At 67.2% G+C, this 44,565-nt stretch carries 37 protein-coding genes, 2 tRNA genes and 1 pseudogene; 22 read left to right on the top strand and 18 right to left on the bottom strand.

The window, feature by feature from the left end:
- Nucleotides 1-246: 246 nt before the first annotated feature.
- Nucleotides 247-1,074 carry an inositol monophosphatase family protein gene (locus tag QRO91_RS10445; protein WP_005417749.1) on the bottom strand — a complete coding sequence of 276 codons (828 nt, stop codon included), beginning with the start codon at nucleotides 1,072-1,074 and terminating at the stop codon, nucleotides 247-249.
- Between the two features lie 120 nt (nucleotides 1,075-1,194).
- On the opposite strand from QRO91_RS10445, the gene QRO91_RS10450 reads away from it, so the two are divergent.
- The 3 genes from QRO91_RS10450 to QRO91_RS10460 are packed head-to-tail and all read left to right on the top strand — an operon-like array spanning nucleotide 1,195 to nucleotide 5,067.
- Complete coding sequence (locus tag QRO91_RS10450; RefSeq protein WP_049426846.1) at nucleotides 1,195-1,965, top strand: RNA methyltransferase; 771 nt, start codon at nucleotides 1,195-1,197, stop codon at nucleotides 1,963-1,965.
- Between the two features lie 46 nt (nucleotides 1,966-2,011).
- On the top strand, nucleotides 2,012-2,944 hold the full coding sequence (locus QRO91_RS10455) for a phosphate/phosphite/phosphonate ABC transporter substrate-binding protein (protein ID WP_049426845.1): 933 nt from the start codon (nucleotides 2,012-2,014) through the stop codon (nucleotides 2,942-2,944).
- Nucleotides 2,941-5,067 (top strand): bifunctional diguanylate cyclase/phosphodiesterase, encoded by a 2,127-nt coding sequence (locus QRO91_RS10460; RefSeq protein WP_285310383.1) that lies wholly within the window; start codon nucleotides 2,941-2,943, stop codon nucleotides 5,065-5,067. Before QRO91_RS10455 ends, QRO91_RS10460 begins: the two co-directional genes overlap by 4 nt.
- 68 nt (nucleotides 5,068-5,135) lie before the next feature.
- Here QRO91_RS10460 and epmB read toward each other — a convergent pair whose 3' ends face one another.
- The gene (gene epmB, locus QRO91_RS10465; RefSeq protein ID WP_197620323.1) at nucleotides 5,136-6,176 is read right to left on the bottom strand and encodes an EF-P beta-lysylation protein EpmB; all 1,041 of its coding nucleotides are present in this window, start codon (nucleotides 6,174-6,176) and stop codon (nucleotides 5,136-5,138) included.
- 96 nt (nucleotides 6,177-6,272) lie between these two features.
- Here epmB and efp point away from each other — a divergent pair, with 96 nt between their 5' ends.
- From efp to QRO91_RS10490, 5 genes are all read left to right on the top strand, one after another.
- Complete coding sequence (gene efp, locus QRO91_RS10470) at nucleotides 6,273-6,839, top strand: elongation factor P (RefSeq protein WP_005410381.1); 567 nt, start codon at nucleotides 6,273-6,275, stop codon at nucleotides 6,837-6,839.
- A 163-nt stretch (nucleotides 6,840-7,002) separates the two neighbouring features.
- Complete coding sequence (locus QRO91_RS10475; protein ID WP_006457248.1) at nucleotides 7,003-8,346, top strand: TRZ/ATZ family hydrolase; 1,344 nt, start codon at nucleotides 7,003-7,005, stop codon at nucleotides 8,344-8,346.
- A gap of 25 nt (nucleotides 8,347-8,371) precedes the next feature.
- Nucleotides 8,372-9,088 carry a bifunctional 2-polyprenyl-6-hydroxyphenol methylase/3-demethylubiquinol 3-O-methyltransferase UbiG gene (gene ubiG / locus QRO91_RS10480; protein ID WP_049429626.1) on the top strand — a complete coding sequence of 239 codons (717 nt, stop codon included), beginning with the start codon at nucleotides 8,372-8,374 and terminating at the stop codon, nucleotides 9,086-9,088.
- On the top strand, nucleotides 9,085-9,780 hold the full coding sequence (locus QRO91_RS10485) for a phosphoglycolate phosphatase (protein ID WP_049429625.1): 696 nt from the start codon (nucleotides 9,085-9,087) through the stop codon (nucleotides 9,778-9,780). The genes ubiG and QRO91_RS10485 overlap by 4 nt, the downstream gene beginning before the upstream one ends.
- 11 nt (nucleotides 9,781-9,791) lie before the next feature.
- Nucleotides 9,792-10,496, top strand: a complete 705-nt coding sequence (locus QRO91_RS10490; RefSeq protein WP_197632407.1) for a squalene/phytoene synthase family protein — start codon at nucleotides 9,792-9,794, stop codon at nucleotides 10,494-10,496.
- A 136-nt stretch (nucleotides 10,497-10,632) separates the two neighbouring features.
- On the opposite strand, the gene QRO91_RS10495 is transcribed toward QRO91_RS10490, so the two are convergent.
- Genes QRO91_RS10495 through yidD form a run of 3 tightly spaced genes read right to left on the bottom strand, consistent with a single transcriptional unit; the run spans nucleotide 10,633 to nucleotide 13,083 of the window.
- On the bottom strand, nucleotides 10,633-11,481 hold the full coding sequence (locus tag QRO91_RS10495) for a M23 family metallopeptidase (protein WP_049429623.1): 849 nt from the start codon (nucleotides 11,479-11,481) through the stop codon (nucleotides 10,633-10,635).
- Entirely contained in the window at nucleotides 11,481-12,827 is a 1,347-nt protein-coding gene (locus QRO91_RS10500) for a dihydroorotase (protein WP_049429622.1), read from the bottom strand. Before QRO91_RS10500 ends, QRO91_RS10495 begins: the two co-directional genes overlap by 1 nt.
- Nucleotide 12,828: 1 nt before the next feature.
- Nucleotides 12,829-13,083 (bottom strand): membrane protein insertion efficiency factor YidD, encoded by a 255-nt coding sequence (gene yidD, locus QRO91_RS10505; RefSeq protein WP_049429621.1) that lies wholly within the window; start codon nucleotides 13,081-13,083, stop codon nucleotides 12,829-12,831.
- Between the two features lie 271 nt (nucleotides 13,084-13,354).
- On the opposite strand from yidD, the gene dksA reads away from it, so the two are divergent.
- Nucleotides 13,355-14,569, top strand: coding sequence for an RNA polymerase-binding protein DksA (gene dksA / locus QRO91_RS10510; RefSeq protein WP_285310384.1), 1,215 nt, complete (start codon nucleotides 13,355-13,357; stop codon nucleotides 14,567-14,569).
- A 732-nt stretch (nucleotides 14,570-15,301) separates the two neighbouring features.
- Here dksA and QRO91_RS10515 read toward each other — a convergent pair.
- The 3 genes from QRO91_RS10515 to cysS are packed head-to-tail and all read right to left on the bottom strand — an operon-like array spanning nucleotide 15,302 to nucleotide 18,429.
- Nucleotides 15,302-16,549 carry an MFS transporter gene (locus tag QRO91_RS10515; RefSeq protein WP_099551871.1) on the bottom strand — a complete coding sequence of 416 codons (1,248 nt, stop codon included), beginning with the start codon at nucleotides 16,547-16,549 and terminating at the stop codon, nucleotides 15,302-15,304.
- Entirely contained in the window at nucleotides 16,546-16,998 is a 453-nt protein-coding gene (locus QRO91_RS10520; RefSeq protein ID WP_005410372.1) for a SufE family protein, read from the bottom strand. Before QRO91_RS10520 ends, QRO91_RS10515 begins: the two co-directional genes overlap by 4 nt.
- Nucleotides 16,999-17,052: 54 nt before the next feature.
- Complete coding sequence (cysS, locus tag QRO91_RS10525) at nucleotides 17,053-18,429, bottom strand: cysteine--tRNA ligase (RefSeq protein ID WP_049429618.1); 1,377 nt, start codon at nucleotides 18,427-18,429, stop codon at nucleotides 17,053-17,055.
- Between the two features lie 188 nt (nucleotides 18,430-18,617).
- Between cysS and QRO91_RS10530 the strand changes: the two genes are divergently transcribed.
- The 11 genes from QRO91_RS10530 (at nucleotide 18,618) to QRO91_RS10580 (ending at nucleotide 29,895) form a co-directional block, all read left to right on the top strand.
- Nucleotides 18,618-19,181: a hypothetical protein gene (locus QRO91_RS10530; RefSeq protein WP_049429628.1), complete on the top strand. Its 564-nt coding sequence runs from the start codon at nucleotides 18,618-18,620 to the stop codon at nucleotides 19,179-19,181.
- A gap of 319 nt (nucleotides 19,182-19,500) precedes the next feature.
- A complete protein-coding gene (locus QRO91_RS10535) occupies nucleotides 19,501-20,511 on the top strand; it encodes an N-acetylornithine carbamoyltransferase (RefSeq protein ID WP_010486637.1) in 1,011 nt (336 codons plus the stop codon).
- A 63-nt stretch (nucleotides 20,512-20,574) separates the two neighbouring features.
- Nucleotides 20,575-21,771 carry an argininosuccinate synthase gene (locus QRO91_RS10540; RefSeq protein WP_014037860.1) on the top strand — a complete coding sequence of 399 codons (1,197 nt, stop codon included), beginning with the start codon at nucleotides 20,575-20,577 and terminating at the stop codon, nucleotides 21,769-21,771.
- A 109-nt stretch (nucleotides 21,772-21,880) separates the two neighbouring features.
- On the top strand, nucleotides 21,881-22,969 hold the full coding sequence (locus QRO91_RS10545) for an acetylornithine deacetylase (RefSeq protein WP_049429617.1): 1,089 nt from the start codon (nucleotides 21,881-21,883) through the stop codon (nucleotides 22,967-22,969).
- A 25-nt stretch (nucleotides 22,970-22,994) separates the two neighbouring features.
- Complete coding sequence (locus QRO91_RS10550; RefSeq protein ID WP_049429616.1) at nucleotides 22,995-24,323, top strand: acetylglutamate kinase; 1,329 nt, start codon at nucleotides 22,995-22,997, stop codon at nucleotides 24,321-24,323.
- A 3-nt stretch (nucleotides 24,324-24,326) separates the two neighbouring features.
- On the top strand, nucleotides 24,327-24,929 hold the full coding sequence (locus tag QRO91_RS10555) for a GNAT family N-acetyltransferase (protein ID WP_049429615.1): 603 nt from the start codon (nucleotides 24,327-24,329) through the stop codon (nucleotides 24,927-24,929).
- Entirely contained in the window at nucleotides 24,926-25,879 is a 954-nt protein-coding gene (gene argC / locus QRO91_RS10560; protein ID WP_049429614.1) for an N-acetyl-gamma-glutamyl-phosphate reductase, read from the top strand. The genes QRO91_RS10555 and argC overlap by 4 nt, the downstream gene beginning before the upstream one ends.
- A 20-nt stretch (nucleotides 25,880-25,899) precedes the next feature.
- A complete protein-coding gene (gene argH / locus QRO91_RS10565; protein ID WP_049429613.1) occupies nucleotides 25,900-27,195 on the top strand; it encodes an argininosuccinate lyase in 1,296 nt (431 codons plus the stop codon).
- A complete protein-coding gene (locus tag QRO91_RS10570; RefSeq protein ID WP_049429612.1) occupies nucleotides 27,195-27,458 on the top strand; it encodes a YciI family protein in 264 nt (87 codons plus the stop codon). The genes argH and QRO91_RS10570 overlap by 1 nt, the downstream gene beginning before the upstream one ends.
- A gap of 11 nt (nucleotides 27,459-27,469) precedes the next feature.
- The gene (proB, locus tag QRO91_RS10575) at nucleotides 27,470-28,627 is read left to right on the top strand and encodes a glutamate 5-kinase (RefSeq protein WP_197620324.1); all 1,158 of its coding nucleotides are present in this window, start codon (nucleotides 27,470-27,472) and stop codon (nucleotides 28,625-28,627) included.
- Entirely contained in the window at nucleotides 28,624-29,895 is a 1,272-nt protein-coding gene (locus tag QRO91_RS10580; protein WP_049429610.1) for a glutamate-5-semialdehyde dehydrogenase, read from the top strand. Before proB ends, QRO91_RS10580 begins: the two co-directional genes overlap by 4 nt.
- 135 nt (nucleotides 29,896-30,030) lie before the next feature.
- Here QRO91_RS10580 and pgaD read toward each other — a convergent pair whose 3' ends face one another.
- The 10 genes and pseudogenes from pgaD to QRO91_RS10630 all read right to left on the bottom strand — a co-directional run bounded on the left by pgaD (nucleotide 30,031) and on the right by QRO91_RS10630 (nucleotide 40,641).
- Nucleotides 30,031-30,501: a poly-beta-1,6-N-acetyl-D-glucosamine biosynthesis protein PgaD gene (gene pgaD / locus QRO91_RS10585; protein WP_049429609.1), complete on the bottom strand. Its 471-nt coding sequence runs from the start codon at nucleotides 30,499-30,501 to the stop codon at nucleotides 30,031-30,033.
- Entirely contained in the window at nucleotides 30,498-31,754 is a 1,257-nt protein-coding gene (gene pgaC / locus QRO91_RS10590; RefSeq protein WP_049429608.1) for a poly-beta-1,6-N-acetyl-D-glucosamine synthase, read from the bottom strand. The genes pgaD and pgaC overlap by 4 nt, the downstream gene beginning before the upstream one ends.
- A gap of 1 nt (nucleotide 31,755) precedes the next feature.
- Nucleotides 31,756-33,642 carry a poly-beta-1,6-N-acetyl-D-glucosamine N-deacetylase PgaB gene (gene pgaB / locus QRO91_RS10595; RefSeq protein ID WP_197650449.1) on the bottom strand — a complete coding sequence of 629 codons (1,887 nt, stop codon included), beginning with the start codon at nucleotides 33,640-33,642 and terminating at the stop codon, nucleotides 31,756-31,758.
- A gap of 1 nt (nucleotide 33,643) precedes the next feature.
- Nucleotides 33,644-35,671, bottom strand: a complete 2,028-nt coding sequence (pgaA, locus tag QRO91_RS10600; protein WP_285310385.1) for a poly-beta-1,6 N-acetyl-D-glucosamine export porin PgaA — start codon at nucleotides 35,669-35,671, stop codon at nucleotides 33,644-33,646.
- Between the two features lie 341 nt (nucleotides 35,672-36,012).
- Nucleotides 36,013-37,139, bottom strand: a pseudogene (locus tag QRO91_RS10605) (MFS transporter).
- A gap of 225 nt (nucleotides 37,140-37,364) precedes the next feature.
- A tRNA-Pro gene (locus tag QRO91_RS10610) sits at nucleotides 37,365-37,441 on the bottom strand.
- Nucleotides 37,442-37,581: 140 nt separating this feature from the next.
- Nucleotides 37,582-37,658: transfer RNA gene (locus tag QRO91_RS10615), tRNA-Pro, on the bottom strand.
- A gap of 55 nt (nucleotides 37,659-37,713) precedes the next feature.
- Nucleotides 37,714-37,830, bottom strand: coding sequence for a cytochrome bd-I oxidase subunit CydX (gene cydX, locus QRO91_RS10620; RefSeq protein WP_005410354.1), 117 nt, complete (start codon nucleotides 37,828-37,830; stop codon nucleotides 37,714-37,716).
- 54 nt (nucleotides 37,831-37,884) lie between these two features.
- Nucleotides 37,885-39,036 (bottom strand): cytochrome d ubiquinol oxidase subunit II, encoded by a 1,152-nt coding sequence (cydB, locus tag QRO91_RS10625; protein WP_005410353.1) that lies wholly within the window; start codon nucleotides 39,034-39,036, stop codon nucleotides 37,885-37,887.
- Nucleotides 39,037-39,051: 15 nt separating this feature from the next.
- On the bottom strand, nucleotides 39,052-40,641 hold the full coding sequence (locus tag QRO91_RS10630) for a cytochrome ubiquinol oxidase subunit I (protein WP_049431332.1): 1,590 nt from the start codon (nucleotides 40,639-40,641) through the stop codon (nucleotides 39,052-39,054).
- 228 nt (nucleotides 40,642-40,869) lie between these two features.
- Here QRO91_RS10630 and cydD point away from each other — a divergent pair, with 228 nt between their 5' ends.
- Both cydD and cydC read left to right on the top strand, forming a co-directional pair.
- Nucleotides 40,870-42,615 (top strand): thiol reductant ABC exporter subunit CydD, encoded by a 1,746-nt coding sequence (gene cydD, locus QRO91_RS10635; protein WP_197650447.1) that lies wholly within the window; start codon nucleotides 40,870-40,872, stop codon nucleotides 42,613-42,615.
- Nucleotides 42,612-44,285: a thiol reductant ABC exporter subunit CydC gene (gene cydC, locus QRO91_RS10640; RefSeq protein ID WP_197650446.1), complete on the top strand. Its 1,674-nt coding sequence runs from the start codon at nucleotides 42,612-42,614 to the stop codon at nucleotides 44,283-44,285. The genes cydD and cydC overlap by 4 nt, the downstream gene beginning before the upstream one ends.
- Nucleotides 44,286-44,565 lie beyond the last annotated feature (280 nt).

Below are 44,565 nucleotides of genomic sequence, written 5' to 3' on the forward strand. Positions count from 1 at the left end.
CACCTCCTGGTGGTGATAGTCGTGGGGGTGTTGTTTATTTATTAGCCCGAGCCTGCCCGGGACCCGCGCGCCCCGGCGGCGGGCGGGGGGGGGGGGGGGGGGGGGGGCGGGGGGGGGGGGGCGGGCGGGCCCCCCCCCACACCCCCCCCCCCCCCCCTCCGCAGTCGCGGAAACGAATCTCCGTGCGCACAAACGAAAACGGCACCCTCGCAGGTGCCGTTTCAGTGAGCCGCGTTACGTGGACGCTCAGAACTTTGCGTCGAACTCGGCAGCGTAACCGGTGTTGACCAGCACCTTCTGCAACGACTCTGCCACCTTCAGGTTGCCGGCCACGATCTGGTGCGTCTCCGGGCCGCGGTTGTCCATGCGGCCCAGGGTGGCGCCCTTGAAGTCGCAGACCTTGCCGCCCGCTTCGCGGACCAGCAGCAGGCCGGCGGCGATGTCCCACGCCTTCACGCCGGCTTCGAAGTAGGCATCGGCACGGCCGCAGGCCACGTAGGCCAGGTCCAGCGCGGCCGAACCAGTGCGGCGGATGTCCTCGCCGTGCACCAGCAGGGCGTCGACCGCCTTCAGCTGGGCACTGGCGCGGCTGCGCTCGCGCGGGGCGAAGCCGGTGTGAATCATGGTGCCTTCCAGATCCTTGCGGTCGGCCACGCGGATGCGGCGGTCGTTCAGCACGGCACCGGCGCCGCGGCTGGCGGTGAACAGTTCATTGCGCAGCGGATCGAAGATGACCGCATCGGTCGGCTCGCCATTCTCGACCAGGGCGATCGACACGCAGTAGTGCGGCACGCCGCGCAGGTAGTTGCTGGTGCCATCCAGCGGGTCGATGACCCACATCTGGCGGCGCTCGCCCTGCACGCCACCTTCTTCACCGAAGATGCCGTAGTCCGGGTAGGCGCGCTTGAGTTCCTTGACGATGACCTTTTCCGCGTCCGCATCCACTTCGCTGGCATAGTCCATCCGGCCCTTCTGCACCACGTTCAGTGCCTCGAGCTTGTTGATGTTGCGCAACAGGACGTTGCCGGCGAGGCGGGCGGCCTTGACCATGACGGTGACGGCGGGTTTCTGCATGGCGTGGGCTCCCGGAAAGGCAGAAGAGATGGACTGGCGGGGGAAAAGAGCGGGTCCGGCGCAGTGGCCGGCCGCACAGTTTACCATTGGTCATCGTCCAGCTCGACCTTTTCCCTGTTCATGTCCCAGTTTCCTGCCGCAACCCGCCTCCGATTCGTCCTGGTCGGTACCCAGCACCCCGGCAACATGGGGGCTGCCGCCCGCGCCCTGAAGACCATGGGCCTGGCCCGCCTGGTGCTGGTCGCCCCCGAAAAGCCGCTCGACGAAGAGGCCTTCCGCCGCTCGGCCGGTGCCGAAGACGTGCTGGGGGACGCCCCGGTGGTGGCTACCTTGGCCGAGGCCGTGGCTGACTGTCGCCTGGTACTGGGCTGCACGGCCCGTGCCCGCCGCGTCCAGCTGGAGGAGTACCTGCCGGCCGATGCTGCCGCCCGTGCGGTGGCCAAGGCGGGCGAAGGTGCCGAGGTGGCACTGGTGTTCGGCCGCGAGCGCACCGGCCTGACCAACGAGGAGCTGCAGCTCTGCCACGCCGCAGTGCACATCCCGTCAGACCCGGAGTTCAGTTCGCTCAACCTGGCCGCCGCCGTGCAGGTGCTGGCCTATGAAACGCGCATGCAACTGCTTGGGGCGCAGCCGGTTGCAGAAACCGAACCCGGCTTCCGCGAACAGGCGGCCAGCCACGAGCAGATGGAGAGCTTCTTCGCCCAGCTGGGTGACACGCTGGACGAGATCGATTTCCACAAGGGCCGCGCCCCCGAGTCGGCGATGCGCAAGCTGCGCCGCCTGTTCCTGCGCAGCGAGCCCACCGAACAGGAAGTGCGCCTGCTGCGCGGCATCCTCGCCGACACCCAGCGCATGGCGCGACTGGCGCAGGCAGGCGGCAAGGACAGCTGACGACGTTCTCATTTTTTCGGGTAGTCTGTCTGGATACCCAGGGGGGATGAAGCCTGTGTCGGGTCTGCGAAAGGCAATGCAGGGGGGACTGCTGAGCCTGGCCATGGTCCTGCTGGCCGGGACGGTGCGTGCAGCACCGGACCCGGTGCTGGTGCTGGGCCGGATCAGCGATGACCCCAAGGCCCACTACGAGCAGCTGCAACCCCTGCTGGACTACGTTGTGGCTCGCATGCATGACGTCGGCATCCAGGAGGGGCGGATACTGATGGCCCGCGACCCGCAGCAGATGGCCAGCTATCTGCGGCGGGGACGGGTCGACTGGGTCACGGAAACCTCCGGTACGGCAGTGGCGTTGGGCCAGCGCAGCGGCGCTCGCCCCCTGCTGCTGACCGAGCGCAACGGTGTGCGGGAGTACCAGACGGTGTTCTTCGTGCGCAGCGACAGTCCCATCCAGCGGGTGCAGGATCTGCGCGGCCATCGTCTGGCCCTGCAGAACACGGCCTCCACCAGCGCCTATCTGGTGCCGGTGATGACCCTGCTGAACCATGGCCTGTCGCCACAGATCCTGGCCGGGGTGTGGGACGTGCCAGGGCGTGACAGCGTGGGGTATGTGTTCGCGCGCAGCGAGTTGAACATCGCGACGTACGTGCACAAGGGGATGGCGGATGTGGGGGCGGTGAGCAGCGTGGACTGGAATGACGAGCGGCGGGTGCCGGCTGCATTCCGGCGCGATTTCCGCGAACTGCTGCGCACCGAACCATACCCGCGTGCGGTGGAGATGGTCCGCGCCGACCTCGATGCCCGGGTGCGCGATCGCCTGCAGGACGTCCTGCTGCAGGCAGCCAGCGACCCGCAGGCACAGGGCGCGTTGCATCGGTTTTTTGGCACTTCCGGGTTCCACCGTGTCGATGCGCATGCGCAGCAGCGGTTGGATGAATTGAAACAAGGATTGACGCGCGTGCGGATGGAAGTGGAATGAAGTGGCTCGGCTCGGGGATGCAGGCCCGGTTCCTGCTGGCGATGGGCGGAGCGATGGTCGTGGTGGTCGCGATCCTGGCGGTGCTGCTGGGGCGCCGGACGGCGATGCAGAGCGAGGTGCGCACCCTCAGCGGTGGCGTCATCCATGAATTGTTCGATCGCAGCGTGCGCAGCCGCGGCGAGGCGATGGCGCGCGAGTTGTCCGATGCGCTGGCCAACCCACTGTACTACCGCGACCTGGACCAGGTTGGCGTACTCGTGCGCAGCACCGCGCGACAGCCGGTGGTGCGTTATGTACTGGTGTTCGACGAGCGTGGCCGGCTGGTGCACGACGGATCGGTCGAGGTCTCGGGATTCGGCCAGCCGATGGCCGATCCCCTGGCGCCCAAGGCGGCGGCGGCGCAGGCATTGCTGGTGCAGGAATCGCCGAAGGTGCTGGACAACACGATGCCGATCATGGTCGGCAACCAGCGCATCGGCGGCGTCCGCGTCGGCATGGCGCTGGACGAGGTACAGCAACGCGAACAGGCGGCCAATGCCACCCTTGGCGAACGCCTGCAGCTGGTCGGCAGCCGCCACCTCGGATGGTTGCTGCTGATGCTGGGGTTGCTGGTGGTGATTGGCGTGGTGGTGATCATGTACGTGCAGCGCACGCTGGTCGCGCCGATCCGCGATCTGGCCGCAGCCGCGCGCCGCATCGAGGCGGGGGACTATCAGACACCGCTGGCCGAGAACACCCGTGACGACGAAGTGGGTGAGCTGGTGCGCGGCTTCGCCCGCATGCGCGATGCGATCGCCCGCCATGACCGTGAAGTGCGGCACATGGCCTACACCGATGCCTTGACCGGGCTGACCAACCGGCTGGCGTTCCGCGAAGCGCTGGACCATCGGCTGATGGCAGCGCGTGCCGCCAATCACCGGTTGGGACTGTTGTTCGCCGACATCGATGATTTCAAGCGGGTCAACGACACGCTTGGCCATGAGGCCGGTGACGAGGCGTTGCTGCAGTTCGCACAGCGCATCGGTCGCGCGGTCGCGGAAGCGGGCGGTGACGAGGCCCTGCTGGCCCGCTTCGGTGGCGATGAATTCGTGATTCTGGTCGGCGACGGTGACGTGGCCGCCAACGCGCGGCTGCTGGCCGAGGTGCTGGTGCGTGAGCTGGGCAGGCCACTGGTGGTGCAGGGCCGGGAGCTGTTCCTCGGTACCTCGATCGGCGTGACCCTGTTCCCCGATGATGCGGCCGACGCGACGACGCTGCTGAAGAACGGCGACATCGCGATGTACCAGGCGAAGATGGCGGGCAAGAACTGCTACCGCTACTACAGCCGGGCGATGGACCATGCGGTCGAGCGTCGCGTGCACATGGAGCAGGAGCTGCGCGGGGCCTGGGAGCGCGGCGAACTGCGCCTGGCCTACCAGCCGATCTTCCGCATGCGCGACCGTCGCATGGTCGGCGTCGAAGTGCTGCTGCGCTGGCAGCATCCGACGCTGGGCACGATTCCGCCGTCGGTGTTCATCGAAGTGGCCGAGCAGAGCGGGCTGATCGAGATCATCGGCCCGAAGGTGCTGCGTGCGGCCTGCATGGAGGCCTCGCAATGGCCACGTGGCGTGGCGGGCGACGACCTGTTCGTATCGGTCAACGTGTCACCGCGGCAGCTGCGCGGCGGCGAACTGCCGGCGCTGGTCGCGCAATGCCTGCATGAATCCGGGCTGCCAGCGTCGCGCCTGCATCTGGAGCTGACCGAAACCGCCGTGATCGGCGACGAGATGGTTGCCGCGCAGCTGCTGGACAAGCTGCACCGCACCGGCGTGAAGGTCTGGCTGGATGATTTCGGGACCGGCTTCTCCGGGCTCAGTCATCTGCGCCAGGTACCCGTGGACGGCGTGAAGATCGACAAGAGTTTCGTGGCCGACATGCAGCGTGATCCCGACGACCTCGCATTGACCACGGCGATCATCGCCATGGCCCACGCGCTGGGCATCACCGTGGTGGCAGAGGGCATCGAGCAGCAGGCGCAGTTCGAGCTGCTGGCGCAGCGCGGCTGCGATCTGGGACAGGGTTACTGGCTGAGCCACCCGGTCACCGCCACCGAAGTGGTACGGATGATCGAGTCGGGCCTCTGACCTGCTGCCGTTGTCCTGGGGTCAGATCCCTTTTCCGCAGGAAAAGGGATCTGATCCCGCCCCCGGATTTACAGCGGGCGCTTGCTCGGGTCGCCCGGCAGCTCGCGCACCAGTTTCGGAATCAGGTAACCGGACAGGCGCGTGGTCAACCCGGCAATCAGTGCCTTGGCCTGGGTGTCGTCCACTTCAAAGTGGGCCACGCCTTCGACCCGGTCCAGCTGGTGCAGGTAGTAGGGCAGCACGCCGGCAGCGAAGCTGCGCTCGCTCAGGTCCTGCAGCGCCTGCACGCTGTCGTTGACTCCGCGCAGCAGCACCGCCTGGTTCAGCAGTTGGGCGCCGGTGCCGCGCAGGCGCGCCATCGCGGCGTCCACGCTGGCGTCGAATTCGTTGGCGTGGTTGGCGTGGACCACGATGGCCAGCGGCCACGGCAGGCCGCCCAGCCAGGCCAGCAGCTCCTCGTCCACGCGTTCGGGCAGCACGATCGGCAGGCGGCTGTGGATGCGCAGGCGGCGGATGTGCGGGATCGCGCGCAGTGCGTCGGTCAGCTCGACCAGCTTGTGCGTGGCCAGAGACAGTGGATCGCCGCCGGACAGGATCACCTCGTCGATGTCCGGGTCGGCGGCGATGGCGGCTACGGCCTCCTGCCAGCCACCCCTGGCGGCGTTCTCCGCGCCATAGTCGAAGTGGCGGCGGAAGCAGTAGCGGCAGTTGATCGCGCAGCTGCCGGTGGCGACAAGCAGGGCGCGGCCACGGTACTTCTGGATGACGCCGGTGGCCTTCTTGGCCGCGCCATCGCCCACCGCATCGAAGCTGAACCCGGGCGCGGGACGCATTTCCTCGTCGATCGGCAGCACCTGCCGCAGCAGCGGATCGGCCGGATCACCCTTGCGCATGCGGGCCACGAACCCCTCCGGCACGCGCAGCGCGAACTGGGCCATGGCCGCGTCCGAGACGCCCAGCGCGGCCGGGTCCAGCTGCAGCCGGGCCAGCAGGGCCTGTGGGTCGCGCAGTGCCTGGCGCCAGAGCTGCTGCCAGCGCGCGGGCGCGCCTGGCGACTGGGGCCGGGGGAAGGCGGAAAGCTGCATGGAGAGGGGGCCTGCGGTTATCATGGGGGCAGAAAAACAGTCGCCCACCGGCATCCGGTGGGCTTTCCATTCTAACGGCTCGCCGCACCCGCGGTGTTTCTGCCACTCAGGAGTTTACGCATGGCCAGCTACGGCATGAACGACGTCAAGAACGGGATGAAGATCCTGGTCAACAACCAACCGGCCGTCATCATCGACACCGAATACGTCAAGCCGGGCAAGGGCCAGGCCTTCACCCGCGTGAAGTACCGCCTGATCAAGGACGGCCGTACCCAGGAAGTGACCATGAAGTCGACCGACTCGCTGGATGCAGCCGACGTCGTCGACACCGACATGAACTTCATGTACAGCGATGGCGAGTACTGGCACTTCATGGATCCGGAATCCTTCGAGCAGGTCCAGGCCACCAAGGCCGGCATGGGCGGCGCCGAGAAGTGGCTGAAGGGCGAAGAGTCCTGCGTGGTCACCCTGTGGAACGGTGAGCCGATCTTCGTGCAGCCGCCGAACTTCGTCGAACTGAAGATCACCGAGACCGATCCGGGCGTCCGTGGCGACACCTCGGGCGGCGGCGGCAAGCCGGCCACCCTGGAAACCGGCGCCGTGGTCCGCGTGCCGCTGTTCGTCAACCAGGACGAAGTGATCCGCGTCGACACCCGTTCGGGCGAGTACTCCGCACGCGTCAAGTAATCCGGCGCAGTCGGATTACCTGTAGAGCCGAGCCATGCTCGGCTTTCCGGGCACAACCCGGAACCTGTTGCTGGCGCCCATGGCGCCGCAGCGGACAGCCGCCGGGCATGGCCCGGCGCTACCGCCTCCCGCCAGGCCCTTCTCCAATAGCCAGTGAGCCCGCATGAGCGATAGCCCGCACCTCCCCGAAGCCTGCGACCTGCTCATCGAAGCCGGTTATGTCGTTCCGATCGAGCCGCATGCGGTGGTGCTGGAAGACCATGCCGTGGCCGTGCGTGGCAGCGAGATCGTCGCCATCCTGCCGCGTGCCGAGGCGCGTGCGCGCTTCCGTGCCGCGCAGGTGGTCAGCCGCCCCGAGGCGGCGCTGATGCCGGGCCTGGTCAACGCGCACACGCACAATCCGATGACCCTGCTGCGCGGCGTCGCCGACGACCTGCCACTGATGACCTGGCTGCAGCAGCACATCTGGCCGGTGGAAGCGGCGGTGATCGGCCCCGAATTCGTCGCCGACGGCACCACCCTGGCCATCGCCGAGATGCTGCGCGGCGGCACCACCTGCGCCAACGAGAACTACTTCTTCGGCGACGTGCAGGCCGCGGTCTACAAGAAGCATGGTTTCCGCGCGCTGGTCGGCGCGGTCATCATCGATTTCCCCACCGCCTGGGCCAAGACCGACGACGAGTACTTCGCCAAGGCCGGTGAACTGCATGACCAGTGGCGCACCGATCCGCTGATCGGCACCGCGTTCGCGCCGCACGCGCCGTACACCGTAAACGACGCCAATTTCGAGCGGGTGCGGATGCTGTCCGACCAGCTCGACATGCAGGTCCACCTGCACACCCACGAGACCGCGCAGGAAATCACCGATTCGATCAAGCTGCACGGCCAGCGCCCGCTGGCGCGGCTGGATCGGCTCGGGCTGGTCAACGACCGCCTGATCGCGGTGCACATGACCCAGCTGACCGACGCGGAAATCCACCTGTGCGCCGAACGCGGCGTCAGCGTGGTGCACTGCCCGGAATCGAACCTGAAGCTGGCCTCCGGTTTCTGCCCGGCCTGCGCCCTGCAGCGCGCCGGCGTGAACCTGGCCATCGGCACCGACGGCTGCGCCAGCAACAACGACCTGGACATGTTCAGCGAGAACCGCACTGCGGCGATCCTGGCCAAGGCCGTGGCCGACGACGCCACCGCGCTGGATGCAGCCACCACGCTGCGTGCCTCCACGCTGGGTGGCGCCCGCGCGCTGGGCTTCGGCGACCGCATCGGTTCGATCGAGGTCGGCAAGCAGGCCGACCTGGTCTGCGTCGACCTGTCCGCGCTGGAAACCCAGCCGCTGCACAACGTGCTGTCGCAGCTGGTGTACGCCACCGGCCGCCAGCAGGTCAGCGATGTCTGGATTGCCGGCAAGCCGAAGCTGGTGCAGCGCGAGCTGGTCGGCATGGACCTGCCGGGCATCATCGCCAACGCGCGCCAGTGGCGCGAGCGTATCCGTCATATCCGCGCCTGAACCCTGGCGCTGCAAGGACTTCCCCATGACTGCCCCCCACGCTTCCTCCAATTTCGATCAGGCCGAGCTGGACAAGTTCGCCGCGCTGGCCAACCGCTGGTGGGACGCTGACGGCCCGCAGAAGCCGCTGCATGCGCTGAACCCGGTGCGGCTGAAGTACGTGGCCGACCGCGTGCCGCTGCGCGGTGCGCGCGTGCTGGACATCGGCTGCGGTGGCGGCCTGCTGAGCGAGGCGCTGGCGCAGTCCGGTGCCGACGTCACCGCCATCGACCTGGCCCCGGAACTGGTCAAGGTCGCGCGCCTGCACGCGCTGGAAAGCGGTGCCAAGGTCGATTATCGCGTCCAGGCCGCCGAGGACCTGGCTGCCGAGCAGCCGGGCAGTTTCGATGTGGTCACCTGCATGGAAATGCTCGAGCACGTGCCGGATCCGGGCGCGATCATCGAAGCCTGCAAGCGCCTGCTGAAGCCGGGCGGTCACCTGTTCCTGTCGACCATCAACCGCACCGCTGCTGCCTTCGCGGTGGCGATTGTCGGCGCCGAGTACGTGGCGCGGCTGCTGCCCAAGGGCACACATCACTACCAGGAATTCATCAAGCCGGCCGAGCTGGCGCGCTGGCTGCGCGAGGCCGACATGCAGCTGGTGGATGTCAGCGGCATGGCCTACGAGCCGTGGCGCAACCACGCCCGCCTGAGCAGCCGCACCGACATCAACTACCTGGCCTACGCGGTCAAGCCGGCATGACCTCCCCCGGTTTCCCGCGTGCGGTGCTGTTCGACCTGGACGGCACGCTGCTGGACAGTGCACCGGACTTCGTTGCCACCTGCGATGCGATGCTGGCCGAGCGTGGCCGTGCACCGATCGATCCGGCGTTGTTGCGCCCGGTGGTGTCGAAGGGCTCGCGTGCGATGGTCTCGGCAGCCTTCCCCGAACTGGACACGGCGGCGCGTGATGCGCTGATTCCGGAGTTTCTGCAGCGCTACGAGCGGTTGATCGGCCAGCACGCGGTATTGTTCGATGGCGTTGCAGACATGCTTGCTGCACTGGATGCCGCCGGCACAGTGTGGGGCATCGTCACCAACAAGCCGGAGTACCTGGCGCGGCTGATCGTGCCGCAGTACGGCTGGCAGCAACGCTGTGCGGTGCTGGTGGGCGGCGACAGCCTGGCCGAGCGCAAGCCGCATCCGCTGCCGCTGCTGCACGCCGCGCAGGCGATTGCCGTTGCCGCCGAAGACTGCGTGTACGTGGGCGACGACGAGCGCGACATCATCGCCGCACGCGCTGCCGCCATGCCGTCGGTGGCGGCGCTGTGGGGCTACCGCCTGCACAGCGACGACCCCCTGGCCTGGCAGGCCGACGTGCTGGTCGAGAACGCCGGACTTCTGCAACTGGCCAGCCTCTGGCCGACCCGGCCGGCAACCCCGGCCCAGCCGTAAGGAATGACGTAGTGAGCAGTACCGCGCTGGACAGTTTCCTCGACAAGTGGCGCAGCCGCTGGCCGGAATGGTCGGTGGCCGCCCCGTTCGTGGCCGAATCGCAACGCGAGCTTGCAGTTGCGTGGTTCGCGCTGCTGCAGGAATTCGACGACATGCTCAACACCAGTGGCGACCCGCTGCCAGCCGATGCCAAGCTGGCATGGTGGGGCGAGGAGCTGCGCAGCTGGGCTGCGTACCGGTCGCGTCATCCGTTGGGGCGCCTGCTGGAGCCGGTGCGTGCGCCGTGGGCGCAGCTGGCCGAGGCTCTGCCGGATCTGGTTGAAGCGCGTACCGTCGCGCTGGACGCCGCCAGTGCCGAGCGTGCGCTGGCCAACTACGCTGAAGCCGTGGCTGCGGTCGAGGCGGCGTTGTTCGCGGACAAGCCGCGCACCGGTGCCGGCCGTGCGGTGCAGCTGCAGACCCTGGCCCAGCGCCTGCAGGATGCCGGCGTGGCCGGTGTACCGCGCAGCCTGCTGGATGAGGATTCCAGCACCGCTGCGCAGCGCTGGGCGCAGTACCTGCTGAAGGGGTGGGGCAGCCGCGTACCCGGTCCGCGCCCGCGCCGCGTGTGGTCCAGCCTGGCGCGCGCACGCGTGGCCGCGCAGGCCGCAGGCAAGCCGATCGAAGCCACCCCGGTGCGCACGCTGTTGCGCGTGTGGTGGGCAGCGCGCGGCTGATTGATTCTGGTGGGTGCGGACCTTGATCCGCATGCTGTCTGTAGAGCCGAGCCCATGCTCGGCTCATCTCTGCGCGACAGCCGAGCGTGGGCTCGGCTCTACAACAGCGGCTCACTACCGCACCGGGCGATGGGCGTTACTTCCGCTCCAGCACCAGCAGCGGGTCGATACGGGTGTCGAACCAGTTCATGCCCCAGTGCAGGTGCGGGCCGGTGGCGCGGCCGGTGGCGCCGACCGCCGCAATCAACTGGCCCTGCTCGACGCGATCCCCGACCTTCACGTCGATGCGCGACAGGTGCAGGAAGTTGGAACTGACGCCGAAACCGTGGTCGAGCAGCAGCGTGCCGCCGGTCAGGTACAGGTCCGGGCCGGCGAAGGTGACGATGCCGGCGGCCGGTGCCTTCACCGGGGTGCCGGTGGGCACCGCGATGTCCATGCCGGAATGACCGGCGCCGGGTTGGCCGTTGTAGACGCGCGCATTGCCGAAGCGACCGCTGATGCGGCCCTGCACTGGCCAGATGAAGGTCTGGGTGAAGTCGGTACGGTCGTCATCGCGGGCGCGTGCGGCGGTCACCTGCGCCTGTTCGCGCTTGATCCGCTCGGCAATTGCCGGCGGCGGATTGACCGTCTTCGGCGGCACGCCGTTGACCCGCTCGGTCGGCCAGTCACGCGGCGTCACCGCGATGGTCACGGTTTCGCTGCCACCGTCGGCGCGCTGCACCTGCACGCGCAACGGACCCTTCTCGTCGCGGCCGATGCCGAACACCACGCTGCCATAGCCGCTCACCCGCAGCTGGCGGCCAGCGTACTGGACGCGGCTGCCAGCGGGAACTTTGCCGATCACCAGCGCGCCCTGCGACGCGCTGGCCGGAAACACCACGCGGCTGTCGATCAGGCTGCCGATGCCATCCTGCGCGTTGGCCGAAGATGTGCAGAGCAGGGGCGCAGCCAGGAGCAGCGCCCCGGTCAGGAGAGCCGCGCGCATCAGCGGTCGTAGGTCATGCGCTGGCCGGCCGGCTCGCCGACCAGTTTGCTGCCGTCCCACACCAGCTGGCCGTTGACCCAGGTGGCGGCGACGCGCGAACGGAAGGTCGTGCCTTCAAACGGCGACCAGCCACACTTGGACAGCACGTCCTCGCGCTTGACCGTGAACGGCACGTCCTCCACCAGCACCAGGTCGGCGAAGTAGCCTTCGCGCAGGAAGCCGCGCTCTTCCACGTCGAACAGCTGTGCCGGCGCGTGTGCGAATTTCTGCACCACCTGCTCGCGGGTCAGCTTGCCTTCGTGCACGCGCTCCAGCGCGGCCACCAGTGCGTACTGCACCAGCGGCAGGCCCGACGGCGCCTGCGCGTACGGCTTCTGCTTCTCTTCCCAGGTGTGCGGCGCGTGGTCGGTGGCCAGCACGTCCAGCACGTCGTCGGCCAGCGCGGCGGTGATCGCCTCGCGGTCGGATACTTCCTTGATCGCCGGGTTGCACTTGATCAGGTTGCCCTTGGTCGCGTAATCCGGGCGCGCGAAGTGCAGGAAGTGCACGCAGGTTTCGGCAGTGATCTGCTTGCGACTGCCGTCGGCGCGGATCAGCGGGCCCTTCTCGAACAGTGCCAGCTCGTCAGCGGTGGAGATGTGCAGCACGTGCAGGCGGGTACCGTGCTTGCGTGCCAGCGACATCGCCAGCCGGGTGGACTTGATGCAGGCTTCGCGCGAACGGATGTCCGGGTGCATGTCCGGCGTCAGGGCGTCACCGTACTTTTCCTGGAAGGCCTTCAGGTTGGCATCGATCATCGGCGTGTCTTCGCAGTGCGTGATGATCGGGGTCGGGCATTCGCGGAAGATCGCGTCCAGGGTTTCCGGGTTGTCCACCAGCATGTTGCCGGTGGAGGCGCCCATGAACACCTTCACGCCCGGGGCCTTCTTCGGGTCCAGTGCACGGATCGCTTCGAGGTTGTCATTGCTGGCGCCGTGGTAGAAGCCGTAGTTGGCCCAGGCGCGGCCGCGTGCCAGTTCGTACTTGGCTTCCAGGATGGTCGAATCCAGCGTCGGCGGGTTGGTGTTGGGCATGTCCATGAAGCTGGTCAGGCCGCCGGCCACGGCCGCCGCCGATTCGCTGGCGATGTCGCCCTTGTGGGTCAGGCCCGGCTCGCGGAAATGCACCTGGTCGTCGATCATGCCGGGCAGCAGCCAGCGCCCGGCGGCGTCCACCACCTGCTCGCCGTCGCGCGGCGTGAGCCCGCTGCCGATCTGCGCGATGCGGCCGTTCTCGATGCGCAGGTCGCCGTCGAAGGTGCGGCCTTCGTTGACCATCCGGGCGTTGGTGATGAGGGTGGAGGACATGTCAGTGTTTTCCTGTGCAACGGCAAGAGGGGGCGTGGGTGGATTCGGGCACCGGGTCGAAGCCGCCGGGATGGAACGGATGGCAGCGGCCCAGCCGGCGCGCAGCCAGCCAGCTGCCGCGCAGCGGGCCGTGTCGGGAGATGGCGTCCATCGCGTATTCAGAACAGCTCGGCACGAAACGGCAACGCGGCCCCAGCAGGGGGCTGATGAAGCGCTTGTAGAAGCGCAGCAGGGAAATGAGCAGGCGCGAGATCACCCAGTCATCTTATGCCAGTTGGCATGAAGGCCGCATTTGTGCAGGATGGGCCGTTGGTCGCATGTCGCCGATGGCCTGCGACCGGTACCAGCACCCGCGGGTGCTGGCCAGGTTCCGTACCGCGCAAGGCGGTCCGTGTTCGTCGGACTGCCCCTTGGGCACCTTGACTCCAGGACTGAATGGAGCAGGGTGCCGAGGTTGCTGCTGCGGGACGGGTAGGCTATAAAGGCCCGCTTTCCCGGGCCCCGGGGAATCCAAGGAAGAGCGTTTCGTGGCTGCTAAAAAAACTGCAAAGAAGGCCGCAACGGCCGCCAAGAAAACCGCCAAGCCTGTTGTGAAGAAGTTGGCGGCAGAGCCCGTTGCCAAGAAACCGGCGAGCAAGCCGGCGACCAAGGCAGCGTCCTCGCAACCGGCGGCCAGGAAGGCCACCGCAAAGAAAACGCCGGTCAAGGCAACCAAGCCGGTGGCGAAGAAGGCCGCTGCGCCTGCCAAGGCCAAGCCTGCCGCTGCCAGCAAGAAGGCGCCGGTGGTGAAGAAGGCCGCCAGCAAGGCCGCGCCGGTCAAGAAGGCCGCCGCCAAGCCGGTGGCGAAGAAGGCAGCAGCCAAGCCGGCGCCGAAGGCTGCGGTCAAGCCGGTTGCCAAGCCCGTAGCAAAGAAGGTCGCTGCGGCTAAACCGGTCGCCACGCCTGCCGCTGTAAAGAAGGTTGCCAAGAATGTTGCCGCGCCGGCCGCGAAGCCGACCCCGGCCCCAGTAGTGAAGTCCGCACCGAAGCCTGCTGCCAAGCCGGCTCCGGCCAAGCCTGTCCCGGCCAAGACCGTGGCAGTGGCAGCAGCCCAACCGGCCTCAAAGCCGGCCCCGGCCGCCGCTCCTGCCGCTTCGAAGGCCCCGCAATCCAAGAATCCCGTGCCCGTTTCGAAATCGCCTGCCAAAACCGCCGTGAAATCCGATTCCGCCCCGAAGACCGTGTCGCGCCCTGTCGGCAAGGTTGCCGTGGCCGTCGCCGCCCGCTCGGCTGCACCGGCCCCGCGCAGCAAGTACAAGGTGGTCGAATACAAGACCGACGAGGCCACTGGCCGCCCGATCCTGCCGGCTGGCTACAAGCCGTCCTCGGAAGAGGAATACATGAGCTCGCTGCAGCAGGAATACTTCCGCCAGCGCCTGCAGAACTGGCGTGCGGACCTGGTGGAAGAGTCCAAGCAGACCATCGAGAACCTGCGCGAGGAAGTGCGTGACATCGGCGATGAAGCCGAGCGTGCGACCCGCGAGACCGAGAACTCGCTGGAACTGCGTACCCGCGACCGCTACCGCAAGCTGATCGGCAAGATCGACAGCACCCTCAAGCGCCTGGAAGCGGGCGACTACGGCTACTGCGTCGACACCGGCGAAGAAATCGGCCTGGAGCGCCTGGAGGCGCGCCTGACCGCCGAGCGCACCATCGACGCCCAGGAGCGTTGGGAGCACCTGCAGAAGCAGCAGGGCGACTGATTCCGGTTCGTTGTGATGTCATGCGAAAAGCCCGGCTTCGGCCGGGTTTTTTGTTGGGTTCGGGTTGGCTGCGAAGAGCAGCGCCTTCCGGGTATCGGGGTGAGCCTGCGGGTGGGGTCGGGCAGGACACGCTGCAAGTACATCCCTGTAAGCTCGGCCGCGGCATCCATGCCGCGGACGGTCCTGCCCGGACCCATCCGCAGGCTCTTGACGCTTCCCTGCGTGCGCGGCTGATGTAGAGCCGAGCCCACGCTCGGCTCAGGCCGAAGCCGGAGGATAGGGAAGAGCAAGAGCAAGAACAGCCAAGCATGGCTTGGCTCTACCAGAAGCGGTCATGCGTGCGCTCGCGGCTGTTAGGTCCGCCTTGTAGCGAGCAGAGCACCGCAGGGGAATCAGGGGCGAAGAGGCGGCTCTATCCTGTAGAGCCGACTGCTAGTCGGCTGGCTCTCCGCGCCGTCCCCTGATTCGCCGAGGAGCGCAGGGCACCGGTGCGCAGCACCGGCTCGCGGATGGCGGCGCGTTTCTTTGGTGACTTTCTTGATGGCGCACATCCATGTGCGCCACCCTGCGGGCCGGCTGCGCCGTTCCGCGCTGCTCCTGCAGCACGGTGCGCGCGCAAAGAAAGTGACACCCCGCCGCGGTCGCGGAAGAAGCCCGCCGGGCGCGGCCCGGCGCAACCGCTGCGTGGGCGCACGGAAATGCGCAGCCGAGCATGGGCTCGGCTCTACAGGTTCACTGCAGGTCGCGAAGATTCAGTTTCCGCAGCGTCGGGTTCTTCCACGCGGTGATCCCGGCCACGCTCAGCACCGCGAACCCGCCCAGCACCACCGCCGGCACCAGGCCGAGCAGCTTCGCCATCGTGCCGGCATAGAACGCGCCCAGTTCGTTGGACGAACTGATGAAGATGCCGTTGATCGACGATACCCGCCCGCGCATTTCCTCCGGCGTGGCCAGCTGCAGGATGGTCGAGCGGATCACCACCGACACGCCATCGAACGCCCCGTAGAACAGCAGGATCAGCGCCGACAGCCAGAAGTGCTGCGACAGCCCGAAGCTGATCACGCACAGGCCGAACCCGGCCACCGCGAACAGCAGCACGCGGCCGGCATTGCGGTGCAGCGGGTGGCGGGCCAGCCACAGGCCAACGCACACCGAACCCAGCGCCGGCATCGCGCGCAGGATGCCCAGGCCTTCCGGGCCGTGGTGCAGGATTTCGTGCAGGAAGGCCGGCAGCATCGCCACCACGCCGCCCAGAAGCACCGAGAACATGTCCAGCGCCATCGCGCCGACCATGATCCGGTTGCCGACCACGAAGCGCGCGCCTTCGGCGATGCTCTTGAAGATCGGCGCGGCCGGACCGGTGTGCACTGGCTCTTCCACTTTCAGCGTGGCCAGGCAGGCCATCGCCACCAGCGCGAAGCCGGTGGCCACCGCATACGACAGGCCCTTGCCGCCGAAGCCGACCAGTACGCCGCCCAGCGCCGGGCCGGCGACCATGCCGGCCTGGAACACCACGGCGCCGAGCCCGGCGCCGCGTGCGAACTGGTCGCGGGCCAGCACGCGGGCGAACAGCGCGTTGTAGATGGGCGAGAGGAACGCACGGACCATGCCGGTCAGCGCAATGGCCGCATAGATCGGCCACACGCCTTCAAACGGCAGCCACCCGGTGGCAACGCCGGTCAGCACCAGCGCCGTGGCGATCAGCCCGGAACAGGCGACCATGCCCAGCCGGCGGCGCGGCAGGTGGTCGACCAGATAGCCGGCGAACGGCGCCACGCAGAAGAACGGCAGCACCTCGGCCAAGCCGACCAGGCCCAGCGAGAACGGATTGCGGGTGACTTCGTAGATGTGCCAGCCGACGGTGACTGCCACCACCTGGTAGGACAGCATCGCGAAGATGCGGTAGGCCAGCAGCTTGGCGAAACCGGGCCGGGACAGCAGGCCCAGCGCGGTGTCTTCGGCTGTGGCAGGCTCGCTCACGACGGATCGCGCTGCAGCTGGGCCTGCGCGGTCTCGCGGATGAAGGCCAGCATCGCCGCCACGCCGTTGCTGCGGGTGGGGGAGAGGTGGCGGGCCAGCCCGATGTCCTGGATGTAGCTGGGCTCGGTATCCAGGATTTCCTGTGCCGAGCGCCCGGAGTACACGCGCAGGGCCAGGAAGATCAGTCCGGAGACGATGGCCGAGTCGCTGATGGCGTGGAAGCGCAGCGACTGCGCGTTGCCTTCCGGCACGATCCAGACCATCGACTGGCAGCCCAGCAGGCGGTGCTCTTCGGTCTTCCACTCGTCCGGGAAGGCGGGCAGCTTGCGGCCGAGGTCGATCAGGTACTGGTAGCGCTCGGACCAGTCGCCGAAGAAGCCGAATTCCTCGGCGATGGCGGTCTGGGCCTCGGCGGCGGTGGGTTCAAGCGGGAACGGGGAGTCGGTCACAACAGTCTCTACGGTGGGGGCGTGGCCGGCGGACCGGCCACGGGGCAGGGCAGGTCAGCCGCGCTTGCGCGACCAGCGAACGCCCTGCGGGGTGTCATCCAGCACGATGCCTTCGGCGGCCAGCTGGTCGCGGATGGCGTCGGCACGGGCGAAGTCACGCGCCTTCTTGGCCGCAGCGCGCTCGTCGATCAGGCCCTGGATGCGGGCATCGTCGCCGTCATCGCCGGCGGCGGTACCGAACCACTGCGCCGGATCGGCCTGCAGCAGGCCCAGCGCCAGGCCGGCGCCGAGCAGCTCGCCCTTCAGGCGCGCCTGTTCGGCCTTGTCGGTGGCACGACGCGCCTCGGCGGCGATGCGGGCCACTTCGGCCAGCGCCTGCGGGGTGTTCAGGTCGTCATCCAGGGTCGCCTCGACGCTGGCCGGGATCACCGCGCTGGCTTCGATCGACGCCAGTTCGCGCAGGGTGCCGTACAGGCGGTCCAGGGTGCGCACCGACTGCTCGATCAGGCCATCGGACCAGTCCAGCGGCTGCCGGTAATGGGCCGACAGCAGCGCCAGGCGCAGGGCCTCCGGCGGATGCTGGCGCACCAGGTCATGCACGCGCTCGATGTTGCCCAGCGACTTGCTCATCTTGGCGCCGCCGAAGTTGAGCATGCCGTTGTGCAGCCAATAGCGAGCGAAGATCCTGCCGCCATGGGCGCATTCGCTCTGCGCGATTTCGTTCTCGTGGTGCGGGAACTGCAGGTCGACGCCGCCGGCATGGATGTCGATGGTCTCGCCCAGATGGGCGGCGGCCATCGCCGAGCATTCGATGTGCCAGCCCGGGCGCCCACGGCCCCACGGCGATTCCCAGCCGGGCAGGTCGTCGGTGGAGGGCTTCCACAGCACGAAATCGCCGGGATCGCGCTTGTAGGGGGCGACATCGACACGGGCGCCGGCCAGCATCTCTTCCGGGTCGCGGCGTGACAGCTTGCCGTAGCCGTCGAAACTGGCCACCGCGAACAGCACGTGGCCCTCTGCGGCATAGGCATGGCCGTTGGCGATCAGCTGCTCGATCATGGTGATGATCTGCGGCATGTGTGCGGTCACTTCCGGTTCGATGTCCGGCGGCACCACGCCCAGCGCGGCCATGTCTTCACGGTAGGCGGCGGCGAACTTGTCGGTGATGGTGCTGATCGGCACCCCCTGCTCGCGCGCGGCGGTGTTGATCTTGTCGTCCACGTCGGTGATGTTGCGGGCGTAGCGCAGTGTGCCGAAACGCCGCCGCAGCAGGTCGGCCAGCACCCCGAACACCACCGGGCCGCGGGCGTTGCCGATGTGCACGTAGTTGTAGACCGTGGGGCCACACACATACAGGGTCGGACAGGCCGGATCGAGCGGGGTGAACGGTTCGAGCTGGCGAGTCAGGTTGTTGTGCAGGCGCAGGGTCATGGGGCTGTGGCTGGGGGACAAGCCTGTGATTTTAGAACGTGTCGGCCCCCTTTGGGGACGCCGATTGCCACCGGTGGACGCCGGCTCCACCCAAGGTGGGGTGGGCAGGAGCGGCGTGGACGGGTAATGTTCAGCCCCTTGCGCTCGTCACTGCCTACACTATTGCCGTGTCCTTGCTCCCGTCGCCACTGAAATCCACCGCGTTGCTGACCCTGGCCTGCCTGTCGGCGACGGCCGCCGTGGCCCAGGCGCAGGAGGCCGAGCCGCGCAACCGGGTGGTGATCGTCGAGAACGTGAAGTTCGACTATGCGCAGGTGCTGAACGTCGAGCCGGTGTTCCAGACCCTGCGCGCAACCCGCACCGAGGAGCATTGCGAGCCGATCTCGACCCGTACCCTGGCCCCGGTCAACGTGACCGGTGAAGAGCCGGTCGAGGACAAGGGCCGGATCAGCCGCTTCTGGGACTCAGTGCGCTCGATGTTCAAGCGCAGTGACGAGGAGATCCCCGAGGAGGCCGCGACGGAGACGCCGGCTCCGGCGCCAGCCAACAACGGTCCGATGCTGACCCGCGACTGCCGCATCGTGCCGGTCGGGCGTGAATTCCGCCGGCCGATCGCCTATGACGTGGATTACGTCTACAAGGGCACCAAGTACCGCTCGCGGCTGCCGGAAGACCCCGGCAACCGGCTGAAGATCCGTGTCTCGATCACCCCCTGGGTGGGCCCCGAGCAGGGTGCCGCCGGCAATCCCTGATTCCGTGGCCCCAGCCCCTTGCGCCGGCCCCGGCCGCATGCAAAGATTGTCGGCCATGAAGCTCACCGACTTCCAGCACGACAGCAGCGCAGCCCGACAGGCGTCGGGCATGACCTCGCGTGCCCGTCGACCGGAACCCCACATTCTCGCTGGGTAACCGGAGCTTTTTGCTGTTCGTCCGAAAAAAACCCAGCCCGCCGGCTGGGTTTTTTCGTTTACGCGTTCTGAAAGCTGCAACTGCAATCTTTTCGTTCCACCTTTGCTTCCTGCTTTTCCCTTCCACCGCGCCGGACCCGGCGCTGCCACGCAAGGAAAGATGATGTCCCCCAAGCACTTCCTGAACACCCAGGACTGGAGCCGCAGCGAACTCGACGCGCTGCTGACCCAGGCCGCGCTGTTCAAGCGCAACAAGCTCGGCGACCAGCTCAAGGGCAAGTCGATCGCGCTGGTGTTCTTCAACCCGTCCATGCGCACCCGCACCAGCTTCGAACTGGGCGCGTTCCAGCTCGGCGCCCACGCGGTGGTGCTGCAGCCGGGCAAGGATGCGTGGCCGATCGAGTTCAACCTCGGCACGGTGATGGATGGCGATACCGAAGAGCACATCGCGGAAGTGGCCAAGGTGCTGGGCCGCTACTGCGACATCATCGCCGTGCGCGCGTTCCCCAAGTTCATCGACTGGGCCTACGACCGCCAGGACATCGTCCTCAACAGCTTCGCCAGGTACTCGCCGGTGCCGGTCATCAACATGGAGACCATCACCCATCCGTGCCAGGAACTGGCGCATGTGATGGCCCTGCAGGAGCACTTCGGCACCCAGGACCTGCGTGGCAAGAAGTACGTGCTGACCTGGACCTACCACCCCAAGCCGCTGAACACCGCCGTGGCCAATTCGGCGCTGACCATCGCCACCCGCATGGGCATGGACGTGACCCTGCTGTGCCCGACCGCCGACTACATCCTCGACGACCGCTACATGGGCTGGGCCGAGCAGAATGTGGCCGAGAGCGGCGGTTCGCTGAAGATCAGCCATGACATCGACAGCGCCTACGCCGGCGCCGACGTGGTCTACGCCAAGAGCTGGGGCGCGCTGCCGTTCTTCGGCAACTGGGAGCCGGAAAAGCCGATTCGCGACCAGTTCAAGCACTTCATCGTCGACGAACGCAAGATGGCGCTGACCAACAACGGCGTGTTCAGCCACTGCCTGCCGCTGCGCCGCAACGTGAAGGCCACCGACGGCGTGATGGATTCGCCGCAGTGCATCGCCATCAACGAAGCCGAGAACCGCCTGCACGTGCAGAAGGCGATCATGGCCGCGGTTGCCGGGCGCTGATTTTTTTCCGATTCAATCATTTCCGCCGGGCACGGCCCGGCGCTACCAGGACATACCCTCCCCATGAGCAACAAAGACGTCGTTCTCGCTTTCTCCGGCGGCCTGGATACCAGCTTCTGCGTGCCGTACCTGCAGGAGCGTGGCTACAACGTGCACACCGTGTTCGCCGACACCGGCGGCGTGGATGATGAAGAGCGCGATTTCATCGAGAAGCGTGCCGCCGAGCTGGGCGTCACCAGCCACGTCACCGTCAATGGTGGCCCGGCCATCTGGGAAGGCTTCGTCAAGCCGTTCGTGTGGGCTGGCGAGGGCTACCAGGGCCAGTACCCGCTGCTGGTGTCGGACCGTTACCTGATCGTCGATGCCGCGCTGAAGCGTGCCGCCGAACTGGGCACCAACATCATCGCCCACGGCTGCACCGGCATGGGCAACGACCAGGTCCGTTTCGACCTGGCGGTGAAGGCGCTGGGTGACTACCAGATCATCGCGCCGATCCGCGAGATCCAGAAGGAGCACACCCAGACCCGCGCCTACGAGCAGAAGTACCTGGAAGAGCGCGGTTTCGGCGTGCGCGCCAAGCAGCAGGCCTACACCATCAACGAAAACCTGCTGGGCGTGACCATGTCCGGTGGCGAGATCGACCGCTGGGAAGCCCCGGGCGAGGGTGCGCGTGGCTGGTGCTCGCCGCGCAGCGAGTGGCCGGAACAGGCCCTGACCGTCACCCTGAAGTTCGTCGAAGGCGAAGCCGTTGAACTGAACGGCAAGGCGCTGCCGGGCGACCAGATCCTGGCCCAGCTCAACAAGCTGTTCGCCCCGTATGGCGTTGGTCGTGGCGTGTACACCGGCGACACCGTGATCGGCCTGAAGGGCCGCATCGTGTTCGAGGCCCCGGGCCTGGTTTCGCTGCTGGCCGCGCATCGCGCACTGGAAGATGCGGTGCTGACCAAGCAGCAGAACCGCTTCAAGCCGGACGTGGCGCGCAAGTGGGTGGAGCTGGTGTACGAAGGCTTCTACCACGATCCGCTGAAGACCGACATCGAAGCGTTCCTGAAGTCCTCGCAGGCCAAGGTCAACGGCGAAGTGGTGCTGGAAACCCGTGGTGGCCGCGTCGACGCGGTGGCGGTGAAGTCGCCGCACCTGCTCAACACCAAGGGTGCCACCTACGCGCAGTCGGCCGACTGGGGCGTGGAGGAGGCCGAAGGGTTCATCAAGCTGTTCGGCATGAGCTCGACCTTGTACGCGCAGGTCAACCGCGGTTGACCCACCTGCGCCGCTCGCGCGCCCCCTTGAACACCAAGGGGGCTCTCCAGCAGGCGCATTCCGGTAGCGCCGGGCCATGCCCGGCGGAATTCCACAGGATTGTTGATTCATGCTTGAACAGACGCTCGATCACCTGCAGGCCCTGGTGTCCTTCGACACCCGCAACCCGCCGCGTGCGATCACCACCGGTGGCATCTTCGATTACCTGCGCGCGAACCTGCCCGGCTTCAACGTCGAGGTGATCGACCACGGCGCCGGTGCAGTCAGCCTGTATGCCGTGCGCGGTACGCCGAAGTACCTGTTCAACGTGCACCTGGATACCGTGCCGGATTCGCCGCACTGGAGTGCCGACCCGCATGTGATGCGGCGCCTGGATGACCGCGTGGTCGGCCTGGGCGTGTGTGACATCAAGGGCGCGGCGGCCGCACTGGTGGCCGCGGCCAATGCCAGCGATGGTGATGCCGCGTTCCTGTTCTCCAGCGACGAGGAAGCCAACGATCCGCGCTGCGTCGCCGCGTTCCTGGCCCGTGGCCTGCCGTACGAAGCGGTGCTGGTGGCCGAACCGACCATGAGCGAGGCGGTGCTGGCGCACCGTGGCATCAGCTCGGTGCTGATGCAGTTCGCCGGCCGCGCCGGGCACGCCTCGGGCAAGCAGGATGCCGCTGCCAGCGCGTTGCACCAGGCGATGCGCTGGGGCAACCGCGCGCTGGATCATGTCGAGTCGCTGGCCTCGGCCCGCTTTGGTGGGCTGACCGGCCTGCGCTTCAACATCGGCCGCGTCGAAGGTGGCATCAAGGCCAACATGATCGCGCCCGCCGCCGAAGTGCGCTTCGGTTTCCGGCCGCTGCCGTCGATGAACATCGACGCGTTGCTGGCCACCTTCGCCGGTTTCGCCGAGCCGGAAGCGGCGGTATTCACCGAAACCTTCCGTGGCCCCAGCCTGCCGGCCGGCGACATCGCCGAAGCCGAGAACCGCCGCCTGCTGGCGCGCGACGTGGCCGATGCGCTGGACCTGCCGATCGGCAACGCGGTGGACTTCTGGACCGAAGCCTCGCTGTTCTCGGCTGGTGGCTACACCACGCTGGTGTTCGGCCCGGGTGACATCGCCCAAGCCCACACCGCTGATGAGTTCGTGACGCTGGACCAGCTGCAGCGCTACACCGACGCCGTGCACCGCATCATCGCCGCCGGCGCCTGATTCTTTCCTTTCCGACGAAACCGAAATGTCTCCTGCCCTCCAGCCCCACCGCCAGACCCGCCAGACCATCGTGCGCCTGCTTTCCAGCATGGCCAGCGCGAAGGAGATCAGCCAGTACCTCAAGCGCTTTTCGCAGCTGGATGCCAAGCGCTTCGCCGTGGTCAAGGTCGGCGGCGCAGTGCTGCGCGATGACCTCGACGCACTGACCTCCTCGCTGTCGTTCCTGCAGGAAGTCGGGCTGACCCCGATCGTGCTGCACGGCGCCGGCCCGCAGCTGGATGCCGAGCTGTCGGCGGCCGGCATCGAGAAGCAGACCGTGAACGGCCTGCGCGTGACCTCGCCGGAAGCGCTGGCGATCGTGCGCCGGGTGTTCCAGCAGTCCAACCTGCGCCTGGTCGAGGCGCTGCAGCAGAACGGCGCGCGCGCCACTTCGATCACCGGTGGCGTGTTCGAGGCCGAGTACCTGGACGTGGATACCTACGGCCTGGTCGGCGAAGTGAAGAAGGTCAACCTGGCGCCGATCGAGGCCAGCCTGCGTGCCGGCTCGATCCCGGTCATCACCAGCCTGGGTGAGACCGCCGGCGGCCAGATCCTCAACGTCAACGCCGACTTTGCGGCCAACGAGCTGGTGCAGGAACTGCAGCCGTACAAGATTATCTTCCTGACCGGCACCGGTGGCCTGTTGGATGAGCAGGGCAACGTGATCGATTCGATCAACCTGTCCACCGAGTACGACCACCTGATCGCGCAGCCGTGGATCCACGGCGGCATGAAGGTGAAGATCGAGCAGATCAAGGACCTGCTCGAACGTCTGCCGCTGGAATCGTCGGTGTCGATCACCCGCCCGGCCGACCTGGCCAAGGAACTGTTCACCCACAAGGGCTCGGGCACGCTGGTGCGCAAGGGCGAGAAGGTGCTGCGCGCCACCGTCTGGAACGAACTGGACCTGCCGCGCCTGAAGGGCCTGATTGAATCCAGCTTTGGCCGCACCCTGGTGCCGGACTACTTCGAGAAGACCAGACTGCTGCGCGCCTATGTCAGCGAGAACTACCGCACCGCGGTGATCCTCACCGATGAGGCCGAAGGCGTGTACCTGGACAAGTTCGCCGTGCTCGACGACGCGCAGGGTGAAGGCCTCGGTCGTGCGGTCTGGAACGTGATGCTGGAGGAAACCCCGCAGCTGTTCTGGCGCTCGCGGCATGGCAACCCGATCAACCATTTCTACTACGCCGAATCCGATGGCTGCTACAAGCAGGATCAATGGAAGGTGTTCTGGTTCGGTGCCGATGGCATTGATCGCATCCGCACCTATGTCGACCACTGCGCCAAGCGCACGCCAAGCCTGCAGGGCTGAGCGATGAGCAACCCCGACGCCTGGAATTCGGTACCCACCCTGCGCGGCCAGCACGTGATGCTGCAGCCGCTGCAGATGGAACACGTGCCCGGCCTGCGTGCTGCGCTGGACGGCAGCGGCCTGGACCAGCTCTGGTATACCCAGGTGCCGTCGCCGGAGCGGGCCGAGGCCTATGTGCAGGCCGCGCTGCAGGCGCAGGCCGAGGGCAAGGTGCTTCCGTTCGTGATCTGCGATGCCGCCGGTGAGATCATCGGCAGCACGCGCTTCTACGACATGGATGCGAGCGTGCCGAAACTCAGCCTCGGCTACACCTGGTACACGCCGCGCGTGCAGCGCACCGGGGCCAATACCGAAGCCAAGCTGTTGCTGCTGCAGCACGCCTTCGAAACGATGGGCTGCATCAGCGTGGTGCTGGAAACCAGCTGGTTCAACACCACTTCGCGCGCCGCCATTGCCCGCCTCGGCGCCAAGCAGGATGGCGTGCTGCGCAACCACAAGCGGCATGCCGACGGCACGCCGCGCGACACCGTCATCTTCTCCATCATCGATGCGGAATGGCAGGGCGTGAAGCGCCACCTGCAGTACCGCCTGGACAGTCACGCATGAACGATTCGACTTTCACCCTGGGCATCGTCGGTGCCCGCGGCCATACCGGCGCCGAGCTGATCAAGCTGGTTGCCGCCCATCCGCGCCTGGAACTGGCCTTCGTGTCCTCGCGCGAACGCGCCGGGCAGCGCCTGTCCGATCACCATCCGGAATTCCAGGGTGAACTGCAGTACGAGAACCTGGACGCCGACGCGGTGGCCGCCAAGGGCGTGGATGCGGTGATCCTGGCCCTGCCCAATGGCCTGGCCGCGCCGTTCGTGGCCGCGCTTGAGGCAGCGAAACCGGACACCGTCATCGTCGACCTGTCGGCCGACTACCGCTTCGACAACAGCTGGTACTACGGCCTGCCGGAGCTGACCCGCGGCCGCTACAACGGCCGGAAGCACATCAGCAATCCGGGCTGCTATGCCACTGCGATGCAGCTGGCGGTGCATCCGCTGCTGGACCTGCTGGCCGGTCCGCCGCAGTGCTTCGGTGTCTCCGGCTACTCCGGTGCCGGTACCACGCCGTCGGACAAGAACAACGTCGACCTGCTGGCCGACAACCTGATGCCCTACGCGCTGACCAACCACGTGCACGAGCGCGAAGTGTCGGTGCAGCTGGGCGTGGCCGTCGAGTTCATGCCGCACGTCGCCCCGCATTTCCGTGGCATCACGCTTACCGCCAACCTGTGGCTGAACCAGGTGCAGACCCGCGAGCAGATCGTCGAGCGCTTCCAGCAGGCCTATGCCGGTGAACCGCTGATCGAGGTGGTGGACGAAGCGCCCTGGGTCAGCCGCATTGCCGGCCGCCATGGTGCCCAGGTCGGTGGCTTCACCCTGGCCCCGGGCGGCAAGCGCGTGGTCGTGGTGGCGACGCTGGACAACCTGCTGAAGGGCGCGGCCACCCAGGCCATGCAGAACCTCAACCTTGCGCTGGGCATCGACGAACTGACGTCGATCCCGCACTGAACCCGCCTTCCGGAGCCCCCATGGCAGACCTTCTTTGGCAGAAGCCCGGCGTCGCCGTCGACGCCCAGATCCAGACCTTTCTCGCCGGCGACGACGTGATCCTCGATCGCGAGTTCTTCCTGCATGACATCGCCGCCAGCGCCGCGCATGCGCAGGGCCTGCAGCACATCGGCATCCTCAGTACCGACGAGCTGGCTGGCCTGCTGCGCGAACTGGAGATCCTGGCGCAGGACTTCCGCGAAGGCCGCTTCGTGCTGGATACCCAGTATGAGGATGGTCACTCGGCCATCGAAGCGCGCCTGACTGAACGCCTCGGTGATGCCGGCCGCAAGATCCACACCGGCCGCAGCCGCAACGACCAGATCCTGGTGGCCACCCGCCTGTGGCTGAAGGAAAAGCTGCAGCGCGTTGCCCAGCTCAGCGCCGAAGTGGCAAAGGTCGCGCTGGACCGTGCCCAGGCCGAGAAGGACCTGCCGATTCCCGGTTATACCCACATCCAGCGTGCCGTGGTGTCCTCGGCCGGCATGTGGTGGGCGGGCTGGGCCGAGGCCTTCATCGACAATGCCATCCGTGCCCGCGACACCCATGCGCTGGTCGACGCCAATCCGCTCGGCACGGCTGCCGGCTACGGCGTGAACCTGCCGCTGGACCGCGAGCACACCACCGCCGTGCTCGGTTTCGCACGCATGCAGATCTCGCCGATCTACGCGCAGCTGTCGCGCGGCAAGTTCGAGCTGGCCGCGCTGGAAGCGCTCGGTGGCGCCACGCTGGACCTGCGCCGCATCGCCTGGGACCTGTCGCTGTTCACCAGCGCCGAGTTCGGCTTCGTCGCGCTGCCGGCGCAGTACACCACCGGCAGCTCGATCATGCCCAACAAGCGCAACCCGGATGTGATCGAACTGATGCGCGCCACCCATGCCAGCGTCGCCGCCGCACGCACCGAGATCGAGCAGCTGCTGTCGCTGCCGTCGGGCTACCACCGCGACCTGCAGTCGTCCAAGGGCGCCATCTTCCACGGCTTCGGCCGCGGCCTGGCCGCGCTGGAACTGCTGCCGGCGTTGCTGGCCAACCTGGAATGGCGTGACGACAAGCTGCGCGCAGCGATTGATTCAGGCATGTATGCCACCGACGTCGCCGTGGAAGCGGCCGTGGCCGGCGTGCCTTTCCGCGAGGCCTACAAGGCCGCCGCGGCCGGTGCCGACAGTGCAGGGCAGGGGCGCACGCCGGAAGGCAGCCTGCACGCGCGCGTGTCGCCGGGCTCGGCGTCCGCCTTGCGCCTGGATGAACTGCGTGCGCGCTGGCAGGCGCTGGTCTGATGGCGGCCACCGTCTATCTGGTGCTGGCGATGCGCCGGCCCGATTTCAACGCCGCCGCGGTGCAGCCGCACCGTGACTTCCTCGAGGCGTTGCAGGCACAGGGCAAGCTGCAGCTGACCGGTGGCTTCGCCGATGGCAGCGGTGGCGCCTACGTGCTGTGCAATGTCGAGAGCCTGGCGCAGGCGCAGGCCATCGTCGCCACCGATCCGCTGGTGACGATGCAGGCCTCCGACCTGACCGTGCACGAATGGAACACCCGCTGAGGCCCTGACCGATGACCCTGCATGCCAGCCACGTCGCTTCGCCGTTCCCGGAACAGGCGCTGCCGCCGTGGCGGCGTGCGGTGCTGAAAGTCGGCAGCAGCCTGTTGGCGGCCGACGGCGGTGGCCTGTCGCCACGCCATGCGCTGGGCCTGGCGCAGTTCGTCTCGGCCAACGTATTGGCCGGGCGCGAGCTGGTGATCGTGTCGTCCGGCGCGGTGGCTGCCGGGCGCGCGATCCTGCCGCGCGCCGATGAGCCGGGCGCAGCGATGGCGGCGCGGCAGGCCTTGGCGGCGCTTGGCCAGGCCCAGCTGATCGGGCTCTGGCAGCGCTTCTTCGAGCGCCCGGTGGCGCAGGTGCTGCTGACCCATGACGACCTGCGCAACCGCCGCCGTTACCTCAACGCCCGCGCCACCCTCAACGAACTGCTGCGGCTGGGCGCGTTGCCGGTGGTCAACGAGAACGACACCGTGTCGGTGGACGAACTCAAGCTTGGCGACAACGATAATCTGGCGGCGACGGTGGCGGCGCTGGTCGATGCCGATGCGCTGTTCATCGCCACCGACATCGATGGTCTGTACAGCGCCGACCCACGCACCGTGGCCGATGTACGGCCGCTGCACGACGTTGCGGAGCTGAATGATGAAGTGCTGGCGATGGCGGGGGGCGCAGGATCACGTGCCGGTACCGGTGGCATGCGCACCAAGCTGGAAGCGGCGGCCAAGGCGGGCCGCCTCGGCATCGAGACCTACCTGTTCAACGGCCGCAGTGGCGATGTGGTGCGCGCGTTGGCGCAGGACCGCCTGTTCGGTACCCGCATCCACGCCGCACGCAGTCGCGAGGCCGCACGCAAGCATTGGCTGCGGCACGCACCGCTGGCCGAAGGCGCGATCCTGATCGATGCCGGTGCGGCACAGGCGATGCGCGAGAAGGGGGCTTCGCTGCTGCCCGGCGGCATCACTGGTGCGGACGGCACGTTCCGTCGTGGCGACATGGTGCAGGTGTGCTGGAACGCGCCGCAGGGGCGCGTGTGCATCGCCCGTGGGGTCAGCCAGTATGCGGCTGATGACGTGCGCCGCATCGCTGGCCGCCATTCGCGCGACATCCAGGCCGTGCTCGGCTACAACTACGGCGGCAGCGTCGTCCATCGTGACGACCTGGTACTGCCATGACCGCATTGAAGGACATTCCGATGACCGACATCGAAGCGCAGGCGCGGGCCTGCCGTGACGCGGCCCAGGTGGTTGCAGGGCTCGACAGCGATGCCCGGCGCGCGCTGCTGCTGGCGATGGCCCAGGCGTTGGAAGTGAACGCCGGGCTGATCCTGGCCGGCAACGCGCGCGACCTTGCCGCTGCACGTGGGAAAGGCGTGGGCAGCGCCATGCTTGATCGGCTGGCACTGGATCCGCCGCGCCTGTTCGCGATGGCCGAGGCCGTGCGCGAAGTGGCAGGATTGCCAGATCCGGTCGGCCAGGTCACCCGCGATGACGTGCGCCCGAACGGGATCCGCGTGCAGAAGGTGCGCGTGCCGCTGGGCGTGATCGCGATGATCTACGAGGCGCGCCCGAACGTGACCGCCGAAGCCGCCGCGCTGTGCCTGAAGGCTGGCAATGGCGTGATCCTGCGTGGTGGCTCCGAAGCGATCCATTCCAACACCGCCATCGCCCAGGCGCTGGCGGGGGCGCTCAAGGCCAACGGCGTGCCACCGGCCGCGGTGACCGTGCTGACCGACCTGCGCCGCGAAGCGATGCTGGAACTGCTGCAGCTGCACGAGCTGATCGACCTGGCGATTCCGCGCGGTGGCGAAGGCCTGATCCGTTTCGTCGCCGAACATGCGCGGGTGCCGGTGATCAAGCACTACAAGGGTGTCTGCCACCTGTTCGTGGACGCCAGCGCCGACCTTGGCAAGGCCATCGACCTGCTGGTGGATGGCAAGTGCAGCCGTCCGGCCGCCTGCAATTCACTGGAGACCCTGCTGGTGCATCGTGATGTGGCCGAAGCCTTCCTGCCGCGCGTGGCGCAGGCACTGGGTGAGCGCGGCGTGGAGCTGCGTGCCGACGCGGCTGCGCAGCCGTTGCTGCCGGGTAGCACCGCAGCCACCGATGCGGATTACGCCGCCGAGTTCTTGGATCTGGTGCTGGCCGTGCGGGTGGTGGATGACCTCGATGCGGCCATTGCGCACATCCGCCGCTATACCTCCGACCATACCGAAGTGATTGCGACCGAAGACGCCGGCCACGCCGAACGCTTCGTCAACGCGCTGCGTTCGGCGGTGGTGATGGTGAATGCCTCATCGCGCTTTTCCGATGGCGGCCAGCTCGGCCTGGGCAGCGAGATCGGTATCTCCACCACACGGCTGCATGCCTACGGCCCGATGGGATTGGAGGCGCTCACCGTCGAGCGTTTCGTGGTGCGTGGCGAAGGGCAGACGCGCAAGTAGATCCACGCCATGCGTGGATGCTCTGCGCGGCAGGCCGCGGTGCCGAGCAAGGTTGGCACCCACCAGGCCGTGGTGCCGACCAAGGTCGGCATCCACCAAAGCAAACGCCGACCAAGGTCGGCGACTACCGGGGCGTCACACCACCTCGCGGCGGATGCCCATCGGCCGCGCATGCTCATCCATGTGCAGCGTAGCGGACTTGCAGCCCAGCAGCCGCTCGGCCAGGCCGGTGCTGGCGCCGAGATCGGCGGCTACTTCATTGAGGCTGGCCAATGGCCGTGGCTGGCGCCGCTCGCGGCCACGGAAACGCGCGCGGTTGTACTCGGCCCAGCCGATCAGCAGCACGCTTGCACACAACAGCATCAGCGGCAGCGCGACCAGCACATAGGGGTCGAACTGGTTCTTGCGCTCGTACAGCTGCTGCCAGGCCATCTGCCCGCCGATCAGCCACGAGAGCAGGGTCACCAACGGTGCCCACAGGTAGAAGTAGAACCCCCAGAACGCCAGGGTGACGAAGCCCCAGGCGGTGCGCTGGAAGCGCGGTTGATGATGTGGCTTGCGGATCATCCGCGAGTCGAAGCGGTTGGACGGGTGGTGGGCGTTCATCGGATTCCCCGGTCAGGGCTGGTCCAGGTAGCGCGCTTGCTGCGACGGCGCAGCAGGGTCTTGGGAAGCGCCACCAGGGTGGTGGAAAGGCTGATCAGCCAGTACGCCATCGGGTACCAGATGACCCAGAAGTAGTTGCGTCCAATCTGTGTTTCGTAACGGCGGTCGATGATCAGGCTGCTGGCGAACTGCAGCAGGCAGACCAGGGCCAGGATCACGCCATGCCATTGCGGCAGCAGGCTGGCGATATACAGCTGCGGCGGCATGTCGATGAGCTTGCCAAGCACCCACAACACCACGATGAACAGCATGGTGTAGGCCCAGATCACGCTCAGCACATACTCCAGCAGCACGCCCCACATGCGCCGCTCCTTCCAGTGCAACAGTGAACGCGCATGCCGCAGCATCACTTCCACGCCGCCCTGCGCCCAGCGCAGTCGTTGCCGCCACAGGCCCTTCAGCGTTTCCGGCATCAGGATGAAGCACAGCGCGTTGGGCTCGTAGCGGATGTCCCAGTGCGCGCGCTGCAGGCGCCAGCTGATGTCGATGTCTTCGGTCACCATGTCGTCCGACCACCAGCCGACCTGGTGCAGTGCGGTGCGACGGAAGCCGGCGATGACCCCGGAGATCGTGAAGATGCGCCCGTAAACACGTTGCGCGCGCTTGATCATGCCGATGATCGAGGAGAACTCGGCCACCTGCAGGCGCCCGAGCAGGGTTGAGCGGTTGCGGATGCGTGGGTTGCCGGTGACCGCGCCGACCCGGTTGCCACTGACCAGATGCCAAACCATCCAGTGGAGGGCGTGCTCCTCCAGCATGGCATCGCCATCGATGCACACCAGGTACTCCGAGCGTGCCGCCAGCGCCGCCATGCGCAGCGCATTGGCCTTGCCGAGGTTGCGGTCCAGGTGCAGCACGCGCAGCCGTGGATGTTTCGCCGCCAGCACGTCGAGCCGGGCGCCGGTGTCGTCACTGCTGCCATCGTCGATGGCGATCACCTCGTAGTCGGCCGGATAGCGCTGCGCCAGCGCGGCCCCCAGGGTGTCGTCCAGGTTCTCGGACTCGTTGTGGCAGGGAATCAGCAGGCTTGCGAACGGTGGGTCGACCATCAACGGAGGATCATTGCGCGGGCGCGAATGGCGTTCACGCCGGAAGTAGTAATACAGCCCGCCCGACATCCAGAAGAACGCCATCACCATCGGGTAGTAGAAGGCGAACTGGAACAGGACCTGCAGCAGCGGATGCATGTCCATGTCACTTCTCCGGGTACGGGAAGTTGCCGGCGGACATGGCCGCGCGGGCATCATGGGTGGAGGGCTGGTCGGCGATGAAATCATCCGGATACCAGGCGAAGTGATGCACCCCCTGGGCCTGCAGCCGGCGGATCTGCGCGCGCAGGCGTTCGGCGGGAATCGGCTGGCCGGTGCGCCAATCCACGGTCTGCAGTTCGAACAGGGTGTGCTGCAGCTGGGGATCATGCGCGCGCACCGCGGCCAGCAGCTGGTCCAGCCAGCGCTCGGGGTGCTTGCTGCCTTCCATCCACGGCATCGCCATCAGCGCGGTCTGGTCGTAGGCCTTGTTGAACAGGTCCAGCCGCTGTGCGAACCACGCCTCGCTCTGCGGGCGCAGCACCGGCTCGGCATACAGGTTGCGTACCGTCGCCAGCTTTGGTCGCCAGCGCTGTGCACTGTCGCGGAGGGCCAGGGTGAAGTCGATCAGTGCCTGGGTGCGTGCGCTGCCATCACCGCCGGCCGCCAGCGCCGGCAGTTCCGTGTCGCGCAGGTAACCATCATCATGGAAGAGCAGGCCTTCGAAGTACGAGTTGACGGCCAGATCCTCGTAGATGTCGAGCATGATCTGGCGTGCCTTCGGGTTGGTGAAGTCCAGCCGGTACATGCCGTCGGTATCGCCGTTGTGGATCGCCAATGCCTTCCGCTGCACCGGATCGGGCAGCTCGAACCCGAGCACCGGCAGCCAGGCGTATACCTTCACTCCCGCGCGCGACTTCAGTTGCCAGGCGACCCGGCTGAACAGGTCCGCGCGCATCGGCATGTGCCGGTTGGGGAAGTACAGCGCGTCGGCGGTGTTGTTGCCGTCGGGGTCGGCGAAAGCCTGCAGGTAGACGTGGGTGGGCGATATGCGCTTGACTCGCTCGATCAGCGCATCGAGGTTGCGCGCCTGCTGTGCCGGGTCCGGGTCATACACATCATCCAGGTCGACCTGCAGCGCACGGATGCCATCGAGTGCAACATCGCGGCGCAGCTCGAAGGCCAGCCCCTCCACGGTCGGGTTGTCGCTCACCAGGAAACGCGCCAGCCCGTGCAGGTCGCTGGCCACCGGTGTGCTGCGGCCTTCCAGATCGAAGGATATCGGCATGCCCAGCTGCTCGGCGATGTCGTTGCTCAGCTGGTTGTAGGCGGCATAGGGCCAGACGATGGCGCGCGGGCGTATGCCCAGGTGCTGCTGGATGCGCTGCACGCTACGGCCGAGGTCGGCGCGCAGGCGCTGCTCGTACTGCGCCTCGCATTCGTAGCTGTGCGTGGCCGGGCTGTAGATGCGGGTGACCACCGCTGGCGTCGAATTGCCCTGCGGATTGGCAAGCACGCCATGATGCAGGTCGTCGGTATGGCTGGCCACTTCGATCAGGCCGCTGTCGTGCATCTGCTTCAGCTGCGCCCAGGTAACGAAGTCATCGTGGCCGAACGGCCGGTAGCCATAGTCGATCGTGCGCCCGGGCGCCATGTCCACGTAATCGGTGATCACCGCCACCAGCGCCGGGTAGCGGTAGGCCTGCAGCAGCGGGAACGCCTTGTCGTAGACGCTGCGCAGGCCGTCGTCGAAGGTCAGCAGCACGGGCCTTGGTGGCAGCGTGGCGCGCCCCTGTGAGGCGTCGATCACCTGCGACAACGACACCGGGTGATAGCCGTGCGCACCCAGCCAGTCCAGGTGCGCGGCGAAGTTCTGCGTGCTCACCGCGTAGGTATCGGCGTCGCCCTTGGCCGCGACCTGGTCGCGGATGTCGTGGTAGCTGAGGATCAGCAGGCCGTTGTCAATGGCATCGAGATGCAGGGCCTGCTGGGCGAACGCCGGCGGCGAGGCGGACAGCAGCAGGAGCACGATCAGTCGCAGGATGCGGGCCATGTCATTCTCCCCAGCGCAGTGCGGCTTCGAAGCCGATATGACGCTCGCGGTGGCCGTCGTAGACCGGCCGCGACCAGCGCACGCCGTACTCGAACACGCGGCCCTGGCCCAGCTGCCATTCGTGCATGTAGGACACCGAAGGGACCAGCGCACTGCCGAAGCCATCCTGCCAGTAGTCACCCAGTGAAACCGTCAGCCGGTGCCGGAAATGGCGCTCGTAGTGCCGCCACAACTGCTGGTCGATGCGCATTCCGATCTCGACCATGCGGTCGCGCTTCGGGTTGAAGTAGGGGGCGTCGTCGCGGCTGCCGCGGCTGGTGTAGGCACTGGCGAGACCATCGATCAGCCAGCGCGGGCGGGTCAGCAGGCGCTGTTCAACGCTGGTGCTGAACAGTTCGCGGTGGTTGCCGTCGTCGTAGCGGAAGCGGCTGGCGCCGAACATCCAGTGGGTCAGCTCGCTGCGCCGGTAGTCCACCTGCGCGCTCACGCTGTCGGCGGTGATGCCGGCCACGCGCGCCTGCATCGAGGCGTCCGGATCGTTGCGTACAGCCACCAGCCCGGCGTGCCAGTAATCGTTGAACTGCCAGCCGACACCAAGACGCAGGCCGGTATCGCCGATGTGATCGTTGGCGCGAAACACCGCTGCTTCTGCATCCAGTCGTCCGAAACGGTAGCGCACGCCGGCACCCAGCCACAGCGGATCAATGCGCTGGTCCTGGAAATCGACCGTGCGGCGGTCGGCGAAGGCAAACAGCCGCCAGCGGTCATCCAGCAACGGCGTTTCCACCTCAAGACCGTAATGGCGGTCGTTGTTGCCCAGTGGCGAGGTGCCACCGCCGCCCGAGCTGCGGCCGATATCCGTCCATGCCTTCACGTGCCAGCCGCGATGCGCGCGCCAGGCCTGGTCCATGCGTTCGACTGCCGGTTGGGTGGGATAGCGCGCGACCAGATCGTCGTGCAGCGGCCGTGCCAGGTCGTCGCGTTGCAGGGCAACGTACGCCTCTTCCATGCCGAGCCGTGGCTCGATGTCGCGTGGGTCCAGCGCATGCGCCATCTGCTGCCGCTGCAGCGCCATGCGTGGCCATCCGCGCATCATGTACACGCTGCCCAGCGCACTCTGCAGGCCGCCGTTGCCAGGTGCGATGTCGACCATCGATTCCAGGTCGTGCTGTGCGGTGCGCAGGTCGCCGCTGTAGGCGCGCACCATTGCCAGGTTCAGGTCGGCCTCGTAGCGCGACCAGTTCGCGTACGGTGACTTGCCGTTGCTCCAGCGCCAGGGCGGCTCCTTGTCGCGCCAGGCCTGCAGCAGGTCGATGGCCTTTTCCTGTTGCTCGCTTTCCAGGTAGGCATAGGCCAGTTCCGAATGCGAGGCGTCACGCGTCGGATCGGCGGCTACTGCGGCCTGCAGTACCGGGATGGCTTCCTCCGGGTGCAGGGTGCCCATCAACGAATCACCCACGGCGGGCAGCACGTAGTCGGGCAACGTGTGGCCTTCGGCCTGCAGTGCCCGCGCTTCCTCGCGCACCTGCGCGTGGCGCCCCAGGCGGTTGAGCAGGATCAGCCGGTCCAGGCGGATGCGCAGTGGCGCCTGCGCGGGTGGGGTGCCCTCTGCGCCGACGTAGCGCTGCATGCGCGCCAGGGTTGATTCGGCCTCTTCCAGCCGGCTGTCTTCGCTGCTGCTGTAGGCCAGGCTCCAGACCACCAGCTTGGCCAGGTAGTCGCCTTCGATTCGTTGCTTCTGTGCAGCGTCGAACAGCTGCGGGCGCTGCTGGAGCAGCTCCCAGGCGCGCCAGGCATTGCCGATGTCGCCCAGGGTCAGCACGCGCAGCTTGAACAGCAGATCGTCATTGGGCTGCTGCTGGCTGGCACGCTCGATGGCGCCCATCGCATCCAGCCATCGGGCCTGGTCGCGGTAGCGGCCGATCTCGGCCAGGGCCGCTTCGCGATCGGGCGGCGCAGCGCTGCTGGCCCAGGCCAGGGCAGTGCAGGCGAGGCCGACGCAAAGCGCCAGCCGACGGTGGACAACCATTGGGGACCCCCTTGGCTTCCGAACCAGACAACCTGAAAAATGTGACGCACATCACATGCCAGATTTTGGGATGGCCGTGGCCTGCGTCACTCCCCTCGCGAACTCCCATCCAGCAGGGATGGGCGGAACCAGGACAGCGACCTGCAATGTCTTGTCTGAAACGAGAGTCCCCCGCACACCGAGTGGTGGCCTGGGCGGCGCTGCCGCCCCCATGCCCGATGCCGGCACGCGGCAAGGAAGGGCATTCGTGGGCACTATCCGCCCGGAATTGTCAGCCCGGCGTCAAAATGCGCAAACGGGCTGACGAGCGGTAGGCGGGACCGTCTGGTGGCCCCGGCCGGTTACCAGAGATCTTCCAGTTTGCGCGGCTTGCAGGCCACCCAGGAGGCGCACAGCATCAGGGTGGCGCAGCCGAACAGGAAGCTGAACGGGAGCGTCCAGCCGTTGCTGACCGTATGCAGCCAGCCGACCAGGAACGGCCCCAGGCAGCTGAAGCTGTAGCCCACGCCCTGCATGAAGCCGGACAGCGCCGCCGAGCCGGTGGGGGTGCGCGTGCGCAGGTTGATCAGGGTCAGCGCCAGCGGGAAGGTTGACGGACCGACGCCGAGCAGGCAGGCCCACAGCAGCGGGGCCTTCATCGGTGCCAGCAGCAGCAGGCCGGTGAAGGCGATCACGAACGAGAAGAAGCCGATCAGCACCAGCGGGAACGGGTTCTGCATGCGAACCGCCATCGATGGGATGACCAGTGAAGGCAGCAGGCCCAGCGCCGAGAACACCGCGACCATCACGCCACCGAAGGCGGGCGTGCCACCGGCCTCGACCACGATGCGCGGCAGCCAGGTGAACATCGAATAGGTCATCAGCGAGGTCATGCCGAACATCAGCGTCATGCTCCAGCCCAGCGACGTGCGCCAGACCTTGCCGTGCGGCTGTGCGGTGGGATCGGTGGCGTCGGCCTGCGGCTTCGGTGCGCGCCTGGCCAGCACCAGCCACGGCAGTGCCGCGGCCAGCGCGAGCAGCGCCCACATGCCCAGCGAGACGCGCCAGCCAGCGGCGTTGGCCACTGGCACCGCCAGCAGCGCCGGCAGCATCGTGCCCAGCTGCAGCACGCTGATGTAGAGCGTGCTCATGGTGCCGACCTTGTTGGCGAAGTAGCGCTTCACCAGCGGCGGTACCACCACGTTGCCGATGCCCATGCCGGCCAGCGCCAGCACCGACCCCAGCAGCAGCGTGCCGACGTTGCCGGCACTGGCGCGGCCACGCCGAACAGCGCGAACGAGGCGGTCGGCAGCATGCCCAGTACGCCGGTCATGGTGGTACCGAAGCCGAACTGCTGGCCGAGCACGTCCAGCAGCGGCGTGATCGAGGTAACCGCGGTGCGCAGGTTGATCGCTGCCAGCAGAATGGCGGCGAAAGCCAGCACGCGCCCGTGCAGCAGCGATGGCGAATCGGAAGTGGAGGAACTCATCGGTGGTCCTTGCAGGTGTCGCACGCCAAGGCAATGGCATGCAGCGCCGGCATCGGTCTACGCCGAAGCGGCAGGTGGGGGAGTGGCGGCTGCAGGTGGGGCCGGCAGCGCGGCCATTGTACGTGCGCGCTCCGGCAAGGTCCCGTCATGCGGGCGGCTTGGCACTGGGTACAAAAAAACCCGGAGGACAGTGATGTCTTCCAGGCTTCTTGGTGACCACCGAAGTGGTCGGGGAGACAGGATTCGAACCTGCGACCTCTACGTCCCGAACGTAGCGCTCTACCAGACTGAGCTACACCCCGAAGGGAGCCGCCTATTCTAGCGATTCACCCCGATGGCGGCAAGGGGTAAATGCTGTTTTCTTCACACTGCCGAAGCAGTGCCACTTCAGGGAACAAAAAAGCCTGGACGACTTCACCAGGCTTCAATGCGACCACGTGAGTGGTCGGGGAGACAGGATTCGAACCTGCGACCTCTACGTCCCGAACGTAGCGCTCTACCAGACTGAGCTACACCCCGAAGGAGCCGCCTAAGATACCGTGTGAAGGCCAGGGCGGCAAGGTTTTTTTACAGCTCAGCGACGATTTTCCTTCTCGATGCGGTTCTGCTCGCGGGCTTCGAACCACATGCCGTTGAGGATGGCCACCGTCGAGGCGAGGCCGGCACCGAGAATCCAGGCGAAATACCACATGGTCGATCTCCTTTGTTCAAGGGATGTGCCGGCCGTGGGCCGCCACACCGTCAATCAGTAAGCGTTCGGGTTGTTGCCCATCTCTTCGGTGGTGGTCTTGCCCTTCAGTACGCGGTACACCCAGGTGGTGTAGGCGAGGATGATCGGCAGGAACACCGCCGTGGCCAGCAGCATGATCCACAGGGTCAGGTGGCTGGACGAGGCGTCCCACACGGTCAGGCTGGAGGTGGGCTGGCTCGAGGACGGCAGCAGGAACGGGAAGATGGCGAAGCCGACGGTCAGGATGATGCCGGCGATGGCCGCACCGGAGGCGATGAAGGCCAGGCCGCCGCGACGGGCACGCAGCAGTACCGCACTGGCCAGCAGGCCGGCCAGGCCGAGCAGCGGGGCCAGGATCGTGGCTGGCATCGCGCTGTAGTTGCGCATCCAGCCACCGGCGGCGCCGAGTTCGGCGGTCTTCAGCAGCGGATTGGTTGCACCATCGGTGACCACCTGCGAGGTGATCTGGTAGCCCGGCAGGCCGAAGGCCACCCAGGCACCGCCCACGGCGAACAGCACGAAGGCGATGATCGCGGCGATGCTGCCGAAACGGGCTGCACGTTCGGCCACCGGGCCGTCGGTCTTCAGGACCAGCATGGCGGCACCGTGGGCGACCAGCATCGACACGCTGAGCAGGCCGGCCAGCAGTGCGAAGGGCATCAGCAGACCGAAGAACGAGCCGGTGTAGAAGATGCGCATGCTGTCATCGAAGTGGAACGGCACGCCCAGCACCACGTTGCCCACCGCCACGCCCATGATCAGCGCCGGGATGAAGCCACCGATGAACAGCGCCCAGTCCCAGGTGTTGCGCCAGCGTTCGCTGGGCATCTTGCTGCGGAACTTGAAACCGACCGGACGCAGGATCAGCGCGAACAGGATCACGAACATCGCCAGGTAGAACCCGGAGAAACTGACCGCATAGAGCGGCGGCCAGGCGGCGAAGATCGCGCCGCCGCCCAGGATCAGCCACACCTGGTTGCCTTCCCACACCGGGCCGATGGTGTTGATCACCAGCCGGCGCTCGGCGTCGTTGCGGGCGACGAAGGGCAGCAGGGTGCCCACGCCCAGGTCGAAACCATCCATCACGGCGAAACCGATCAGCAGGATGCCGAGCAGCAGCCACCAGATCACGCGCAGCGTGGTGTAGTCCAGAAGAATGAAATCCATCTTGGTTCTCCTGCCTCAGGCCTGGCCGGCGGCCGGCGCCGAGGCATTGTGGGAAGCATGCGGCTGGGGCGACTGCAGTGACGGCAGCACCTCGTCCGGACCCTTGCGGATCGCCTTGAGCATCAGCTTGATCTCGACCACGATCAGCGCGGTGTAGATGGCAGTGAAGCCGGCCAGGGTCAGCACGATTTCATGCAGGGCCAGCCCCGATGCTGCATAGAAGGTCGGCAGCACGCCATCGACCGCCCACGGCTGGCGACCATACTCGGCCACGAACCAGCCGCACTCGATCGCGATCCACGGTGCCGGCAGCGTCCACAGGGCCAGCGTGAGGAACCAGCGCTTGTCCTGGAAATTGTTGCGGCAGGAGTAGTAGAAGGCCAGGGCGAAGAAAGCGATGAGGTAGAAGCCGAGGCCGGCCATCACGCGGAAGGTCCAGAACAACGGCATCACGCGCGGCACCGTGTCCATCGCCGCCTGCGAGATTTCCTGCGGGGTGGCGTTGAGGATGTCATCGCGATAGCGCTTGAGCAGCAGGCCGTGGCCCAGGTCCTGCCAGTGACGGTCGAACATCTCGCGCGCTTCAACGTCGTTCTTGTTGGCGCGCAGGCGTTCCAATGCACCGTAGGCCAGCTGGCCGCCACGCACGCGGTGTTCGGCGCGCTCGACCAGTTCCAGGATGCCGGGAATCGGCTGGTTCAACGAGCGGGTGGCGATCAGGCCCATCAGGTAGGGGATCTTCACCGCGTAGTCGTTCTGGTGGGTCTCCTGGTTGGGGATGCCGAAGGCGGTGAAGTCGGCCGGCGCACGCTCGGTCTCCCACATCGCTTCGATCGCGGCCAGCTTCATCTTCTGGTGTTCGCTGGCGGCGTAACCGCTCTCGTCACCCAGCACGACCACCGACAGCGATGACAGCAGGCCGAACGCCGCGGCCACCGCAAACGAACGACGGGCCAGGTCCTTGTGCTTGTTGCGCAGCAGGAACAGCGCGCTGATCGCCATCACGAACACCGCACCGGTCACGTAGCCGGCGCTGACGGTGTGCACGAACTTGGCCTGCGCCACCGGGTTGAACACCACCGCCATGAAGTCGACCACTTCCATGCGCATGGTTTCCGGGTTGAACACCGCACCGGTCGGGTTCTGCATCCAGCCATTGGCCACCAGGATCCAGATTGCCGACAGGTTGGTGCCCAGCGCCATCAGCCAGGTCACCATCAGGTGCTTGACCTTGGTGAGGCGGTTCCAGCCGAAGAAGAACAGGCCGACGAAGGTGGCTTCCAGGAAGAACGCCATCAGGCCTTCGATCGCCAGCGGCGCACCGAAGATGTCACCCACGTAGTGGCTGTAGTAGGACCAGTTCATGCCGAACTGGAATTCCATGACGATGCCGGTGGCAACGCCCATGGCGAAGTTGATGCCGAACAGGACGCCCCAGAACAGGGTCATCCTGCGCCAGATCTCCTTGCCGGTCATCACGTACACGCTCTCCATGATGGCCACCATGAAGGACAGGCCGAGGGTGAGCGGTACGAATAGGAAGTGGTACATCGCGGTCAGCGCGAATTGCAGCCGCGACAGTTCTACGACTGTCTGATCAATCATGGCCTGGCTACCTCGTTGGATAGTGCCGTTGCAGGTGGCGGGAAGGGTGGTCTACGACGTGAATGATGTGACCGACTACTTCAAACAGCCTTGATCCAGATCAATGTATGAACAGGTGCCCCGGTTGATCGTATGCCAACCTGATGAAGACTGCGACCGCCGGCCGCAGGGGCGGGCTGTTGCCTGCGCCTACAATGCCGTGTCTCCCCCGTTGCCCGTGAAGACCTCTTGAGCGCTGCCGAAACGACCCCTGACGGCCTGTACCCGGAAGCTGAAACCGCCCGCCAGCGGCGTGTGCGCACGGCCTGGCTGGCCGACCTGTCACGCTCCGCCCGGGGTCGCCAGCGCCTGGCCGCGCTGTGCATCAGCCTGTCCGGCGCACTGTTGATCGGCCAGGCTGCCGCCATTGCCTGGCTGGTGCAGCAGGTGCTGGTCGAGCGCGCGCCATTGGCATCGGGCCTGCCGGTGCTGGGGGGGCTGGCGCTGGTCCTGGTGCTGCGCACGCTGCTCGGCAGCGCCACCCAGGCTGCTGCCGGTGATGTGGCCGATGCCGCGCGCCTGGCCCTGCGTGAGCGCGTGTTCGCCCGCCTGCTGGGCCACGGTCCGCTGTGGCTGCGGCAACGCCGCACCGGTGAGCTGGGCGAACTGATGCTGCATCACGGCGATGCGATCGAGAACTATTACAGTGGCTTCCTGCCGGTGCGCACCGAAGTGGTGGTGGTGCCACTGCTGATCCTGGCCGCGGTGGCCTGGGTTGATTGGGTGGTGGCGCTGATCCTGCTGTTCACCGCGCCACTGGTGCCGTTCTTCATGATGCTGGTGGGCTGGGGTGCCGAAGCTGCCGGTCGTGCCCAGCTGGGCGAACTGGCGCGGATGAGCGGCCACTTTGCTGATCGCATCAAGGGCCTGGGCCTGCTGCGCCTGTATGGCCGTGGCGAGGCCGAGCTGGAAGGTATCGAGGCCGCCGCCGAAGGGGTGCGCGTGCGTACCCTGAAGGTGCTGCGCATCGCCTTCCTGTCGTCCACGGTGCTGGAATTCTTCGCCTCGGTCAGCGTGGCGATGGTCGCGTTGTACCTGGGCCTGAGCTACCTGGGCATGATGTCGCTGCACTCGACGGTGCCGACGCTGGGCGCGGGCCTGTTCTGCCTGCTGCTGGCGCCGGAATTCTACGCGCCGCTGCGGCGCCTGGCCGCGCACTACCACGATCGTGCCAATGCACTGGCCGCTGCTGCCGAGGTGGAACGCCTGCTGCAGTCACTGCCCGAGGAGCATGGCCTGATCGAGAACGAGATCGCACCGCTGGCGGTGGAGCCGGCCGAAGCTGCATTGCCGCCGTTGCAGGCTCAGGGACTGGTGCTTCGCCCGTTGGGCGCGCCGCACGATGTGCTGCACGATCTGGATGTGCTGCTGGAGCCGGGCCAGCGGCTGGCCCTGGTCGGTCCCAGCGGGTCCGGCAAGAGCACGCTGCTGGAAGCGCTGGCCGGTTGGCTGCCGCCGCGCGCCGGCAAACTGCAGCTGCGTCCTGGCGTGCAGGTGGCCTATGCCAGCCAGCGTCCGTACCTGTTCCACGGCAGCATTGCCGACAACCTGCGCCTGGCCGATCCGGGTGCCAGCGATGCGCGACTGCGTGCGGTGGCCGAGGCCGCGCAGGTGCTTCAGTTCGCACAGCGCCTGCCACAGGGGCTGGAGACGGTGATCGGCGAACGTGGCTTCGGCCTGTCCGGCGGCGAAGCCCGTCGCATCGGCCTGGCCCGGTTGTTGCTGCGCGACCCGCAGGTGCTGTTGCTGGACGAACCCACCGCGTTTCTCGACGCCGATACCGAGGCCGCACTGCTGCGCAGCCTGGCGGCCTATGCACGAGGCCGCAGTGTGGTGGTCGCCACCCACAGCCCGGCGGTGATCGCCTGGGCCGATCGCTGCCTGCTGTTGCCGGAAGGTCGCCTGGTGGAACCAGCACAGGCGGTGCGCGCATGAGCCGTTCACCTGATTCGTTGCGTGCGGTGTTCCTGCGCCATCGGCCGCGCCTGCTGCTGACGATCCTGCTGTTGTGGACCACCATGCTGGCCGGCACCGCACTGCTGGGCCTGTCCGGTGGTTTCCTCACCGCCGCTGCATTGGCCGGTGCGGCCGGCCTCGGCAAGGGCTTCAACTTCTTCTCGCCGTCCGCGGGTATCCGCGGGCTGACCATGGCGCGCATCGTGTCGCGCTACTTCGAAAAGCTGGTGGGCCACGACGCCACCCTGCGCATCGCCCGCGACTTGCGCGTGTGGTTCTTCCGCCGCGCGCTGCCGCTGGCACCGGCACGGCTGGGGGCGACGCGCACCGGCGATCTGCTGGCGCGCCTGCTCGGTGACATCGGTGAAGTGGACGGCCTGCTGGTGCGTGCGATCGGGCCGCTGGTGGCGCTGGGTGCGCTGACGCTGGTGGCGGTGGCCTCGGCGGCGCTGATCCTGCCGTCGGCAGCAGTGTTGCTGGCAGTGCTGGCGCTGCTGATCGCCTTCGGCGTGCCGTGGCTGGGTGTGCGCGGCCGCGACGATGAAGAGGCCGACCGTGCCGCGCATCGTGCTGCACTGCGCACCGCCGCCTTTGAAGGATTGGAGGGTGCGGGCGATCTGGCCGCGCTGCATGCCGATGCGGCCTGGCAGCTGAAGGTGCGCGTGGCGGCCAAGCAGCTGGCCGCGCGTGATCGTCGTCGGCGCTGGCGCCTGATCGCAGCCTCGACCCTGCATGGCGTGGTCGCGGGGCTGGGGCTGGTGGCGATGCTGGCGCTGGCGCTCCTCGCGGCCGAACAGCAGCGCATCGCGCCGGAAATGGCGGCGGGCCTGGTGTTCCTTACCGTGGCACTGATCGAACTGTGGGCGGGCATGGGCCTGGCCTGGCAGTCGCTGCAGGCCGGGCGCATCGCCGCCGATCGCCTGCAGGCCATCGTCGAGCAACCGCCGACGGTGGAGGATCCGCAGGCGCCGCAGGCAGTGCCGGAGGCCGCGCGCGTGCATTGGGATGACGTGCATTTCCAGTGGCCGGGTGCGGCGCGACCGGTGTTGTCCGGCCTGCAGTTGACCCTCGCGCCGGGCGAACGAATCGCCATCCGCGGCGACAGCGGCAGTGGCAAGACCACGCTGTCCAGCCTGCTGCTGCGCTTGTGGGATCCGCAGCAGGGGCGAATCACCTATGGTGGCCGCGACCTGCGCGATTTCAGCCAGGCCGACTGGCATCGACAGCTGGCCTGGCTGCCGCAGAACGCGCCGGTGTTTGCCGGCAGCGTGGCCGAGAACCTGCGCCTGGGTGATCCCGATGCCAGCGACGCTGCGTTGTGGGCGGTGCTGCGCCGCGTTCGCCTGGGCGACTGGGCCGAGAACAACGGTGGTCTGCAGACCTGGGTGGGCGAGAACGGCGCGACAATGTCGGCCGGCCAGGCGCGGCGCCTGGCGCTGGCGCGCGCGCTGCTGCGCGATGCGCCGATCCTGCTGCTGGACGAACCCACCGAAGGCCTGGACGTGGATACTGCACGTGCGCTGCTGCAGGATCTTTCCGGGCTGCTGGACGGGCGCAGCCTGCTGATGATCACCCACGACGACCTGCCCGAAGGCGTGGTCGATGCGCAGTACCGGCTGCGTGACGGGGCCCTGGTCCGCGAACTTTGACCGATGCACATCCACGCGTGGCGTGGATCTACTGTAGAGCCGAGCCCATGCTCGGGCGGCGCCGCGCCGTCCCCCCCGCGCGCGCGGGGCTTCACGTTGTGTTAGGCGCAAAAAATCCCAGCATAACCACCAAACCGCCCCCCGTTTCCACGACACCCAGCCACAAACCCCCCACGTACCTGGCCTTTCGGTGGTTTTTGGGGAATAACGCCCTGCCCAGCAGCGCGCGCGGCCAGCCACCGCCCAAAGCGAACCCCTTGAGGGGGCCGTAGGGTATTCC

This window comes from Stenotrophomonas maltophilia group sp. Smal32, assembly GCF_030237085.1.
Taxonomy (GTDB): Bacteria; Pseudomonadota; Gammaproteobacteria; order Xanthomonadales; family Xanthomonadaceae; genus Stenotrophomonas; species Stenotrophomonas maltophilia_Q.

Coding starts and splice junctions, on each gene's coding strand:
- QRO91_RS10495 (WP_049429623.1), bottom strand. CDS start 11,481: ATGCGCGCGGCTCTCCTGACCGGGGCGCTGCTCCTGGCTGCGCCCCTG.
- QRO91_RS10450 (WP_049426846.1), top strand. CDS start 1,195: ATGTCCCAGTTTCCTGCCGCAACCCGCCTCCGATTCGTCCTGGTCGGT.
- QRO91_RS10460 (WP_285310383.1), top strand. CDS start 2,941: ATGAAGTGGCTCGGCTCGGGGATGCAGGCCCGGTTCCTGCTGGCGATG.
- QRO91_RS10540 (WP_014037860.1), top strand. CDS start 20,575: ATGAGCAACAAAGACGTCGTTCTCGCTTTCTCCGGCGGCCTGGATACC.
- QRO91_RS10500 (WP_049429622.1), bottom strand. CDS start 12,827: ATGTCCTCCACCCTCATCACCAACGCCCGGATGGTCAACGAAGGCCGC.
- QRO91_RS10535 (WP_010486637.1), top strand. CDS start 19,501: ATGTCCCCCAAGCACTTCCTGAACACCCAGGACTGGAGCCGCAGCGAA.
- ubiG (WP_049429626.1), top strand. CDS start 8,372: ATGACTGCCCCCCACGCTTCCTCCAATTTCGATCAGGCCGAGCTGGAC.
- QRO91_RS10475 (WP_006457248.1), top strand. CDS start 7,003: ATGAGCGATAGCCCGCACCTCCCCGAAGCCTGCGACCTGCTCATCGAA.
- QRO91_RS10630 (WP_049431332.1), bottom strand. CDS start 40,641: ATGATTGATCAGACAGTCGTAGAACTGTCGCGGCTGCAATTCGCGCTG.
- efp (WP_005410381.1), top strand. CDS start 6,273: ATGGCCAGCTACGGCATGAACGACGTCAAGAACGGGATGAAGATCCTG.
- QRO91_RS10550 (WP_049429616.1), top strand. CDS start 22,995: ATGTCTCCTGCCCTCCAGCCCCACCGCCAGACCCGCCAGACCATCGTG.
- QRO91_RS10485 (WP_049429625.1), top strand. CDS start 9,085: ATGACCTCCCCCGGTTTCCCGCGTGCGGTGCTGTTCGACCTGGACGGC.
- QRO91_RS10445 (WP_005417749.1), bottom strand. CDS start 1,074: ATGCAGAAACCCGCCGTCACCGTCATGGTCAAGGCCGCCCGCCTCGCC.
- proB (WP_197620324.1), top strand. CDS start 27,470: ATGACCCTGCATGCCAGCCACGTCGCTTCGCCGTTCCCGGAACAGGCG.
- cydC (WP_197650446.1), top strand. CDS start 42,612: ATGAGCCGTTCACCTGATTCGTTGCGTGCGGTGTTCCTGCGCCATCGG.
- cysS (WP_049429618.1), bottom strand. CDS start 18,429: ATGACCCTGCGCCTGCACAACAACCTGACTCGCCAGCTCGAACCGTTC.
- cydB (WP_005410353.1), bottom strand. CDS start 39,036: ATGGATTTCATTCTTCTGGACTACACCACGCTGCGCGTGATCTGGTGG.
- argH (WP_049429613.1), top strand. CDS start 25,900: ATGGCAGACCTTCTTTGGCAGAAGCCCGGCGTCGCCGTCGACGCCCAG.
- cydX (WP_005410354.1), bottom strand. CDS start 37,830: ATGTGGTATTTCGCCTGGATTCTCGGTGCCGGCCTCGCCTCGACGGTG.
- argC (WP_049429614.1), top strand. CDS start 24,926: ATGAACGATTCGACTTTCACCCTGGGCATCGTCGGTGCCCGCGGCCAT.
- pgaB (WP_197650449.1), bottom strand. CDS start 33,642: ATGGCCCGCATCCTGCGACTGATCGTGCTCCTGCTGCTGTCCGCCTCG.
- QRO91_RS10545 (WP_049429617.1), top strand. CDS start 21,881: ATGCTTGAACAGACGCTCGATCACCTGCAGGCCCTGGTGTCCTTCGAC.
- pgaD (WP_049429609.1), bottom strand. CDS start 30,501: ATGAACGCCCACCACCCGTCCAACCGCTTCGACTCGCGGATGATCCGC.
- QRO91_RS10455 (WP_049426845.1), top strand. CDS start 2,012: ATGAAGCCTGTGTCGGGTCTGCGAAAGGCAATGCAGGGGGGACTGCTG.
- QRO91_RS10555 (WP_049429615.1), top strand. CDS start 24,327: ATGAGCAACCCCGACGCCTGGAATTCGGTACCCACCCTGCGCGGCCAG.
- pgaC (WP_049429608.1), bottom strand. CDS start 31,754: ATGGACATGCATCCGCTGCTGCAGGTCCTGTTCCAGTTCGCCTTCTAC.
- QRO91_RS10570 (WP_049429612.1), top strand. CDS start 27,195: ATGGCGGCCACCGTCTATCTGGTGCTGGCGATGCGCCGGCCCGATTTC.
- QRO91_RS10580 (WP_049429610.1), top strand. CDS start 28,624: ATGACCGCATTGAAGGACATTCCGATGACCGACATCGAAGCGCAGGCG.
- epmB (WP_197620323.1), bottom strand. CDS start 6,176: ATGATAACCGCAGGCCCCCTCTCCATGCAGCTTTCCGCCTTCCCCCGG.
- pgaA (WP_285310385.1), bottom strand. CDS start 35,671: ATGGTTGTCCACCGTCGGCTGGCGCTTTGCGTCGGCCTCGCCTGCACT.